The sequence below is a fragment of the Streptomyces sp. NPDC001594 genome, from assembly GCF_042893675.1.
Lineage (GTDB): Bacteria > Actinomycetota > Actinomycetes > Streptomycetales > Streptomycetaceae > Streptomyces.
The window spans coordinates 444,507-500,337 of the sequence record NZ_JBIAVB010000004.1 but is presented as its reverse complement, the minus strand read 5'-3'; the positions used below and the strand labels follow the sequence as shown (position 1 = coordinate 500,337).

Below are 55,831 nucleotides of genomic sequence, written 5' to 3'. Positions count from 1 at the left end.
AGCCGCGTTCGTCGGTGGCCCGCAGTTTGGGCGGTTCCCCGGCGGTCAGGGCGTCCGGCAGCCGGACGCCGTACTTGTCGGCCAGCTCCAGCAGGGTCGACGGGCGCATCGAGCCGGTGAAGTGCAGGTGCAGATGGGCCTTCGGCAGAAGCGTGAGATCGCGTACGTGCTCCATCTGGTGATCCTGCCGCATCGGTCACCCGATTGGCAGCGCATTACCTGAACGGGACATTGCCCGAACACGAATATGACCTCCGGACGCGCCGGAGCGGCGCCGCCCGCGTGGGGGTGACGCCGCTCCGGAGGGGTGACGCCTACGCCTTGGCCTCGGCCAGGAGGTTCTGGATCCGGGTCACGCCCTCGACCAGGTCCTCGTCGCCCAGGGCGTAGGAGAGGCGCAGGTAGCCGGGGGTGCCGAAGGCCTCACCGGGGACGACCGCGACCTCGGCCTCGTCCAGGATCAGCGCGGCGAGCTCGACCGAGGTCTGCGGGCGCTTGCCGCGGATCTCCTTGCCGAGCAGCTCCTTGACCGACGGGTACGCGTAGAAGGCGCCCTCGGGGGTCGGGCAGAGGACGCCGTCGATCTCGTTGAGCATCTTGACCATCGTCTGGCGGCGGCGGTCGAAGGCCTTGCGCATCTCGGCCACGGCCTCCAGGTCGCCCGAGACGGCGGCCAGCGCGGCGACCTGGGCCACGTTGGAGACGTTGGAGGTGGCGTGCGACTGCAGGTTCGTCGCCGCCTTGATGACGTCCTGGGGGGCGATGACCCAGCCCACGCGCCAGCCCGTCATGGCGTACGTCTTGGCCACGCCGTTGACGATGATGCACTTGTCGCGCAGCGCCGGGACCAGCACGGGCAGCGAGGTGAACTTCGCGTCGCCGTAGACCAGGTGCTCGTAGATCTCGTCGGTCAGCACCCACAGGCCGTGCTCGGCGGCCCACTCGCCGATCGCCTTCGCGTCGGCCTCGCTGTAGACCGCGCCCGTCGGGTTGGACGGGGAGACGAACAGGACGACCTTGGTGCGCTCGGTGCGCGCCGCCTCCAGCTGCTCGACGGAGACCCGGTAGCCGGTGGTCTCGTCGGCGACGACCTCGACGGGGACGCCGCCGGCCAGCCGGATCGACTCCGGGTAGGTGGTCCAGTAGGGCGCCGGGACGATGACCTCGTCGCCCGGGTCGAGGATCGCCGCGAAGGCCTCGTAGATGGCCTGCTTGCCGCCGTTGGTCACCAGGACCTGCGACGCGTCCACCTCGTAGCCGGAGTCGCGCAGCGTCTTGGCGGCGATGGCCTTCTTGAGCTCGGGCAGGCCGCCGGCCGGCGTGTAGCGGTGGAACTTCGGGTCGCGGCAGGCCGCGACCGCCGCCTCGACGATGTAGTCCGGGGTGGGGAAGTCGGGCTCGCCCGCGCCGAAGCCGATCACCGGGCGCCCGGCGGCCTTGAGGGCCTTGGCCTTGGCGTCGACGGCGAGGGTCGCGGACTCGGAGATGGCGCCGATACGGGCGGACACCCGGCGCTCGGAGGAAGGCGTTGCAGAGGTCATGCGGCCAATCGTCCCAGACGCTCCGGAGGCCCCGCACAACGTTTCAGTCACCGGACGGAGCAGGTCCGGATGTTCTCTGTTCGACGTCAGGCCCAGGACCACGTATGCTCTGCTGCTGTTGGTCCTCACCAAACGCCCCGGGGCGTGAGCACTCCGTGCACTCGTCCGGATGCGGTAGGTTGGGGAACGCAAAGGGTCGTAGCTCAATTGGTAGAGCACTGGTCTCCAAAACCAGCGGTTGGGGGTTCGAGTCCCTCCGGCCCTGCTCCACACTCCTTCTCGGATGTGTGCGCAGGTACGTATTTCGATGCAACGCCGTGCGGCGCAACCGGGCGCGGCTACGGCCACGACCCGGATTCAGGTGAGAGACGTGACGGACGCCCTGGGCTCCATCGACATGCCTGATGCCGACAGCGACACTCGCGAGAAGAAGGCCCGCAAGGGCGGCAAGCGCGGGAAGAAGGGCCCCCTGGGCCGCCTCGCGCTTTTCTACCGTCAGATCGTCGCGGAACTCCGCAAGGTCGTCTGGCCCACGCGCAACCAGCTCACGACGTACACCACCGTGGTGATTGTCTTCGTCGTCATCATGATCGGTCTGGTGACCGTGATTGACTATGGGTTCCAGGAAGCCATCAAGTTCGTCTTCGGCTGATCCCCGCGGAGGGCGGCGCCTTGATGGGTGCCGCCCGTTTTCGCATGTTCCACCACCTTTTGTATCCAGGAAGAAGCAGCCACCGTGTCTGACCCGAACCTGAACGCGAGCCACGACTCCGTCGAGTCCGTCGAGGACGAGCTCGACATCGTCGAGGCGGCAGACGCTGTGGACCCCGACGAGGCCGAGCTCGCCGACGCCGAGGCCGGCATCGCCGCCGAGGAAGCCGCCCTGCACGTCGAGGACGACCAGGACTCCGAGGCCGAGGCCGACGAGGACGTTGACGCCGACGCCGACGCCGACGAGGACGTCGAAGCCGCCGAGGACGCCGAGGACGAGGGCGACGTCGAGGACGCCGCCGAGGCCGAGGACGCGGAGGAGGCCGAGGAGGCCGCTCCCGCCGAGCCCGTCGACCCGATCCAGGCCCTCCGCGACGAGCTGCGCCTGCTCCCGGGCGAGTGGTACGTCATCCACACCTACGCGGGCTACGAGAAGCGCGTGAAGGCGAACCTGGAGCAGCGTGCCGTCTCGCTGAACGTCGAGGAGTTCATCTACCAGGCCGAGGTGCCCGAGGAAGAGATCGTCCAGATCAAGAACGGCGAGCGCAAGAACGTCCGGCAGAACAAGCTGCCCGGCTACGTGCTCGTCCGCATGGACCTGACGAACGAGTCCTGGGGCGTCGTCCGCAACACCCCCGGTGTCACCGGCTTCGTGGGCAACGCGTACGACCCGTACCCGCTGACCCTGGACGAGATCGTCAAGATGCTCGCCCCGGAGGCGCAGGAGAAGGCCGCCAAGCAGGCCGCCGAGGACGCCGGTCTGCCGGCCCCCGCCGTCAAGCGCACCATCGAGGTCCTGGACTTCGAGGTCGGCGACTCGGTCACCGTCACCGACGGCCCGTTCGCCACGCTGCAGGCGACGATCAACGAGATCAACCCGGACTCGAAGAAGGTCAAGGGCCTCGTCGAGATCTTCGGCCGCGAGACCCCGGTCGAGCTGAGCTTCGACCAGATCCAGAAGAACTGATCCAGATCTTCTGAGCGACGCTTCCGAAGCAGGTCAGACCAGCCCGAAAAGGCGGTCTGACCTGCTCGGTTTTTAGCCCCGCACCGATACCCGTTATCGTGGTGCGGTATGCCTCCATCCGGATGACCGGAAGGCGGCTGGAAAACTCTCACTAGGACCCGGAGAGAGCAATGCCTCCCAAGAAGAAGAAGGTCACGGGGCTTATCAAGCTCCAGATCAAGGCCGGCGCGGCCAACCCGGCTCCGCCGGTCGGCCCCGCGCTCGGTCAGCACGGCGTCAACATCATGGAGTTCTGCAAGGCCTACAACGCCGCGACCGAGTCGCAGCGTGGCATGGTCGTGCCGGTGGAGATCACGGTCTACGAGGACCGCTCCTTCACCTTCGTGACGAAGACCCCGCCGGCCGCGCGCCTCATCCTGAAGCACGCGGGCATCGAGAAGGGCTCCGGCGAGCCGCACAAGACCAAGGTCGCGAAGCTCACGCGTGACCAGGTCCGCGAGATCGCCACGATCAAGATGCCCGACCTCAACGCGAACGACCTGGACGCCGCCGAGAAGATCATCGCCGGCACCGCCCGTTCGATGGGTGTCACGGTCGAGGGCTGATTCCGCCCCTCGCAGTTCCCCAGTGGTAGGGCCAAGCGCTGGTCCGTACCACGACTCCATGCCTGAAGCACTTACACAGGAGCAGAAGTGAAGCGCAGCAAGACTCTCCGCGCTGCGGACGCCAAGGTCGACCGGGAGAAGCTCTACGCTCCCCTCGAGGCCGTCCGTCTCGCCAAGGAGACCAGCACCACCAAGTTCGACGCCACCGTCGAGGTTGCCTTCCGCCTGGGTGTCGACCCGCGCAAGGCCGACCAGATGGTCCGCGGCACCGTGAACCTCCCGCACGGCACCGGTAAGACCGCCCGGGTCCTGGTCTTCGCGACCGGTGACCGTGCTGCGGCCGCGGAAGCCGCCGGCGCCGACATCGTCGGCGACGACGAGCTGATCAACGAGATCGCCAAGGGCAACCGCCTGAACGAGTTCGACGCCGTCGTGGCGACCCCGGACCTCATGGGCAAGGTCGGCCGCCTCGGCCGCGTGCTCGGTCCGCGTGGTCTCATGCCGAACCCGAAGACCGGCACCGTCACCATGGACGTCGCCAAGGCCGTCACCGAGATCAAGGGTGGCAAGATCGAGTTCCGCGTCGACAAGCACTCGAACCTGCACTTCATCATCGGCAAGGTCTCCTTCTCCGATGAGCAGCTGGTCGAGAACTACGGCGCCGCGCTGGACGAGATCATCCGTCTGAAGCCGTCCGCCGCCAAGGGCCGCTACATCAAGAAGGCCGCCCTGAGCACCACGATGGGCCCCGGCATCCAGCTGGACTCCAACCGCACCCGGAACCTCCTCGTCGAGGAAGACCCGGCCGCGGTCTGATCGGGCTGATCGGGCTGAGCCCGACGGCTCACCTGAGTGGCTGAACCGGCCCCCCGCCTCCCGCAAGGGAAGCGGGGGGCCGGTTTCTTTTGTCCCGCGCCCGAAATCCCGTGCGACTTTCCCGTCTCTTTACCGTATGGTCGGACGGTTGATCGATTCACACCAGGGGTGGGGACTCCATGCTCGTGCACCGCAAGAAGACCGCCATGGCCGCTCTGGCCGCCGTACTGCTCGTGGGCGGCGCCACGACCGCCTGTGAGGGCGGCAAGAAGGACGACGGGGGCAAGGCCGCGGGCGCCACGCCCTCCGCCGCCGCCTCGCCGGCCGGCAAGCCGGCCCAGGGCGCCGCGGACGCCACGCCGGCGGCGTACCTGGAGAAGGTGAAGAAGAAGTCCGAGGACATCACCTCTCTCCACTACACCATGACCGGCACCGCCGAGGGCCAGCCGGTCAACATGGACGCGTCCATGCGCCTCAAGCCGTCCGTGGCCATGTCCATGAAGATCAGCGCACCGGGCCAGGAGTCGGCGGAGATCCGCCTCCTCGACGGGACCATGTACATGGGCTCCGAGGGCCAGTGGCTGAAGTTCGACATGAAGAGCGCGGACCCGCAGGCCGCCAAGCAGCTGGACGGCCTCGGCGCCGACAGCTCCGGCGAGAACCCGGGCGACCGCGCCGGCGACCTGATGGGCGCCAAGGACCTCAAGACCCTCGGCGAGGAGAACATCGACGGCGTGAAGACCAGGCACGTCGCCGGCACGGTCACCGTCGAGCAGATGAAGGCCTCCCTCGCCACCCTCAGCCCGGACGCCAAGGCGCGCCAGGAGAAGTCCGTCCAGAAGCTGGAGGGCGAGGGCATCAAGGCCATGAACATCGACATGTGGATCGACGAGAACGACCACACCAAGCAGGTCCGCACCCGCGCCGAGGCGACCAAGGGCCCGATGGACATGACGATCAAGTTCCTCGACTACAACAAGCCGGTCGACATCAGCGCCCCGCCGGCCGACCAGGTCATGGACCTCGCCCAGGCGGGCAAGGGCGGCTCCGGCCAGGGCTGAGCCCTTCGCACCACCAGAACCACCCATGGGGGAGAACGAATGAACACGGCCGCGCTGACCCGCGCCGGTATCGCCGCGGCGGGGGCCGCACTGCTCGTGGGCGGACTCACCGCCTGCGGGGGAGACAAGTCCGACGGGGGGACGAAGGCCAAGGCCGAGACGCCCGCGGACGCGGTGAAGGCCTCGTACAGGAAGACGGCGGCCGCCAGGTTCGCCGCGTACGAGATGACCATCACCCCGGACAAGGGCAAGGCCGACCAGCTCTCGGGCTCGAAGGGCTGGTACCCGTCCGGCACCACCATCGACGCCAAGGGCGCCGACGGCAACCAGGTCATGATCGGCGACGTGGTCTACACGCACTCGGACAAGCCGGTCGGCGGCAAGGCCTGGATGAAGATGGACCTGGGCAAGGGCGGCAAGAGCCGTGCCCGGTTCAACGACGACCCGGCCGAGTACCTGGCGGTACTGCTCGGACAGCAGAAGGTGACGCTGGTCGGTACCGAGCAGGTCGACGGCGGGGAGGCCCGGCACTTCAAGGGCAGCCTCACCAACGCCGAGCTGCTCGCGGCCGACGAGTCCACGAAGGTCATGGAGACCGCGAACCGGCAGTACCTCCACGAGGCGCTGAAGGACACCCTCTCCCTCGACGTGGACCTGTGGATCGGCAAGGACGGCTACCCCGTCCGCGTCGAGTCCGTGCAGGGCACCAAGGACGGGAAGACGAAGGTCTCCGCGAAGTTCTCCGGCTACGGCACGACCGCGCCGGTCGTCGCACCGCCCGCCGATCAGGTCGCCGACTTCGACGACGTGATGAAGGGCGTCGACGACCAGCTCAAGGACACCGACGCGAAGCTGAAGGACACCGACGAGAAGCTCAAGCAGGCCGACAAGACCCTCAAGGACGCGGGGCTGGGCGGGCTGGGCGGCTCCTGAGCCGTCGGCCTCCGGACCGGTTGGGGGGTCGGTTCGGGGGCGATTTGCTCCGGGTCGCATCCTTCGCGTACGCTTCCACAGAAGCCAAAGACCGCTGGTCGTTGCTGTGCCCGACGAGGGTGCGGTGGCCGAAGGATCCGCTACTGCGGACGACCCGCGCAGGTGACTGTGGAATCGTTCCTGGATTTTCATCCGGTTGAGCTACGCCCTGGCGCCTGCGCCGGGGCGTTTTGTATGTCAGCCCCTTCTGAGCGGTCCTCATCACCCGGAAGGAGGCCGACGCTCTATGGCAAGGCCCGACAAGGCTGCCGACGTAGCCGAGCTTGAGGACAAGTTCCGCAGCTCGAACGCCGTTGTGCTGACCGAGTACCGGGGTCTCACCGTGAAGCAGCTCAAGACGCTGCGTCGTTCGCTCGGTGAGAACGCCCAGTACGCCGTGGTGAAGAACACGCTGACCAAGATCGCGGCGAACAACGCCGGGATCACCTCGCTCGACGACCAGTTCACTGGTCCGACGGGTGCCGCCTTCATCACCGGTGACCCGGTGGAGTCGGCCAAGGGTCTTCGTGACTTCGCCAAGGAAAACCCGAACCTGATCATCAAGGGCGGTGTCCTTGATGGCAAGGCGCTGTCCGCCGATGACATCAAGAAGCTTGCGGACCTCGAGTCCCGCGAGGTTCTGCTCAGCAAGCTGGCCGGCGCGTTCAAGGGCAAGCAGTCCCAGGCTGCCTCGCTCTTCCAGGCGCTGCCGTCGAAGTTCGTCCGCACCGCGGAAGCGCTTCGCGTCAAGCTCGCCGAGCAGGGCGGTGCCGAGTAATTCGGCTCGCGCACTGATCTACGCCGCCTAGTGCGTGGGTCGTAGCGGGCCGTTACGCCCGCCTCTCTATACATCCGGCACCTGCCGAATTAGTGGAAGGATCGCCCATCATGGCGAAGCTCTCTCAGGAAGACCTCCTCGCCCAGTTCGAGGAGATGACCCTCATCGAGCTCTCCGAGTTCGTGAAGGCCTTCGAGGAGAAGTTCGACGTCACCGCCGCCGCGGCCGTCGCCGTTGCCGCCCCGGGTGCCCCGGGTGCCGCTGCCCCCGAGGTCGAGGAGAAGGACGAGTTCGACGTCATCCTCACCGGCGCCGGCGACAAGAAGATCCAGGTCATCAAGGTCGTGCGCGAGCTGACCTCCCTGGGTCTGAAGGAGGCCAAGGACCTCGTCGACGGCACCCCGAAGCCGGTCCTCGAGAAGGCCAACAAGGAAGCCGCTGACAAGGCCGCTGAGGCCCTCAAGGCCGCTGGCGCCTCGGTCGAGGTCAAGTAACACCTCTGAGGCCGTCTGACGGCCTCAACCAAGGGCGATCACCCGTAAGGGTGGTCGCCCTTTGGCGTATGCGCAGTGCCTGACTTGCCCTGGTCTCGTTGGGGAGTAGGGTGATCTTCGTTGCCCCGACGCAGGGTCCGGAGATGATCCGCTCGGAGCACGGGGCCTTGACGAACGGCCAGCGGCGCGCAATTCTCAGTCCCGTCGTGAGGTCGCCCGGCTCGATCCGGGATCCGAGGCATGGATCGACTACGAAGAGGGCAGTACTGATACGCGCTCTGTGTACGGGCGCTGCGGCATCGGCCGCGGTGTTGGTTGGACGCGGTGTTGATTTGAGGACGTGGGGAAGGGCCTGTTGCCGGTTTCCGGAAACCTGGTCTGGACATCAGTGAGCCGAGTGGCTACACTGACCCTTTGCGCTGCCTGTTAGCTGTCCCCTGCCCGTCGCCAGGGGCATGCCCACGCTCGAGCACACCGGATTGATACGCCCCGACCTGGTCTTTTAGTCCAGCTGGGGAGGCTCTGTCTTCTGTGTCGGCTGGGACCGGTACGCGCGTAGTGAGTCCGAGCCCTCGGAAGGACCCCCTCTTGGCCGCCTCGCGCAACGCCTCGACCAATACGAACACCGGTGCCAGCACCGCCCCGCTGCGCATCTCCTTTGCAAAGATCAAGGAGCCCCTCGAGGTTCCGAACCTCCTGGCGCTGCAGACCGAGAGCTTTGACTGGCTGCTCGGCAACGCCGCCTGGAAGTCCCGCGTCGAGTCGGCGCTTGAGAGTGGACAGGACGTTCCCACCAAGTCCGGTCTGGAAGAGATCTTCGAGGAGATCTCGCCGATCGAGGACTTCTCCGGGTCGATGTCGCTGACGTTCCGCGACCACCGGTTCGAGCCGGCGAAGAACTCCGTCGACGAGTGCAAGGAGCGCGACTTCACGTACGCGGCGCCGCTCTTCGTCACGGCCGAGTTCACGAACAACGAGACCGGTGAGATCAAGTCTCAGACGGTCTTCATGGGCGACTTCCCGCTCATGACCAACAAGGGCACCTTCGTCATCAACGGCACCGAGCGCGTCGTCGTGTCGCAGCTCGTCCGTTCCCCTGGTGTCTACTTCGACTCCTCCATCGACAAGACGTCCGACAAGGACATCTTCTCCGCCAAGATCATCCCGTCCCGGGGTGCCTGGCTGGAGATGGAGGTCGACAAGCGCGACATGGTCGGCGTCCGCATCGACCGCAAGCGCAAGCAGTCCGTCACCGTCCTCCTCAAGGCCCTCGGCTGGACCACCGAGCAGATCCTCGAGGAGTTCGGCGAGTACGAGTCCATGCGCGCCACCCTGGAGAAGGACCACACCCAGGGCCAGGACGACGCGCTGCTCGACATCTACCGCAAGCTGCGCCCGGGCGAGCCGCCGACCCGCGAGGCCGCTCAGACGCTGCTCGAGAACCTCTACTTCAACCCGAAGCGCTACGACCTCGCGAAGGTCGGCCGCTACAAGGTGAACAAGAAGCTCGGCGCCGACGAGCCGCTCGACGCCGGTGTGCTCACCACCGACGACATCATCGCCACGATCAAGTACCTCGTGAAGCTCCACGCGGGCGAGACCGAGACCGTCGGCGAGTCCGGCCGGGAGATCGTCGTCGAGACCGACGACATCGACCACTTCGGCAACCGTCGTATCCGCAACGTCGGCGAGCTCATCCAGAACCAGGTCCGTACGGGTCTCGCCCGTATGGAGCGCGTCGTGCGCGAGCGCATGACCACCCAGGACGTCGAGGCGATCACGCCGCAGACCCTGATCAACATCCGGCCGGTCGTCGCCTCCATCAAGGAGTTCTTCGGCACCAGCCAGCTGTCGCAGTTCATGGACCAGAACAACCCGCTGTCGGGCCTGACGCACAAGCGTCGTCTCAACGCCCTCGGCCCGGGTGGTCTGTCCCGTGAGCGGGCCGGCTTCGAGGTCCGTGACGTCCACCCGTCGCACTACGGCCGCATGTGCCCGATCGAGACGCCCGAAGGCCCGAACATCGGTCTGATCGGCTCGCTGGCCTCCTACGGCCGCATCAACCCGTTCGGCTTCATCGAGACCCCGTACCGCAAGGTCGTCGAGGGTGTCGTCACCGACGAGGTCGACTACCTGACCGCCGACGAGGAAGACCGCTTCGTCATCGCCCAGGCCAACGCCGGCCTGTCCGAGGACATGCGCTTCACCGAGAACCGCGTGCTGGTCCGCCGTCGTGGCGGCGAGATCGACTACATCGCCGGCGACGACGTCGACTACATGGACGTCTCCCCGCGCCAGATGGTGTCCGTCGCGACCGCGATGATCCCCTTCCTGGAGCACGACGACGCCAACCGTGCCCTCATGGGCGCGAACATGATGCGCCAGGCCGTTCCGCTCATCAAGGCGGAGGCCCCGCTCGTCGGCACCGGCATGGAGTACCGCTGTGCGGTCGACGCCGGCGACTCGATCAAGGCGGAGAAGGACGGTGTCGTCCAGGAGGTCTCGGCCGACTACATCACCGTCGCCAACGACGACGGCACGTACACCACGTACCGCGTCGCCAAGTTCTCCCGCTCGAACCAGGGCACCTCGGTCAACCAGAAGGTCATCGTCAACGAGGGTGACCGCATCATCGAGGCCCAGGTCCTCGCCGACGGTCCCGCGACCGAAGAGGGCGAAATGGCCCTCGGCAAGAACCTGCTCGTCGCGTTCATGCCCTGGGAAGGCCACAACTACGAGGACGCGATCATCCTGTCGCAGCGCCTCGTGCAGGACGACGTCCTCTCCTCGATCCACATCGAGGAGCACGAGGTCGACGCCCGTGACACCAAGCTGGGCCCCGAGGAGATCACCCGGGACATCCCGAACGTCTCCGAGGAGGTCCTCGCCGACCTCGACGAGCGCGGCATCATCCGCATCGGTGCGGACGTCGTCGCCGGCGACATCCTCGTCGGCAAGGTCACGCCCAAGGGTGAGACCGAGCTGACCCCCGAGGAGCGCCTGCTCCGCGCGATCTTCGGTGAGAAGGCCCGCGAGGTGCGTGACACCTCGCTCAAGGTCCCTCACGGTGAGATCGGCAAGGTCATCGGTGTCCGCGTCTTCGACCGCGAGGAGGGCGACGAGCTTCCTCCGGGCGTGAACCAGCTGGTCCGCGTCTACGTCGCCCAGAAGCGCAAGATCACCGACGGTGACAAGCTCGCCGGCCGCCACGGCAACAAGGGTGTCATCTCCAAGATCCTTCCGATCGAGGACATGCCCTTCCTTGAGGACGGCACGCCGGTCGACATCATCCTGAACCCGCTGGGTGTCCCGTCCCGAATGAACCCGGGACAGGTCCTGGAGATCCACCTCGGCTGGCTCGCCAGCCGCGGCTGGGACGTCTCCGGCCTCGCGGACGAGTGGGCGCAGCGCCTCCAGGCGATCGGCGCCGACCAGGTCGCCCCCGGCACCAACGTCGCCACCCCCGTCTTCGACGGTGCGCGTGAGGACGAGCTGGCCGGCCTGCTCCAGCACACCATCCCGAACCGCGACGGCGAGCGCATGGTGCTCCCGACCGGTAAGGCGCGCCTGTTCGACGGCCGCTCCGGCGAGCCGTTCCCGGACCCGATCTCGGTCGGGTACATGTACATCCTCAAGCTGCACCACCTGGTCGACGACAAGCTCCACGCCCGTTCGACCGGTCCGTACTCGATGATCACGCAGCAGCCGCTGGGTGGTAAGGCGCAGTTCGGTGGTCAGCGCTTCGGTGAGATGGAGGTGTGGGCGCTTGAGGCATACGGCGCCGCGTACGCGCTCCAGGAACTCCTGACGATCAAGTCCGACGACGTGACCGGCCGCGTGAAGGTCTACGAGGCCATCGTCAAGGGCGAGAACATCCCTGAGCCGGGCATTCCCGAGTCCTTCAAGGTGCTCATCAAGGAAATGCAGTCGCTCTGCCTCAACGTGGAGGTGCTGTCCTCGGACGGCATGTCCATCGAGATGCGCGACACCGACGAGGACGTCTTCCGCGCGGCGGAGGAGCTCGGTATCGACCTGTCCCGGCGCGAGCCGAGCAGCGTCGAAGAGGTCTGACGGGCCTGGCCGGGGGATCCACCGTGATCCCCCGGCCGTCCCCGGGACCGTTCAGACCATGATTGAGACTCGACCCCGAAAGAGGGATTGACGCACAGTGCTCGACGTCAACTTCTTCGACGAGCTGCGGATCGGCCTTGCCACCGCGGACGACATCCGAACCTGGTCGCACGGCGAGGTCAAGAAGCCGGAGACCATCAACTACCGCACCCTCAAGCCCGAGAAGGACGGACTCTTCTGCGAGAAGATCTTCGGTCCTACCCGGGACTGGGAGTGCTACTGCGGCAAGTACAAGCGTGTCCGCTTCAAGGGCATCATCTGTGAACGCTGTGGCGTCGAGGTCACGCGCGCCAAGGTGCGCCGTGAGCGCATGGGCCACATCGAGCTTGCCGCTCCCGTCACCCACATCTGGTACTTCAAGGGCGTCCCGTCGCGCCTGGGCTACCTGCTGGACCTCGCGCCGAAGGACCTCGAGAAGGTCATCTACTTTGCCGCGTACATGATCACGTTCGTCGACGACGAGCGCCGTCAGCGCGACCTGCCGTCGCTGGAGGCCCACGTCTCCGTCGAGCGCCAGCAGATCGAGAACCGCCGCGACGCCGACCTCGAAGGCCGCGCCAAGAAGCTCGAGAGCGACCTGGCCGAGCTGGAGGCCGAGGGCGCCAAGGCCGACGTGCGCCGCAAGGTGCGCGAGGGCGCCGAGCGCGAGATGAAGCAGCTGCGCGACCGTGCGCAGCGCGAGATCGACCGTCTGGACGAGGTCTGGTCCCGCTTCAAGAACCTCAAGGTCCAGGACCTGGAGGGCGACGAGCTCCTCTACCGCGAGCTGCGTGACCGCTTCGGCACGTACTTCGACGGCTCGATGGGTGCCGCGGCGCTGCAGAAGCGCCTGGAGTCCTTCGACCTGGAGGAGGAGGCCGAGCGCCTCCGCGAGATCATCCGCACCGGCAAGGGCCAGAAGAAGACCCGTGCGCTCAAGCGCCTCAAGGTCGTCTCGGCGTTCCTGCAGACCAGCAACAGCCCCAAGGGCATGGTCCTGGACTGCGTCCCGGTCATCCCGCCGGACCTGCGTCCGATGGTGCAGCTGGACGGTGGCCGCTTCGCGACCTCCGACCTGAACGACCTGTACCGCCGCGTCATCAACCGCAACAACCGCCTGAAGCGCCTTCTCGACCTCGGTGCCCCCGAGATCATCGTGAACAACGAGAAGCGCATGCTCCAGGAGGCCGTGGACGCGCTCTTCGACAACGGTCGTCGCGGCCGCCCGGTGACGGGTCCCGGCAACCGCCCGCTGAAGTCCCTCAGCGACATGCTGAAGGGCAAGCAGGGTCGATTCCGTCAGAACCTTCTCGGCAAGCGTGTGGACTACTCCGCGCGTTCCGTGATCGTCGTCGGTCCGCAGCTGAAGCTGCACCAGTGCGGTCTGCCCAAGGCCATGGCGCTGGAGCTCTTCAAGCCGTTCGTGATGAAGCGCCTGGTCGACCTGAACCACGCGCAGAACATCAAGTCGGCGAAGCGCATGGTCGAGCGCGGCCGCACGGTCGTGTACGACGTGCTCGAAGAGGTCATCGCCGAGCACCCGGTCCTGCTGAACCGTGCGCCCACGCTGCACCGCCTCGGCATCCAGGCCTTCGAGCCCCAGCTGGTCGAAGGCAAGGCCATCCAGATCCACCCGCTCGTCTGCACCGCGTTCAACGCGGACTTCGACGGTGACCAGATGGCCGTCCACCTGCCGCTCTCCGCGGAGGCGCAGGCCGAGGCCCGCATCCTGATGCTGTCCTCGAACAACATCCTCAAGCCGGCCGACGGCCGTCCGGTCACGATGCCGACGCAGGACATGGTCCTGGGTCTGTTCTTCCTGACCACCGACGGTGAGCTCCGTGACGTCAAGGGCGAGGGCCGCGCGTTCGGCTCGACCGCCGAGGCGATCATGGCGTTCGACGCCGGCGAGCTCGCGCTGCAGTCGTCCGTCGACATCCGCTTCCCGGTGGGCACCATCCCGCCGCGCGGCTGGGTGCCGCCGGTCGCCGAAGAGGGCGAGCAGGAGTTCCAGCCGGGCGACAGCTTCCGTCTGAAGACGACCCTGGGCCGTGCGCTCTTCAACGAGCTGCTGCCCGAGGACTACCCGTTCGTCGACTACTCGGTGGGCAAGAAGCAGCTCTCCGAGATCGTCAACGACCTGGCGGAGCGCTACCCCAAGGTCATCGTGGCGGCGACGCTCGACAACCTGAAGGCGGCCGGCTTCCACTGGGCGACCCGTTCGGGCGTCACCGTGGCCATCTCCGACGTCGTCGTGCCCGAGGCCAAGAAGGCCATCGTCGCGGGCTACGAGGCGATGGACGAGAAGGTCCAGAAGCAGTACGAGCGCGGTCTGATCACCAAGGACGAGCGCACGCAGGAGCTCATCGCGATCTGGACCAAGGCGACCAACGAGGTTGCCGAGGCGATGAACGCGAACTTCCCCAAGACCAACCCCATCTTCATGATGGTTGACTCGGGTGCCCGAGGAAACATGATGCAGATGCGACAGATCGCCGGTATGCGTGGTCTGGTGTCGAACGCGAAGAACGAGACCATCCCGCGTCCGATCAAGGCGTCCTTCCGTGAGGGCCTCACCGTTCTGGAGTACTTCATCTCCACGCACGGTGCCCGTAAGGGTCTGGCGGACACCGCCCTGCGTACCGCCGACTCGGGTTACCTCACCCGTCGTCTGGTGGACGTCTCGCAGGACGTCATCATCCGCGAGGAGGACTGCGGTACCGAGCGCGGCCTCAAGCTCAAGATCGGTACGAAGGACGAGACCGGTGTCCTCCGCAAGGCGGACGACGTCGAGACCTCGGTGTACGCCCGCATGCTGGCCGAGGACGTCGTCATCGACGGCAAGGTCATCGCGCCGGCGAACGTGGACCTCGGTGACGTGCTCATCGACGCCCTCATCGCGAACGGCGTCGAGGAGGTCAAGACCCGCTCGGTCCTGACCTGTGAGTCCGCCGTCGGCACCTGTGCCTTCTGCTACGGCCGCTCGCTGGCCACCGGCAAGCTGGTCGACATCGGTGAGGCGGTCGGCATCATCGCCGCCCAGTCCATCGGTGAGCCCGGTACCCAGCTGACGATGCGTACCTTCCACACCGGTGGTGTGGCCGGTGACGACATCACGCAGGGTCTGCCGCGTGTCGTCGAGCTCTTCGAGGCCCGTACCCCGAAGGGTGTCGCCCCGATCTCCGAGGCCGCCGGCCGCGTGCGGATCGAGGAGACCGAGAAGACGAAGAAGATCGTCATCACGCCCGACGACGGCAGCGAGGAGACGGCGTTCCCGATCTCCAAGCGCGCCAAGGTCATCGTGCACGAGGGCGACCACGTCGAGGTGGGCCAGAAGCTCACCATGGGTGCCACCAACCCGCACGACGTGCTGCGCATCCTCGGCCAGCGCGCCGTCCAGGTCCACCTGGTCGGCGAAGTCCAGAAGGTCTACAACTCGCAGGGCGTGTCGATCCACGACAAGCACATCGAGATCATCATCCGGCAGATGCTGCGCCGCGTGACGATCATCGAGTCCGGCGACGCGGAGCTCCTCCCGGGCGAGCTCGTCGAGCGCTCCCGCTTCGAGACCGAGAACCGTCGTGTGGTCACCGAGGGCGGTCACCCCGCCTCCGGCCGTCCGCAGCTGATGGGTATCACCAAGGCCTCGCTGGCGACGGAGTCCTGGCTGTCGGCCGCCTCCTTCCAGGAGACGACCCGAGTCCTGACGGACGCGGCGATCAACGCCAAGTCCGACAGCCTCATCGGCCTCAAGGAGAACGTCATCATCGGTAAGCTCATCCCGGCCGGTACGGGTCTGTCCCGCTACCGCAACATTCGGGTGGAGCCGACCGAGGAAGCCAAGGCCGCGATGTACTCGGCCGTCGGCTACGACGACATCGACTACTCCCCCTTCGGCACCGGCTCCGGCCAGGCTGTCCCGCTGGAGGACTACGACTACGGCCCCTACAACGGCTGACGAAGTCAGTCGTCATAGGACGCAGCACGGCTGAGTCGCAGACACGCAGTAACCGCAGGGCGGTCACCCGAGAGGGTGACCGCCCTGCGGCGTTCCCCAGCCCTGGAGCCGCATGTGGCGCTGGAGGTGGTGGATGCGGGTGCGGGGAGAGCAGGAGCCGGTAGGCGACCCGGCCGGGCAGCGCGTACCACCATCCCAGCAGCCTGGCCCAGGAGGGGCCCGCCGTGTGGTGCCCGAGCTCGTGGGCGAGGACCGCCGCCAGCTCCGGCGGCGAGCCACAGCCCGAGGGGTATCGCGTACGGGATGCCACGGAAGCGGCGGGATTGGCGTCCGGGCGACGGGTCTCGGCGGCGGTCAGGCGCGTTCGCGGCGGCGGCGGACGTAGGCGGCCGTGGTGACCGAGGTCAGGGTCAGGAGGGCCAGGGTGGCGGCTGCGAGGCCTGGGGGGAGGCCCTTGGGGGTGTAGGTGCAGGAGAGGTGGCGGGGGGTGTCCGGGGTGAGGGGGATGGCCAGGAGGCCGTGGAAGGGCTGCGTGGGGGCCGAGCACTGCCAGCCGGGGATGTCCGTCATCGCGAAGACGGCCGTGCCGGTGGCGGTGGGCGGGAGGGTGGCTTCGATGGTGTGGCCGCCCACCTGGACCGCGGTGGCGCCGGTGGTGGTGAGGTCGTGGACGCGGGTGGTCAGGGCCGTGCGGTTCAGGCAGCCGATCGGGTTCGGGCCGGCCGTGGCGTTCTCGGTGCGGGTGTCGGCCGTCGCCGTGACCGTGCCGGACGCGGGGACCGGGCCCAGGGGGAGGACCCCGGTCATGCGGTCCTCCAGGGGGAGGGAGCGGCCGCCGGTGCGGAGGGTGCCGTAGAGGGCGGGGGAGTACCAGTAGGCCTCGGTGCCCGGGGTGCAGGTGGCCGTGTACGTCTGGGAGGTGGGAGTGCCGGTGCGGGTGGCCGGGGGTACCTCGTAGACCGTGGCGCCCAGGACCGTCTCCTGGCGGGCGTAGACGCTGGCCGGGGGGTTGGGGGAGGTGTACGGCGCGGGGCGGACCGTGACCAGGGGCGGGGCGGGCTGTTTCGTGGCCGTCCAGGTGCCGGGAGCCGTGCCCGGGCGGACGCGGGCGCCGATGGAGAAGATCGCGTCGAGGACCGGGTTGTCGGCGCCGAAGAAGGTGCGGCCGTCGTTCTTGTAGCCGTATCCCAGGGGCTCCAGGGCCTGGTAGGTGGCCTCCGGGAGGTAGCTGCTGTAGTACTGCGGGCCCTCGGCCCGGAGGGCCAGGGCGTCGTTGTACGAGGTCTGCGGCGCGCCCGAATCCGTCCGGTAGGCGGGCCAGCCGTCCACCTTCCGTACCGCTTCGTAGTGGTTCGTGATCGAGCGGCTGGAGGTCGCGGCCGGCGCCGCCCAGCGTTCGCGGGAGCGGCGGGCGTCCGCGTTCGCCGCGGCGACCGTGGACTCGGCGAAGACCACCCCGATCATGAGCAGTGCGGCGAGCGGGATCAGCGCGCGCCGCCGCTCGCCCAGCGAGAGCAGGATCAGGGCCAGCAGGGAGACCGCGCCGCCGCCCAGGACCGCCGGCCAGGTCCAGCCGCCGAAGTCGTTCGTGTGGCGCAGGACGAAGGTGGCGACGACGAGCAGGCCGGCCGCCAGGCTCAGGTGGAGGGGGCGGGGGCGGTTGGCCAGGGCCAGCCAGGCCAGGACCACGACCATGCCGCTGAACACGAAGGTCTCGCGGTACGGGTTGCCGTTCGGGACGGCCAGCCCGTGCCACACGTACTGGGTGGGCGGGAACTGGAACGAGACCAGGACGAGCAGGGTCGCCGCCGCCCAGACCAGGCGGGTGCGTGCGGCGATGCGGGTGTTGAGGAGGAAGCTTCCTGCCAGGATCAGGCCCAGCGAGGCCACGTACAGGCGCGGCCGGCCGCCCCACAGGTGGGTGGCCGGGAGCATGCCGGCCAGGAAGACGTCGACGCGCACCGGGTCGAAGGCCGCGGCCTTCGTGGGCTGCGAGGCGCCGCTGGAGAGGAAGGACGGCAGGAGGAGCGGGAGGGTGAGGAGGATGCCCGTCGCGGCGGCGGTGGCCGCGCGCCACAGCGCCCGCACCCGCTCTGCGCCCGTCATGTCGCGGGTGAGCAGGCGGATGGCCAGCAGGACGCAGGCGGCCATCGTGGCCATCATCGCCGTGTAGAAGTTGCCGTACCAGGCGAGGGCGACGAGCAGGGCGGCGCCCGGCCAGCGACGGCCCTCCAGGCACCACTCGACGGCGATGCCGAGGAGGGGGAGCGCCACCAGGCCCCAGAGCCACATCGGGATGTACGAGGCGTCGCTCAGCGCCCACCCGCACAGGCCGTAGCAGGCGCCGAGGACCCCCCGCTGCCACCACGGGCCGGCCTGGAGCCTGCCGAGGTAGACGGTCATCAGGGCGGCGGCCGCGCCCATCGTCACCGGGGTGATCAGGAAGACGGCCAGGTCGACGTGGGCGCGCGGGACGAGGACGGCCAGCCACGAGAACGGGTTGCCGAGGTAGGTGTAGTAGTCGGACAGGAACTGCTGTCCGAAGCCGCCGCGCCAGCTGAACAGGAGGTCGCCGGCGGCCTGCCCGTGCACGAGGTCCCACAGGGCGCGGTGGAAGGGCACGTACTGGTTGGCCTGGTCGTTGACGGCCCGGCCGGTGTTGCCGAAGGGGAAGCTGCCGCGGGCCGCCCAGGCCGCGCAGAAGGCGGCCGAGGTGAGGACGAAGGCCAGCAGGGGCCCGTAGAGGCGGGGGAGGGCGGCGCGCCGCCGGGGCACGGGGCCGGGGGGCGGGGATGCGGCCGTCGTCGGCTCCGAGGTGACCGTCCCCAATGTCCTGCTCCTGGCGCTCGTATCGTTTTGAACTGACTCGCTGGGATTCGCTGGCAGTGTAGTTCGCCCGCACTACCACGCCGGTGTGACCTCCGCACGGCCGCCCCGGCTCGGGAGGGTCACACCCAAGGGGCGCCTGAGCTGCGCGGCCGTGTGGGCCGTGGCGGTGCGGCCCATGTTTTGACCGGAGTGGATGCGGTGGGTACGCTCAGACCTTGTGCCTGGGGTGTGCCTGGGCTCCCGTGCGTGTCCATCAACCGCACGCGAGCCGTATCGGCCACCGCGATCCATGCGTTTCCGTGCTTGCGCGGAGGTCCGCCGGATCCGACACACCCGACCGCGTGGGTCGGCAAATGTTCCAGGTTAGCTTCACTACACGGCACACAGAAACCGGAGAAGTAGTGCCTACGATCCAGCAGCTGGTCCGTAAGGGCCGGCAGGACAAGGTCGAGAAGACAAAGACCCCCGCGCTCGAGGCTTCGCCCCAGCGTCGCGGCGTCTGCACGCGTGTGTTCACGACCACCCCGAAGAAGCCGAACTCGGCGCTGCGTAAGGTCGCGCGTGTGCGTCTGACCTCTGGCATCGAGGTCACCGCTTACATTCCGGGTGAGGGACACAACCTGCAGGAGCACTCGATCGTGCTCGTGCGTGGTGGCCGTGTGAAGGACCTGCCGGGTGTTCGTTACAAGATCATCCGCGGTGCGCTTGACACCCAGGCTGTCAAGAACCGCAAGCAGGCCCGCAGCCGCTACGGCGCCAAGAAGGAGAAGTAAGAATGCCTCGTAAGGGCCCCGCCCCGAAGCGCCCGGTCATCATCGACCCGGTCTACGCCTCTCCTCTGGTGACCTCGCTCATCAACAAGATCCTCCTGAACGGCAAGCGCTCCACCGCCGAGCGCATCGTCTACGGCGCCATGGAAGGCCTCCGCGAGAAGACCGGCAACGACCCGGTCATCACGCTGAAGCGCGCGCTGGAGAACGTCAAGCCGTCCCTCGAGGTCAAGTCCCGCCGTGTCGGTGGCGCGACCTACCAGGTTCCCGTCGAGGTCAAGCCGGGTCGCCAGTCGACCCTGGCCCTCCGCTGGCTCGTGGGTTACTCCCGCGCCCGCCGCGAGAAGACCATGACCGAGCGCCTGATGAACGAGCTGCTCGACGCCTCCAACGGTCTTGGCGCTGCTGTCAAGAAGCGCGAGGACACGCACAAGATGGCCGAGTCCAACAAGGCCTTCGCGCACTACCGCTGGTAGTCCCAACCCACATCGAGACCGAGAGAAGACTGAGCCGATATGGCTACCACTTCGCTTGACCTGGCCAAGGTGCGCAACATCGGCATCATGGCCCACATCGACGCGGGCAAGACGACCACCACCGAGCGCATCCTGTTCTACACCGGTGTGTCGTACAAGATCGGTGAAGTCCACGACGGCGCTGCCACGATGGACTGGATGGAGCAGGAGCAGGAGCGCGGCATCACGATCACGTCTGCCGCGACGACCTGCCACTGGCCGCTCGAGGACGTCGACCACACCATCAACATCATCGACACCCCGGGTCACGTGGACTTCACCGTCGAGGTGGAGCGTTCGCTCCGCGTCCTCGACGGCGCCGTCACCGTGTTCGACGGTGTCGCCGGTGTGGAGCCGCAGTCCGAGACCGTTTGGCGTCAGGCGGACCGCTACGGCGTCCCGCGCATCTGCTTCGTCAACAAGCTCGACCGTACGGGCGCCGAGTTCATGCGCTGCGTCGACATGATCAAGGACCGCCTCGGCGCGGTTCCGATCGTCATGCAGCTGCCGATCGGCTCCGAGGCGGACTTCAAGGGCGTCGTCGACCTCGTCCGCATGAAGGCCCTCGTGTGGTCCGCCGAGGCCACCAAGGGTGAGATGTACGACGTCGTCGACATCCCGGACACCCACACCGAGCTGGCCGAGGAGTGGCGCGCCACCCTCGTCGAGCAGGTCGCCGAGAACGACGAAGAGATGATGGAGCTCTTCCTCGAGGGCACCGAGCCCACCGAGGAGCAGCTGCACGCGGCCGTGCGCCGCATCATCCTCGGCTCCGGCAAGGGCAAGGGCGAGCCCACGATCACCGCGGTGTTCTGCGGTACGGCGTTCAAGAACAAGGGCGTCCAGCCCCTGCTCGACGCCGTCGTGCGCTACCTCCCGTCGCCGCTCGACATCGAGGCCATCGAGGGCCACGACGTCAAGGACGCCGAGGTCGTCGTGAAGCGCAAGCCGTCGGACGAGGAGCCCCTCGCCGCGCTCGCGTTCAAGATCATGAGCGACCCGCACCTCGGCAAGCTCACCTTCGTCCGGGTTTACTCGGGCCGCCTGGAGGCCGGCACCGCGGTGCTGAACTCCGTCAAGGGCAAGAAGGAGCGCATCGGCAAGATCTACCGCATGCACGCGAACAAGCGTGAGGAGATCGACGCGGTGGGCGCCGGCGACATCGTCGCCGTCATGGGCCTGAAGCAGACCACCACCGGTGAGACGCTGTGTGACGACAAGGCGCCCGTGATCCTGGAGTCCATGGACTTCCCGGCTCCGGTCATCCAGGTCGCCATCGAGCCCGCCTCCAAGGGCGACCAGGAGAAGCTGGGTGTCGCCATCCAGCGTCTCGCGGAAGAGGACCCGTCCTTCCACGTCCACTCGGACGAGGAGACCGGCCAGACCATCCTCGGCGGTATGGGCGAGCTGCACCTCGAGGTGCTGGTCGACCGTATGAAGCGCGAGTTCAAGGTCGTCGCCAACGTCGGCAAGCCGCAGGTCGCGTACCGCGAGACGATCCGCAAGGCCGTCGAGCGTCACGACTACACCCACAAGAAGCAGACCGGTGGTACCGGTCAGTTCGCCAAGGTGCAGATCGCGATCGAGCCGATCACGGACGCCGATGGTCCGGCGTACGAGTTCGTGAACAAGGTCACCGGTGGCCGCGTGCCGAAGGAGTACATCCCTTCGGTCGACGCCGGTGCGCAGGAGGCCATGCAGTTCGGCATCCTGGCCGGCTACGAGATGACGGGCGTCCGCGTCACGCTTCTCGACGGTGGCTACCACGAGGTCGACTCCTCCGAGCTCGCCTTCAAGATCGCCGGTTCGCAGGCCTTCAAGGAGGCCGCGCGCAAGGCTTCTCCCGTGCTCCTCGAGCCGATGATGGCCGTCGAGGTCACCACGCCGGAGGAGTCCATGGGCGACGTCATCGGTGACATCAACTCCCGCCGTGGCCAGATCCAGGCCATGGAGGACCGTCACGGAGCCAAGATCGTCAAGGGCCTCGTGCCGCTTTCGGAGATGTTCGGCTACGTCGGAGACCTCCGCAGCAAGACCTCGGGTCGCGCCAGCTACTCGATGCAGTTCGACTCCTACGCCGAGGTTCCCCGGAACGTCGCTGAGGAGATCATCGCGAAGGCCAAGGGCGAGTAACTCTTCCGAGTACACGCTTTAGGCTTGCCACCGGAGCCCCAGGGGCAACAGGAGCAACCCTCCCGTTGCCCCGGGGGAACCGGCTATCCAGCAAAGATCACCTGGCGCCGACGATCATCAAGGCGTACAGAACCACTCTCAGGAGGACCCCCGTGGCGAAGGCGAAGTTCGAGCGGACTAAGCCGCACGTCAACATCGGCACCATCGGTCACATTGACCACGGTAAGACGACCCTCACGGCCGCCATTACCAAGGTGCTGCACGACAAGTACCCGGACCTGAACGCGGCCTCGGCGTTCGACCAGATCGACAAGGCTCCTGAGGAGCGCCAGCGCGGTATCACCATCTCCATCGCGCACGTCGAGTACCAGACCGAGGCGCGTCACTACGCCCACGTCGACTGCCCGGGTCACGCGGACTACATCAAGAACATGATCACCGGTGCCGCGCAGATGGACGGCGCCATCCTCGTGGTCGCCGCCACCGACGGCCCGATGCCGCAGACCAAGGAGCACGTGCTCCTGGCCCGCCAGGTCGGCGTTCCGTACATCGTCGTCGCCCTGAACAAGGCCGACATGGTGGACGACGAGGAGATCCTGGAGCTCGTCGAGCTCGAGGTCCGTGAGCTGCTCTCCGAGTACGACTTCCCGGGCGACGACCTGCCGGTCGTCCAGGTCTCCGCGCTGAAGGCGCTCGAGGGTGACAAGGAGTGGGGTGACAAGCTCCTCGGCCTGATGGACGCCGTGGACGAGGCCATCCCGACCCCGCCGCGTGACACCGACAAGCCGTTCCTGATGCCCGTCGAGGACGTCTTCACGATCACCGGTCGTGGCACCGTCGTCACCGGCCGCATCGAGCGTGGTGTCCTGAAGGTCAACGAGACCGTTGACATCATCGGCATCAAGCAGGAGAAGACCACCACCACGGTCACCGGCATCGAGATGTTCCGCAAGCTGCTCGACGAGGGCCAGGCCGGCGAGAACGTCGGTCTGCTCCTCCGTGGCATCAAGCGCGAGGACGTCGAGCGCGGCCAGGTCATCATCAAGCCCGGTTCGGTCACGCCGCACACCGAGTTCGAGGCCGCCGCGTACATCCTGTCGAAGGACGAGGGTGGCCGTCACACCCCGTTCTTCAACAACTACCGCCCGCAGTTCTACTTCCGTACCACGGACGTGACCGGCGTCGTTACCCTCCCCGAGGGCACCGAGATGGTCATGCCGGGCGACAACACCGACATGTCCGTCCAGCTGATCCAGCCGGTCGCCATGGAGGAGGGCCTGAAGTTCGCCATCCGTGAGGGTGGTCGTACGGTCGGCGCCGGCCAGGTCACCAAGATCACGAAGTAATTCGTGTTCTGACCTGGTAGCTCGCGCGAGCGGGCACCATGTTCGACGCAAGGGCCCCTTTCCCACCGTTCTGCGGTGGGGGAGGGGCCCTTCGTCACGTCAAGGACTTTCAGGGGTGGGAAGCATGGACCGGGAGATATCCGACGAGGAGTGGGCGCGCTTCGGCGAGGAGGTCGCGCGGGAGAGCGCGGACGCGCCGAAGGAGCCGTCGGCGCGGGCGCGGATGGTTACCGAGCGGCTGCGGCGCGAGGAGGAGGAACGGGCGCGGGCCGGGCGCCGCCGGTTCGGCCGGGCGCCGAAGCCGGGGGCGGGGGATCCGCCCGGCTGGCGTACCGGGCCCGCCTGGCAGGAGATGCAGGGCCGCGGGCGCGCGAAGCGCCGGCTCAAGGCCGCGGCGGCGATCGTGGTCATCGCGGGGCTCGCGCTGGTCGCCCTGCGGCCGGAGCTGGTCATCGACAAGCTGACGGGCGAGGCCGGCGGCCGCCAGGCGGCCGCGCCTCCGGACCGCCCGACCCTCAAGGATCCTTTCCGGGGCTCGCCGGCCGCGCAGTGGGCGGAGGGCGCGGCCGCGATCGAGGTGCCGGCCGCGACCGCCGTCGGCGGGCTGGGCCAGGAACAGGTCGGGCAGGCCCTGGAGAAGGCGAAGCGGTTCCTGGTGGCGGCCAACCTGGATCCCGCCGTGCTGCGCGGGGAGCGTCCGAAGGCGGCCCTGGAGCTGCTGGACCCCCGCCAGCCCGAGGTCCCGCAGCGCGTGGAGCGCTCCCTCGCCCAGCCCGGCGCGGAGAACCCGCCGGTCACCCTCTTCACCCGGTTCGACCCCGCCGAGGTCCAGCCGGTCGGTGACGTGGTCAAGGTGCGCGGCAGCATGCGGGTGGAGGCGGGGGAGCCGGGGGAGGCCCTGGTGGTGACCGACTACACCTTCGTCCACCCCATGACGAAGGGCGACGGGAGCGTGCAGCGGACCATCGTGCGCCGCCAGGTCACCTTCGCGCTCCTCGACCCGGCGCGCTGGGACACCACCGAGGGCCGACTCCAGCTGCGCAGGTACGACTCGGAGTGGTCGAACGTCCGGTGCGAGGCGACCGGAGGCTTCCTGCACCCGGACTTCCCGCAGGTGGTTTCGGGCGGAACGAAGGCATCCGGGGAGCTCACTGATCCGTACGACCGAACCGGCCCGGTGCATTCCGAGGGGTGCAGGACCGCATCCCGGTCCTGACCTGGGATCCCCGTCGCGCGCCGCGGTTTGACGTGATCGCTCGGCGGGGTATTCTCTTCGGCCCGATTGGCCAGGTACGTGTCTCGTATGGCAGACTACTCAAGTTGCTCGGCTGTGTGCCGATGCTGCGCGCCTCCCGCCGGGAGGACCGGAAGCGAGTCCCACGGTACTCGTCGTCCTTAATCTGCCTCTCGGGGCAGCAATGAGGGCGGACGTACGGGAATCTTCTGGGAAGTGTCAGCACGGTCCGCACCAGGCACTCGGTGGGTGTTTCTCCCCCGATGCGCGGCCCAGGGCCGCACCCCCTTTGATGAGGGAGTTCCCGTATGGGGATTTTCTCGGAGGGAGTGCGACACGCCCGACCGCGTGGGTCGGAGGAGAGGCAGCGGAACCCCGTTCCGCAGCCGACCGGGAGCCAGAGCGTTTCCACACGAGACAGGACTACGGAGTAGCCATGGCGGGACAGAAGATCCGCATCCGGCTCAAGGCCTACGACCACGAGGTCATCGACTCCTCGGCGAAGAAGATCGTCGAGACGGTGACCCGCACTGGTGCGTCGGTCGCGGGCCCGGTGCCGCTGCCCACTGAGAAGAACGTGTACTGCGTCATCAAGTCGCCGCACAAGTACAAGGACTCGCGCGAGCACTTCGAGATGCGCACGCACAAGCGCCTGATCGACATCCTCGACCCGACGCCCAAGACCGTTGACTCGCTGATGCGCCTGGACCTTCCGGCCGGCGTTGACATCGAGATCAAGCTCTGAGAGGCGTCGAGAAGATGGCTAAGCAGATCAAGGGCGTCCTGGGCGAGAAGCTCGGCATGACCCAGGTCTGGGACGAGAACAACCGTGTCGTCCCGGTGACCGTCGTCAAGGCCGGGCCCTGTGTCGTTACCCAGGTCCGTACCAACGACACCGACGGCTACGAGTCGGTCCAGATCGCCTTCGGCGAGATCGACCCGCGCAAGGTGAACAAGCCCCTCAAGGGCCACTTCGCCAAGGCCGATGTGACCCCGCGCCGCCACCTGGTGGAGCTCCGTACCTCCGACGCCAGCGAGTACACGCTCGGCCAGGAGATCACGGCTGCCGTGTTCGAGTCCGGCGTCAAGGTTGACGTCACGGGCAACAGCAAGGGCAAGGGCTTCGCCGGTGTCATGAAGCGCCACAACTTCCGGGGCCTCGGCGCCGGTCACGGTGTGCAGCGCAAGCACCGCTCCCCCGGTTCGATCGGTGGCTGTGCCACCCCTGGGCGTGTCTTCAAGGGCATGCGCATGGCCGGTCGCATGGGTAACGAGCGCGTCACCACCCAGAACCTGACCATCCACGCGGTTGACGCGGAGAAGGGTCTGCTCCTCATCAAGGGCGCGGTCCCCGGTCCGAACGGCGGCCTCGTCCTGGTCCGTACCGCGGCCAAGGGGGCTTGAGGTAATGAGCACCATTGACATCCTTTCGCCGGCAGGCGACAAGGCCGGTACCGTCGAGCTCCCCGCGGAGATCTTCGACGCGAAGACCAGCGTTCCGCTGATCCACCAGGTCGTCGTCGCCCAGCTGGCCGCTGCCCGCCAGGGCACGCACAAGACCAAGACCCGTGGCGAAGTCCGTGGTGGTGGCAAGAAGCCGTACCGCCAGAAGGGCACCGGCCGCGCCCGTCAGGGTTCGACCCGCGCTCCGCAGTTCGCCGGCGGTGGCGTCGTCCACGGCCCGCAGCCGCGTGACTACTCGCAGCGCACCCCGAAGAAGATGAAGGCCGCCGCCCTCCGCGGTGCCCTCTCGGACCGTGCGCGTCACTCCCGCATCCACGTCGTCACCGGCGTGGTCGAGGGTGCCGCCTCCACCAAGGCCGCGAAGACGCTGTTCGGCAAGATCTCGGAGCGCAAGAACCTGCTCCTGGTCGCCGAGCGCTCTGACGAGCTGGCGTGGCTGTCCGCCCGCAACCTGCCCCAGGTTCACATCCTGGAGCCGGGCCAGCTGAACACGTACGACGTGATCGTCTCTGACGACGTGGTCTTCACCCAGGCCGCGCTCGAGTCCTTCGTGTCTGGCCCCAAGGCCGATGAGACCGAAGGGAACGAGGCCTGATGTCTGAGGCGACCGTTACCAGCAAGACCTTCTCCGACCCGCGCGACCTGCTGATCAAGCCGGTCGTCTCGGAGAAGAGCTACGCGCTGCTGGACGAGAACAAGTACACGTTCATCGTCGCGCCCGGCGCCAACAAGACCCAGATCAAGCAGGCCGTCGAGGCGGTCTTCTCGGTCAAGGTCACCGGGGTCAACACGATCAACCGTCAGGGTAAGCGCAAGCGCACCAAGACCGGTTTCGGCAAGCGCGCCAACACCAAGCGCGCCATCGTGACCCTTGCCGAGGGCAACCGTATCGACATCTTCGGCGGCCAGGCCTCCTAACGGAGGTCTAGTCGTCCGGAATCGGACGAGGACTGAGAAATGGGTATCCGCAAGTACAAGCCGACGACCCCGGGCCGTCGTGGCTCCAGCGTCGCCGACTTTGTCGAGATCACGCGGTCCACGCCGGAGAAGTCGCTGGTCCGCCCCCTGCACAGCAAGGGCGGCCGTAACAACACCGGTCGTGTGACCGTTCGCCACCAGGGCGGTGGCCACAAGCGCGCCTACCGCGTGATCGACTTCCGTCGTCACGACAAGGACGGCGTGCCGGCCAAGGTCGCGCACATCGAGTACGACCCCAACCGCACCGCGCGCATCGCGCTGCTGCACTACGCCGACGGCGAGAAGCGCTACATCATCGCGCCGCGCGGCCTGCAGCAGGGTGACCGGATTGAGAACGGCCCCACGGCCGACATCAAGCCGGGCAACAACCTCGCGCTCCGCAACATCCCGGTCGGTACCACGATCCACGCGATCGAGCTCCGCCCCGGTGGCGGCGCCAAGTTCGCGCGTTCGGCTGGTGCCTCCGTGCAGCTGCTCGCGAAGGAGGGCGTGATGGCCCACCTCCGCATGCCGTCCGGTGAGATCCGTCTCGTCGACGCGCGCTGCCGCGCCACGGTCGGCGAGGTCGGCAACGCCGAGCAGTCGAACATCAACTGGGGCAAGGCCGGCCGCATGCGCTGGAAGGGCGTTCGCCCGACCGTCCGCGGTGTCGCGATGAACCCGGTTGACCACCCGCACGGTGGTGGTGAGGGCAAGACCAGCGGTGGTCGCCACCCGGTCTCCCCGTGGGGTCAGAAGGAGGGTCGTACTCGCTCGCCGAAGAAGGCTTCGAGCAAGTACATCGTCCGCCGCCGCAAGACGAACAAGAAGCGCTAGGAGCGGGTTTAGATGCCGCGCAGTCTCAAGAAGGGGCCCTTCGTCGACGACCACCTCGTAAAGAAGGTGGACGCCCAGAACGAAGCCGGCACCAAGAACGTCATCAAGACCTGGTCCCGTCGCTCGATGATCATCCCCAGCATGCTGGGTCACACGATCGCGGTGCACAACGGCAAGACCCACGTCCCGGTGTTCGTCACCGAGTCGATGGTCGGCCACAAGCTCGGCGAGTTCTCGCCGACTCGCACCTTCCGCGGCCACGTCAAGGACGACCGGAAGTCGAAGCGCCGCTAACGCGGGGTGGTTACGACTATGACTAACACCGAAGGGACAACCATGGAAGCCAGGGCCCAGGCGCGGTACATCCGCGTCACGCCCATGAAGGCCCGCCGCGTGGTGGACCTCATCCGTGGCATGGATGCCACGGAGGCTCAGGCGGTCCTGCGTTTCGCCCCGCAGGCCGCGAGCGTGCCGGTTGGCAAGGTGCTGGACAGCGCCATTGCCAACGCCGCACACAACTACAACCACCCGGACGCCTCCACGCTGGTCATCAGCGAGGCGTACGTGGACGAGGGCCCGACCCTGAAGCGGTTCCGTCCGCGTGCGCAGGGCCGTGCCTACCGGATCCGCAAGCGGACCAGCCACATCACCGTGGTCGTCAGCAGCAAGGAAGGTTCCCGGTAATGGGCCAGAAGGTAAACCCGCACGGGTTCCGGCTCGGCATCACCACCGACTTCAAGTCGCGTTGGTACGCCGACAAGCTGTACAAGGACTACGTCAAGGAAGACGTCGCCATCCGTCGGATGATGACGTCCGGCATGGAGCGCGCCGGCATCTCGAAGGTTGAGATCGAGCGCACCCGTGACCGCGTGCGTGTGGACATCCACACCGCTCGTCCCGGCATCGTCATCGGCCGCCGTGGCGCCGAGGCCGACCGCATCCGCGGTGACCTCGAGAAGCTCACGGGCAAGCAGGTCCAGCTGAACATCCTCGAGGTCAAGAACCCCGAGCTCGACGCTCAGCTGGTTGCTCAGGCCGTCGCCGAGCAGCTCTCCTCCCGCGTCTCCTTCCGTCGTGCCATGCGCAAGAGCATGCAGGGCACCATGAAGGCCGGCGCCAAGGGCATCAAGATCCAGTGTGGCGGCCGTCTCGGCGGCGCCGAGATGTCCCGCTCCGAGTTCTACCGCGAGGGTCGTGTGCCGCTGCACACGCTGCGCGCGAACGTGGACTACGGCTTCTTCGAGGCCAAGACCACCTTCGGCCGTATCGGTGTGAAGGTCTGGATCTACAAGGGCGACGTCAAGAACATCGCCGAGGTTCGCGCCGAGAACGCCGCGGCCCGTGCGGGTAACCGCCCGGCCCGTGGTGCCGGCGCTGGCGACCGTCCCGCCGGCCGTGGTGGCCGTGGTGGCGAGCGCGGCGGCCGTGGTGGCCGCAAGCCGCAGCAGGCTGCTGGTGCCGAGGCCCCCAAGGCCGACGCCCCCGCCGCCGCTCCGGCCGAGAGCACCGGAACGGAGGCCTGACCGACATGCTGATCCCTCGTAGGGTCAAGCACCGCAAGCAGCACCACCCGAAGCGCAGCGGTATGGCCAAGGGCGGTACTGAGGTCTCGTTCGGCGAGTACGGCATCCAGGCGCTCACCCCCGCCTACGTGACGAACCGCCAGATCGAGGCGGCTCGTATCGCGATGACCCGCCACATCAAGCGTGGCGGCAAGGTCTGGATCAACATCTACCCGGACCGTCCGCTGACGAAGAAGCCCGCCGAGACCCGCATGGGTTCCGGTAAGGGTTCCCCGGAGTGGTGGATCGCGAACGTGCACCCGGGCCGGGTCATGTTCGAGCTGTCCTACCCGAACGAAAAGATTGCGCGTGAGGCTCTCACTCGTGCGGCCCACAAGCTGCCGATGAAGTGCCGCATCGTCAAGCGCGAGGCAGGTGAGTCGTGATGGCGACGGGAACCAAGGCGTCCGAGCTCCGCGAGCTCGGCAACGAGGAGCTCGTTGCCAAGCTGCGCGAGGCCAAGGAGGAGCTCTTCAAGCTCCGTTTCCAGGCGGCCACCGGTCAGCTGGAGAACAACGGCCGGCTCAAGTCCGTCCGTAAGGACATCGCTCGCATCTACACCCTGATGCACGAGCGTGAGCTCGGTATCGAGACGGTGGAGAACGCCTGATGAGCGAGAACAACGTGACTGAGAAGACCGAGCGCGGCTTCCGCAAGACCCGTGAGGGTCTCGTCGTCAGCGACAAGATGGACAAGACCGTCGTCGTCGCCGTCGAGGACCGCGTCAAGCACGCGCTGTACGGCAAGGTCATCCGCCGTACGAACAAGCTCAAGGCTCACGACGAGCAGAACGCTGCCGGCGTCGGCGACCGCGTCCTCATCATGGAGACGCGTCCGCTGTCGGCGAGCAAGCGCTGGCGCATCGTCGAGATCCTCGAGAAGGCCAAGTAATTAGTCCGAGGGGTCTTCCCTCGGATTCGTTCCGCCAGGCTCGGCCGGGGCTCCTTCAGGGAGCCCCGGCCGGGAACCGGCAGACAAACAGGAGATAGACGTGATCCAGCAGGAGTCGCGACTGCGTGTCGCCGACAACACTGGTGCCAAGGAGATCCTTTGCATCCGTGTTCTCGGTGGCTCCGGTCGCCGCTACGCGGGCATCGGTGACGTCATCGTCGCCACCGTCAAGGACGCGATCCCCGGCGGCAACGTGAAGAAGGGTGACGTCGTCAAGGCCGTCATCGTTCGCACCGTCAAGGAGCGCCGCCGCCAGGACGGCTCGTACATCCGCTTCGACGAGAACGCCGCCGTCATTCTGAAGAACGACGGCGACCCTCGCGGCACCCGTATCTTCGGCCCCGTCGGCCGTGAGCTGCGCGAGAAGAAGTTCATGAAGATCATCTCGCTCGCGCCGGAGGTGCTGTAAGCATGAAGATCAAGAAGGGCGACCTGGTCCAGGTCATCACCGGTAAGGACAAGGGCAAGCAGGGCAAGGTCATCGCGGCCTTCCCGACCGAGTCCCGCGTCCTGGTCGAGGGTGTCAACCGGGTCAAGAAGCACACCAAGGCTGGGCAGAACCAGGCCGGCGGCATCGTGATCACCGAGGCCCCCGTCCACGTGTCCAACGTCCAGCTGGTCGTGGAGAAGGACGGCAAGAAGGTCGTCACCCGCGTCGGTTTCCGCTTCGACGACGAGGGCAACAAGATCCGCGTTGCCAAGCGCACGGGTGAGGACATCTGATGGCTACCACTCCGCGTCTGAAGACGAAGTACCGCGAGGAGATCGCGGGCAAGATGCGTGAAGAGTTCTCCTACGAGAACGTCATGCAGATTCCCGGCCTCGTCAAGATCGTCGTGAACATGGGTGTCGGCGACGCCGCCCGTGACTCGAAGCTGATCGACGGCGCCATCCGCGACCTGACGACGATCACCGGTCAGAAGCCGGCCGTCACGAAGGCCCGCAAGTCCATCGCGCAGTTCAAGCTGCGTGAGGGTCAGCCGATCGGCTGCCACGTCACCCTCCGTGGTGACCGCATGTGGGAGTTCCTGGACCGTACGCTGTCGCTCGCGCTGCCGCGTATCCGTGACTTCCGTGGTCTGTCGCCGAAGCAGTTCGACGGCCGTGGCAACTACACCTTCGGTCTCACCGAGCAGGTCATGTTCCACGAGATCGACCAGGACAAGATCGACCGTACCCGGGGTATGGACATCACCGTGGTCACCACGGCGACCAACGACGCTGAGGGCCGCGCGCTCCTCCGTCACCTCGGCTTCCCCTTCAAGGAGGCGTAAGCGAGATGGCGAAGAAGGCTCTCATCGCGAAGGCTGCCCGCAAGCCCAAGTTCGGTGTGCGTGCGTACACCCGCTGCCAGCGCTGCGGTCGTCCCCACTCCGTGTACCGCAAGTTCGGCCTCTGCCGCGTGTGCCTCCGTGAGATGGCTCACCGTGGCGAGCTGCCGGGCGTGACCAAGAGCTCCTGGTAAACCCCTTTCACCTTTGGGTGTTGAGGTTTTCCAGACGCTCTCGGTAAGCATCAGGTCGGCGGACCGCCCTGCCCGCATGCCGTAGGCTTGTGGGGTTGGGCGTCCGCCGCCCTATCGACTTACTACGCCGTAGGTCCCCGTGCCGCACCCGTCCCGCCACCGAGTGGGGAGAGGGATGGCACATACAGGAAACCCCGGCGAGAGAGGCCGAAGGCCACTTTCATGACCATGACTGACCCGATCGCAGACATGCTCACGCGTCTGCGTAACGCTAACTCGGCGTACCACGACACCGTCGTGATGCCGCACAGCAAGATCAAGTCGCACATCGCGGAGATCCTCAAGCAGGAGGGTTTCATCACCGGCTGGAAGGTCGAGGACGCCGAGGTCGGCAAGAACCTCGTCCTCGAGCTGAAGTTCGGGCCGAACCGTGAGCGCTCCATCGCGGGCATCAAGCGGATCTCGAAGCCCGGTCTGCGCGTGTACGCGAAGTCCACCAACCTGCCGAAGGTCCTCGGCGGCCTGGGCGTGGCGATCATCTCCACGTCGCACGGTCTCCTGACCGGTCAGCAGGCAGGCAAGAAGGGCGTAGGTGGGGAAGTCCTCGCCTACGTCTGGTAGTCGGGAACGGAGGAAAAGCAATGTCGCGAATCGGCAAGCTCCCCATCCAGGTTCCCGCCGGTGTGGACGTCACCATCGACGGCCAGACGGTCGCGGTGAAGGGCCCCAAGGGTTCCCTCACGCACACCGTCAAGGCGCCGATCGAGATCGTCAAGGGTGAGGACGGCGTTCTGAACGTCACCCGCCCGAACGACGAGCGTCAGAACAAGGCCCTGCACGGCCTGTCCCGCACGCTGGTGGCGAACATGATCACCGGCGTGACCGCGGGGTACGCCAAGGCTCTCGAGATCAGCGGTGTCGGTTACCGTGTGGCCGCGAAGGGCTCCGACCTGGAGTTCCAGCTCGGCTACAGCCACCCCATCCTGGTCGAGGCGCCCGAGGGCATCTCGTTCAAGGTCGAGTCCCCGACCAAGTTCTCGGTCGAGGGCATCGACAAGCAGAAGGTCGGCGAGGTCGCCGCCAACATCCGCAAGCTGCGGAAGCCCGACCCGTACAAGGCCAAGGGTGTCAAGTACGCCGGCGAGGTCATCCGCCGCAAGGTCGGAAAGGCTGGTAAGTAGCCATGGCATACGGTGTGAAGATCGCCAAGGGCGACGCGTACAAGCGCGCTGCCAAGGCTCGCCGCCACATCCGCATCCGCAAGAACGTCTCGGGTACGGCGGAGCGTCCGCGCCTCGTCGTGACGCGTTCGAACCGCAACATCGTTGCTCAGGTCATCGACGACCTCCAGGGCCACACCCTGGCGTCCGCGTCGACCCTGGACGCTTCGATCCGCGGTGGCGAAGGCGACAAGAGCGCCCAGGCCCAGGCCGTCGGCGCGCTCGTGGCCGAGCGTGCGAAGGCTGCCGGCGTCGAGACCGTCGTCTTTGACCGCGGTGGCAACCGATACGCCGGGCGCATTGCCGCTCTGGCTGACGCCGCCCGCGAAGCCGGGCTGAAGTTCTAAGCCCCGGTTCCGGGACTCACGGACGTAACAGAGAGAGGTAATCCAATGGCTGGACCCCAGCGCCGCGGAAGCGGTGCCGGTGGCGGCGAGCGGCGGGACCGGAAGGGTCGCGACGGTGGCGCTGCCGCCGAGAAGACCGCTTACGTTGAGCGCGTTGTCGCGATCAACCGCGTCGCCAAGGTTGTCAAGGGTGGTCGTCGCTTCAGCTTCACCGCGCTCGTCGTGGTGGGTGACGGTGACGGCACCGTAGGTGTCGGTTACGGCAAGGCCAAGGAAGTTCCCGCGGCCATCGCCAAGGGCGTCGAGGAAGCCAAGAAGAACTTCTTCAAGGTTCCCCGCATCCAGGGCACCATCCCGCACCCGATCCAGGGCGAGAAGGCGGCCGGCGTTGTCCTGCTGAAGCCTGCTTCCCCCGGTACCGGTGTTATCGCCGGTGGCCCGGTGCGCGCCGTTCTGGAGTGCGCCGGCGTTCACGACATCCTGTCGAAGTCGCTCGGCTCCGACAACGCGATCAACATCGTGCACGCGACCGTGGCGGCCCTCCAGGGCCTGCAGCGTCCCGAGGAGATCGCGGCTCGCCGTGGTCTGCCCCTCGAGGACGTCGCTCCCGCGGCTCTGCTCCGTGCGCGCGCTGGGGCGGGTGTCTGATGGCCCGCCTCAAGATCACGCAGACGAAGTCGTACATCGGCAGCAAGCAGAACCACCGCGACACGCTGCGTTCGCTCGGGCTCAAGCGCCTGAACGACGTCGTCGTCAAGGAGGACCGCCCCGAGTTCCGCGGAATGGTGCACACCGTCCGCCACCTCGTGACGGTTGAGGAGGTTGACTAATCATGGCTGAGAACAGCCCGCTGAAGGCCCACAACCTCCGTCCCGCCCCCGGTGCCAAGACCGCGAAGACCCGTGTCGGTCGTGGTGAGGCGTCGAAGGGTAAGACGGCTGGTCGTGGTACGAAGGGTACGAAGGCCCGCTACCAGGTGCCGACGCGCTTCGAGGGTGGGCAGATGCCCCTCCACATGCGTCTGCCGAAGCTCAAGGGCTTCAAGAACCCGTTCCGCACCGAGTTCCAGGTCGTCAACCTGGACAAGCTCGGCGCCCTCTACCCCGAGGGTGGAGAGGTCACGGTGGCCGACCTGGTCGCCAAGGGCGCGGTTCGCAAGAACAGCCTCGTCAAGGTCCTGGGCCAGGGCGAGATCTCCGTGGCGCTGACGGTTTCGGTTGACGCCGTCTCCGCCTCCGCCAAGGAGAAGATTGCCGCCGCCGGCGGTTCCGTGACCGAGCTCGTCTAAGACGAACTCTGTGACAAATAGCTAAAACCCGACCGGGGATGCCTCACATATGGGGCATCCCCGGTTGGTCGTTCCACGGGGGGCGTAGTCGCCGGTAAGGTGGCCTGCACCTTTGCTTGTCCGTAATCGTCGATCCTCAGACCGTCACCTCTGACGCAGTAGCGCGGGGGTCGCAGGAGGCACCGTGCTCACCGCGTTCGCCCGGGCGTTCAAGACGCCCGACCTGCGCAAGAAGCTGCTCTTCACGCTCGGCATCATCGTGCTGTATCGGCTCGGGTCCCACATCCCGGTACCCGGCGTGAGCTACAAGAACGTTCAGATCTGTGTGGACCAGATGGGGAGCAGCAACAGCCTCTTCGGTCTGGTCAACATGTTCAGCGGCGGCGCGCTGCTGCAGATCACGATCTTCGCGCTCGGCATCATGCCGTACATCACCGCGAGCATCATCCTGCAGCTGCTGACCGTGGTCATTCCGAAGCTGGAGAACCTCAAGAAAGAGGGACAGGCCGGCACCTCGAAGATCACGCAGTACACCCGCTATCTGACGGTCGCGCTCGCGATCCTCCAGGGCACCGGCCTCGTCGCCACCGCGCGTACCGGCGCCCTGTTCGGCAGCTGCCCCGTCGCTCGCGAGATCGTCCCGGACCGCTCGATCTTCACCACCATCACGATGGTGATCACCATGACCGCCGGTACCTGCATCGTCATGTGGCTCGGTGAGCTCATCACGGACCGCGGCATCGGCAACGGCATGTCGATCCTGATGTTCATCTCGATCGCGGCCGGCTTCGTCTCCGCCCTGTGGACGATCAAGCTCCAGGGCAAGATCGCTGGTGGCTGGGTCGAGTTCGCGGTCGTCATCCTCGTCGGCCTGGCGATGGTGGCCCTGGTGGTCTTCGTCGAGCAGGCCCAGCGCAGGATCCCCGTGCAGTACGCGAAGCGCATGATCGGTCGCCGTGCCTACGGCGGCACGTCCACCTACATCCCGCTCAAGGTGAACCAGGCCGGTGTCATCCCGGTCATCTTCGCCTCGTCGCTGCTGTACATCCCGGCCCTGATCGTGCAGTTCAGCGGCTCGACCGCGAGCTGGGCGACCTGGATCCAGAAGCACTTCGTCAAGGGCGACCACCCGTACTACATCGCCGCCTACTTCCTCCTGATCGTCTTCTTCGCGTTCTTCTACGTGGCGATCTCGTTCAACCCCGAGGAAGTTGCCGACAACATGAAGAAGTATGGTGGGTTCATCCCGGGCATCCGCGCCGGCCGGCCCACGGCTGAGTACCTGAGCTACGTACTCAACCGGATCACCTGGCCGGGCTCGCTGTACCTGGGTCTCATCGCTCTAGTGCCGACAATGGCGTTGGCCGGCTTCGGAGCGAACCAGAACTTCCCGTTCGGCGGGACGAGCATCCTGATCATCGTGGGTGTGGGTCTGGAAACCGTGAAGCAGATCGAGAGCCAGCTCCAGCAGCGCAACTACGAAGGGTTCCTCCGCTGATGCGAATCGTCCTCGTCGGACCCCCCGGGGCGGGCAAGGGAACGCAGGCCGCGTTCCTCGCCAAGAACCTGTCGATCCCGCACATCTCCACGGGCGACCTCTTCCGCGCCAACATCAGCCAGGGCACCGAGCTGGGCGTGCGGGCGAAGGCGTTCATGGACGCCGGCGAGCTCGTCCCGGACGAGATCACCATCGGCATGGCCAAGGACCGCATGGAGCAGCCGGACGCCGCGGGCGGCTTCCTGCTCGACGGCTTCCCGCGCAACGTGGCCCAGGCCGAGGCCCTGGACGAGATGCTGACCGGTGCCGGCATGAAGCTGGACGCCGTCCTCGACCTGGAGGTCGAGGAGGACGAGGTCGTCAAGCGCATCGCCGGCCGGCGCATCTGCCGCCAGGACTCCGCGCACGTGTTCCACGTGATCTACGCGGCTCCGAAGGTCGAGGGCGTCTGCGACCAGTGCGGCGGCGAGCTGTACCAGCGCGGCGACGACTCCGAGGACACGGTCCGCAACCGGCTGGAGGTCTACCACACGCAGACCGAGCCGATCATCGACTACTACAAGGCCCAGGGTCTGCTGGTGACCATCTCCGCCCTCGGCGAGGTGCACGAGATCACCAAGCGGGCGATGGACGCCCTGAAGAAGTAGTCACTCCTGTACGTGACCGACAGTACGGCCGCGATGTCCTCCGGGCATCGCGGCCGTACTGTTGGGAAGACCCCGTTTTATCGAAGGTGGAAGGCCGTTTCATGGTTCAGCTGAAGACCCCCGAGCAGATCGCGAAGATGCGCGAGGCAGGGCTGGTCGTCGCCGCGATCCACGCGGCGACCCGTGAGGCGGCCGTGCCGGGCGCCACGACGCGCGACCTCGACATGGTGGCCCGCAAGGTCATCGCGGACGCCGGGGCGAAGTCGAACTTCCTCGGGTACGGCGGCTTCCCCGCGACCATCTGCACCTCGGTGAACGAGGTCGTCGTCCACGGCATCCCGGACGACAAGACGGTCCTCAAGGACGGCGACATCATCTCCATCGACGCCGGTGCCATCGTGGACGGCTGGCACGGGGACGCCGCCTACACGGCCTTCGTGGGCACCGGTCACGCTCCGGAGCTGGTCGAGTTGTCGCGGGTGACCGAGGAGTCCATGTGGGCCGGTATCGCGGCCATGAAGGCGGGCAACCGCCTCGTGGACATCTCGAAGGCGATCGAGGGCTACATCAAGCGCCAGCCCCGCCCGTCCACCGGTGAACACAGCCTCGGCAAGTTCGGGATCATCGAGGACTACGGCGGCCACGGCATCGGCACCGAGATGCACATGGACCCCCACCTGCTGAACTACGTCTCGCGCAAGCGGGGCAAGGGCGTCAAGCTGGTCCCGGGTCTGTGCCTGGCGATCGAGCCGATGGTGTCCCTGGGCACCGCCCAGACGGAGGTACTCGCCGACGACTGGACGGTCATCACCACGGACGGCACCTGGTCCTCGCACTGGGAGCACTCGGTCGCCCTCACCGAGGCCGGTCCGATCGTCCTGACCAGCCCGGACTGCGGCAAGGCAAAGCTCGCGGAATACGGCGTGACGACCGCGCCGGACCCCCTCGGGTAGCCGCCGGTTAATGATCTAGACTCTGGGGCAAACTTTCCGGATTCGTCTTTCTGGGTGCCCTGACGTAGACTGACTCGTCGGCTTACGTGCATTCGCATGTCCGTGAGCCGATCAAGGTAGCCGATTCGAAAGGCGAAGCGTGGCCAAGAAGCAAGGTGCCATCGAGATCGAGGGCACCGTGATCGAGTCCCTCCCGAACGCCATGTTCAAGGTGGAACTCCAGAACGGTCACAAAGTCCTCGCGCACATCAGCGGCAAGATGCGTATGCACTACATCCGCATCCTTCCCGATGACCGGGTCGTTGTGGAGCTGTCTCCCTACGACCTGACGCGTGGCCGGATCGTCTACCGATACAAGTAGATCTTGCCCCCGCACCCCGCTCCGGCGCGGGTGGTGGCACTGACCCGGAGAACCTCACCCACATGAAGGTCAAGCCGAGCGTCAAGAAGATCTGCGACAAGTGCAAGGTGATCCGCCGTCACGGCCGGGTCATGGTCATCTGCGACAACCTGCGCCACAAGCAGCGCCAGGGCTGACGCACGCCGACCGACCTGCCTTCCGCAGTTCTTCGCGCGACGTAACAAAACGTACATAAGCAGAACCCGCCCAGCCCTCAGGGGCCGGCGGCACCTCCGGCGGGGGCCGGGGACCCGGACGTACCACCACCCACTCGGGTGGTCGGCGGTCGGGAGCGGTTCTGTTGCAGACCCCCGAACACACAGGAGCCATTGAATGGCACGCGTTTCCGGTGTTGACATCCCGCGCGAAAAGCGCGTGGAGATCGCACTCACCTACGTCTTCGGTATCGGGCGCACCCGGTCCAAGGAGATCCTCGCCTCCACCGGCGTGAACCCGAACACCCGCGTTCGTGACCTGGCCGAAGAGGACCTCGTCAAGATCCGCGAGTACGTGGACGCCAACCTCCGTACCGAGGGTGACCTCCGCCGCGAGATCCAGGGCGACATCCGCCGCAAGATCGAGATCCAGTGCTACCAGGGCATCCGCCACCGTCGCGGTCTGCCCGTCCACGGTCAGCGCACCAGCACGAACGCGCGTACCCGCAAGGGCCCCCGTCGCGCGATCGCCGGTAAGAAGAAGCCGGGCAAGAAGTAGTCCTGTTCAGCGGTCTTGCGCTGTAGGACCGACCACCTCCCGTAGGAGTAAGAGATGCCCCCCAAGGGTCGTCAGGGCGCTGCCAAGAAGGTGCGCCGCAAGGAAAAGAAGAACGTCGCTCACGGGCACGCCCACATCAAGAGCACGTTCAACAACACCATCGTTTCGATCACGGACCCGTCCGGCAACGTGATCTCCTGGGCCTCCGCCGGCCACGTCGGCTTCAAGGGCTCGCGCAAGTCCACCCCCTTCGCCGCGCAGATGGCCGCCGAGTCGGCCGCCCGCCGCGCGCAGGAGCACGGCATGCGCAAGGTCGACGTCTTCGTCAAGGGTCCCGGCTCCGGCCGTGAGACCGCGATCCGCTCCCTCCAGGCCACCGGCCTCGAGGTGGGTTCGATCCAGGACGTCACCCCCACCCCGCACAACGGCTGCCGCCCGCCGAAGCGCCGCCGCGTCTGACGCAGCGGACGCACCTGTGCGTCTTTGAGTGTCCGGGCGGTACGTACCCCCTCGGGGGGACGTACCGCCCGTACCCTTGTAAGTCCGCGGCCCCCGGGCCGCACCTGTCGGGCGTCAAATAGTGGGCGTCCACGACTGAAGGAACACAGACATGCTTATCGCTCAGCGTCCTTCGCTGACCGAAGAGGTCGTCGACGAGTACCGCTCGCGGTTCGTGATCGAGCCGCTGGAGCCGGGCTTCGGCTACACCCTCGGCAACTCCCTGCGCCGTACCCTCCTGTCCTCCATCCCGGGTGCCGCTGTCACCAGCATCCGCGTGGACGGCGTCCTGCACGAGTTCACCACCGTGCCGGGCGTCAAGGAAGACGTCACGGACATCATCCTCAACATCAAGCAGCTGGTCGTCTCCTCGGAGCACGACGAGCCGGTCGTGATGTACCTGCGCAAGCAGGGTCCCGGCCTGGTCACCGCTGCCGACATCGCGCCCCCGGCCGGTGTCGAGGTGCACAACCCGGACCTGGTCCTCGCCACGCTCAACGGCAAGGGCAAGCTGGAGATGGAGCTGACCGTCGAGCGCGGTCGCGGCTACGTCTCCGCCGTCCAGAACAAGCAGGTGGGCCAGGAGATCGGCCGTATCCCGATCGACTCCATCTACTCGCCGGTTCTGAAGGTCACCTACAAGGTCGAGGCGACCCGAGTCGAGCAGCGCACCGACTTCGACAAGCTCATCGTCGACGTCGAGACCAAGCAGGCCATGCGCCCGCGTGACGCCATGGCGTCCGCCGGCAAGACCCTGGTCGAGCTGTTCGGTCTGGCGCGCGAGCTCAACATCGACGCCGAGGGCATCGACATGGGCCCGTCCCCCACGGACGCCGCCCTGGCCGCCGACCTGGCGCTGCCGATCGAGGAGCTCGAGCTCACGGTCCGCTCGTACAACTGCCTCAAGCGCGAGGGCATCCACTCCGTGGGTGAGCTCGTGGCCCGCTCCGAGGCCGACCTGCTCGACATCCGCAACTTCGGTGCGAAGTCGATCGACGAGGTCAAGGCGAAGCTCGCCGGCATGGGCCTGGCCCTCAAGGACAGCCCGCCCGGATTCGACCCGACCGCCGCCGCCGACGCCTTCGGCGCCGACGACGACGCGGACGCCGGTTTCGTCGAGACCGAGCAGTACTGAGAAGAGACTTTCCCGGGGCAGCCGCCCCGGGGGAACTGACACCGGTACCTGACACGGCCGGTGCAGATATGAAGGAGTAACACCATGCCGCGTCCCGCAAAGGGTGCCCGTCTGGGCGGCTCCGCCGCGCACGAGAAGCACCTTCTCGCGAACCTCGCGAAGGCGCTCTTCGAGCACGGCCGCATCACCACCACCGAGGCCAAGGCCCGCCGCCTGCGTCCCTACGCCGAGCGTCTGGTCACCAAGGCCAAGAAGGGCGACATCCACAACCGTCGCCTGGTGCTGCAGACGATCACGGACAAGAGCATCGTGCACACGCTGTTCACCGAGATCGCCCCGCGCTACGAGAACCGCCCCGGTGGTTACACGCGCATCACCAAGATCGGCAACCGTCGTGGCGACAACGCCCCGATGGCCGTGATCGAGCTGGTCGAGGCCCTCACGGTCGCCCAGCAGGCCACTGGTGAGGCCGAGGCCGCCACCAAGCGCGCCGCCAAGGACGCCGAGGCCGTGGCCGAGGCTCCCGCCGCCGAGGAGACCAAGGAGGCCTGATCCCGCTCCGGGATCGAGCTTGCTTGATCGGCTCTGAACGGGCCCGCCCCTTCCCGGGGCGGGCCCGTTCTGCATTTCCGCGCGTCTGAGAGGATCTGTCACGTGAGTGACGAGGTGGAGCCCGGGCACGTCCGGGTACGGCTGGACCTGAGCTACGACGGCAAGGAGTTCTCCGGCTGGGCGAAGCAGCGCACGCTGCGGACCGTCCAGGGCGAGCTGGAGAGCGCCCTGCGGACGGTGATGCGGCTCAAGGAGCCGGTCGAGCTGACCGTCGCCGGCCGCACCGACGCGGGCGTGCACGCCCGCGGGCAGGTCGCGCAGTTCGACATCGCGCAGGAGGTCTGGGCCGAGCACGGCGGCCTGCTCCTGCGCCGCCTCGCCGGCCGGCTCCCGCACGACATCCGGGTGTGGAAGGTCGCCGAGGCCCCCCAGGGGTTCAACGCCCGGTTCTCCGCCATCTGGCGCCGCTACGCCTACCGGGTCGGCGACCACCAGGGCGGCGTCGACCCGCTGCGCCGCGGGCACGTGCTGTGGCACCAGTGGCCGCTGGACGTGGACGCGATGAACGAGGCCTCCCGCGCCCTGCTCGGCGAGCACGACTTCGCCGCCTACTGCAAGAAGCGCGAGGGCGCCACGACCATCCGCACCCTCCAGGAGCTCAGCTGGGTGCGGGACGAGGACGGGATCGTCACCGCGACCGTCCGCGCCGACGCCTTCTGCCACAACATGGTCCGCTCCCTGGTCGGCGCCCTGCTGCACGTCGGCGACGGCCACCGGCCCGTCGAGTGGCCCGGGCAGGTCCTGGCCGCGGCCGTCCGGGACTCCTCCGTGCACGTGGTCAAGCCGCACGGGCTGACCCTGGAGGAGGTCGGCTACCCGGCGGACGACCTGCTGGCCACCCGCAGCAAGGAGGCCCGGAACATGCGCACCCTTCCCGGCAAGGGCTGCTGCTAGGCGTCCCCCGCGTACGGGGTTTGGGTCCGGCCCTGCCGGACCTGGACAATGCCCGGCATGGGACATCTCGAAGCCAGCCATCTGGAGTACTACCTGCCCGACGGACGGGTGCTGCTCCCCGACGTCTCCTTCCGCGTGGGGGAGGGGGCGGTGGTGGCCCTCGTGGGGGCCAACGGCGCCGGCAAGACCACTCTGCTGAAGCTGATCTCCGGTGAGCTCCAGCCGCACGGCGGCGGGGTCACGATCAGCGGCGGCCTCGGCGTGATGTCCCAGTTCGTGGGCTCGGTGCGCGACGAGTCGACCGTGCGGGACCTGCTGGTCTCGGTGTCCCAGCCGCGGATCCGGGAGGCGGCGAAGGCCGTGGACCGGGCCGAGGAGCTGATCCTCACCGTGGACGACGAGGCCGCGCAGATGGCCTACGCCCAGGCGCTCAGCGACTGGGCGGACGTCCAGGGCTACGAGGCGGAGACGCTCTGGGACGTCTGCACCATGGCCGCGCTGGCCATCCCCTACGACCAGGCCCAGTTCCGGCAGGTGCGCACGCTCTCCGGCGGCGAGCAGAAGCGGCTGGTGCTGGAGGCGCTGCTGCGCGGGCCGGACGAGGTGCTGCTGCTGGACGAGCCGGACAACTACCTCGACGTCCCGGGCAAGCGGTGGCTGGAGGAGCAGCTGCGGGCCACCCGCAAGACGGTCCTGTTCGTCTCCCACGACCGGGAGCTGCTCACCCAGGCCGCCGAGAAGATCATCAGCCTGGAGGCGGGCCCGACGGGCTCGGACGTCTGGGTGCACGGCGCGGGCTTCGGCACGTACCACGGGGCCCGCAAGGAGCGCTTCGCCCGCTTCGAGGAGCTCAAGCGGCGCTGGGACGAGGAGCACGCCCGGCTGAAGGCCCTGGTCCTGCGGCTGCGCAACCAGGCGGCGAGCAGCCCGGACATGGCTTCGCGCTACCACGCGATGCAGACCCGCTTCAAGAAGTTCGAGGAGGCCGGGCCGCCGCCGGAGCCGCCGCGGGAGCAGGACATCACGATGCGGCTCAAGGGCGGCCGGACGGGCGTGCGCGCGCTGACGGTGGAGAACCTGGAGCTGACCGGCCTGATGAAGCCGTTCTCGCTGGAGGTCTTCTACGGGGAGCGGGTCGCGGTCCTCGGCTCGAACGGCTCCGGCAAGTCCCACTTCCTGCGGCTGCTGGCGGGGGAGGACGTCAAGCACACGGGTGACTGGAAGCTGGGCGCACGGGTGGTTCCCGGCCATTTCGCGCAGACCCACGCCCACCCGGAGCTCTTCGGCCGCACGCTCGTCGACATCCTGTGGACGGAGGCGGCCAAGCCGCTGGGCCAGGCCATGGGGGCGCTGCGCCGCTACGAGCTGGAGCGGCAGGCGGAGCAGCCGTTCGAGCGGCTGTCGGGCGGCCAGCAGGCGCGGTTCCAGATCCTGCTCCTGGAGCTGGCCGGGACCACGGCGCTGCTGCTGGACGAGCCCACCGACAACCTGGACCTGGAGTCGGCGGAGGCCCTGCAGGACGGTCTGGAGTCGTACGAGGGCACGGTGCTGTGCGTGACGCACGACCGCTGGTTCGCGCGCACATTTGACCGTTACTTGGTCTTCGGTTCAGACGGTGTTGTCCGGGAGACTCAGGAGCCCGTCTGGGACGAACGTAGGGTCGACCGGAAGCGCTAGGGGGCGGACCTCCTCCGCGCGGGTCGAGGGGGAGGCGTGGTGGGGCTGAGGCCTAGCATCTGGCTCATGCGCATCTGGCTGACGCGGAGTGACCGGCCGGTCACCGGGGACCGGGTGGTCGCCTGGCTGCTCACGGCGGCGCCGCGGCCCTGGCGGGTCGTGGCGCTGGCGGTGCTGCTGGCCGTCTCGGTCTCGACGAGCCTGCGGGCGAACTGGGGCTCGGACAACGCGTTCGTGGTCAAGGCGGCGGACGCGCTGCTGGAGGGGGTCTCCCCGTACGAGGACCGGCGCTTCCTGTACCCGCCGAGCGCGGTGCTGATGGCGGTGCCGGAGGCGCTGCTGCCCACGGGGGTGCTGCGCTGGCTGCTGCCGGCGGGGATCTCGGGGCTGGTCGGCGTCGGCTGGTGGGCGGCTCTGCGGCTGTTCTCCGTTCCGCCGGGCTCGCGGTTCGCGGTCGGCGGGCTGGGGCTGCTGGGGCTGCTGTACAAGCCGTACCTGAACCTGGTGCTGATCGGGAACTGGACGGCGGTCTCCGCGGCGGCCCTGCCGGTGGCGCTGCTGCTGGCGCACCGCAGGTCCTGGGTGGCCGCGGGGCTGGTGGTGGGGGTGGCGATCGCCTGCAAGCCGATGCTGGTGCCGGCCGGGCTGGTCTTCGTGCTGGCCCGGCGGTGGCGGGGGCTGGCGGTGGCGGCGGCGGTGCCGGTGGTGCTGTCGCTTGCGGGGGCGCTGCTGATGCCGAGCCCGACGCTGTTCTTCACCAAGACGCTGCCCTTCCTGTTCCAGGGGCAGGACGGGTACGCGCTGCCGTGGGACGCCTCGCCGATCGCGGTGCTGCCGCGGCTGGGGGTGCCGCAGCCGGTGGCGGTGGCGGTGGCCTTCGCGGGGGCGGGCGCCGGGCTGTGGGGGGCCTGGCGGAGGTGGCGGCGGCCGGACGCGGACGAGCCCGACGGGGGTGAGCTGCGGCTGGCGGAGACGGCCTGCATGGTGATGCTCGCCGCATTCCTGGTGTCCCGTCCATCCTTCGACCACTACCTCCTGGTGGTGCTGCCGCTGCTGCTGGCCTCGGGGGTGCGGCCGGGCTCGATGCCCCGCTCGCCCTGGTTCTGGCTGGCCCTGACGCCGCAGCTGGCGCTGGTGCCGTGGCCCTCTGAGCTGGCCCACAAGCGGCGCGCGTTCAAGGACGCGGCGACCCTGTGCGGGCTCGCCTTTCTGCTGGGGCGTCGTGCACTGCGTTCCCGTCGGGTTATTCTTGGGCCAGTAACAACTGCGGGGTCCCCACCCAGGACCGAACCGGAGTGCGCCGCGACGCCAGCAGCATCGGCATCGCGGACCGCGTTTTGACCCGTATGGGTCTGAATGGGTATCCTGCTGGTTTGTTATGCGTATGGGCTTTCTCATTCTCACGTGAAAGGGCCTTACGCCGGTCCACCGGACCGATGACCAGCGGTTTTCACTCGGGTGCGTCCCCGATGTGAACGAGGGCTGTCGTGATCGTCCGTGGTGACCCTGTCAGGACCCTTCCCGCGGGGCTTGTGCCCTATGGGATGACCCACCACTGAAGAAGCGAAGGCATACGCGTGCGTACGTTCAGCCCCAAGCCCGGCGACATCTCGCGCCAGTGGCTCGTCATCGACGCCCAGGACGTTGTCCTCGGCCGTCTGGCGACCCAGGCCGCCGCCCTCCTGCGCGGCAAGCACAAGCCGACTTACGCCCCCCACATGGACATGGGCGACTTCGTCATCATCATCAACGCCGACAAGGTTCACCTGTCCGGCAACAAGGCCTCGCAGAAGATGGCCTACCGCCACTCCGGCTTCCCGGGCGGTCTGCGCTCCGTGCGTTACGACGACCTGCTGGCGAACAACCCGGAGAAGGCCGTCGAGAAGGCCGTCAAGGGCATGCTCCCCAAGAACTCCCTGGGCCGTCAGATGCTCTCGAAGCTGAAGGTCTACTCGGGCGACCAGCACCCCCACGCTGCCCAGCAGCCGGTGCCGTTCGAGATCACCCAGGTCGCGCAGTAGTTCCGGCCACCCCTTACACACAGAGAATTCTGAGGAGCATCGTGGCCGAGACCACCGCCGAGACCCCCGTCGACGAGTTCGAGGGCGTCGAGGAGTACACCACCGAGTCGGACGTCGCCGTCGAGGGCGACTACACCTCCGAGTCCCTTGCCGGTCGCTTCGGCGACCCCCAGCCGGCCGCCGGCCTGGGCCGTCGCAAGAACGCCATCGCCCGCGTCCGGATCGTTCCGGGCACCGGCAAGTGGAAGATCAACGGTCGCACCCTTGAGGACTACTTCCCCAACAAGGTGCACCAGCAGGAAGTCAACGAGCCCTTCAAGCTCCTCGAGCTCGACGGCCGTTACGACGTCATCGCCCGCATCTCGGGTGGCGGCGTCTCCGGTCAGGCCGGCGCCCTGCGCCTCGGCGTGGCCCGCGCGCTGAACGAGGCGGACGTGGACAACAACCGCCCGGCGCTCAAGAAGGCCGGCTTCCTCTCCCGCGACGACCGTGCGGTCGAGCGCAAGAAGGCCGGTCTCAAGAAGGCCCGCAAGGCTCCGCAGTACAGCAAGCGTTAATCTGCGCCTGCTGTTCAGCAACGAAACCGCCCCGGCAGCACTCTCCGTGCTGCCGGGGCGGTTCGTTTACCGCCAAAAGCGGCAAACATCTGTCACTAGCGGTTACCTAGCGAAGCGTGAACTCGGGAGGACAACAGTGGGACGACTCTTCGGGACGGACGGTGTACGAGGCGTCGCCAACGCGGATCTGACGGCTGAGCTCGCGCTCGGCCTCTCCGTGGCGGCCGCGCACGTACTGGCCGAGGCGGGTACCTTCGCGGGCCACCGCCCCACGGCCGTGGTCGGCCGTGACCCCCGCGCCTCGGGCGAGTTCCTGGAGGCCGCGGTCGTCGCGGGCCTCGCCAGCGCCGGCGTGGACGTCCTGCGCGTCGGTGTGCTGCCCACCCCGGCGGTGGCGTATCTCACCGGTGCGCTGGGCGCCGACCTCGGCGTGATGCTCTCCGCGAGCCACAACGCCATGCCCGACAACGGCATCAAGTTCTTCGCGCGCGGCGGCCACAAGCTCGCCGACGACCTCGAGGACAAGATCGAGGCCGTCTACGAGGAGCACCGCACCGGCGCCCCCTGGGTCCGGCCCACCGGATCCGGCGTCGGCCGGGTCTCGGACTACGCCGAGGGCTTCGACAAGTACGTCGCCCACCTGATCGGCGTCCTGCCCAACCGCCTCGACGGCTTGAAGATCGTCCTGGACGAGGCCCACGGCGCGGCCGCCCGCGTCTCCCCGGAGGCCTTCACCCGGGCGGGCGCCGAGATCGTCACCATCGGCGCCGAGCCCGACGGCCTGAACATCAACGACGGCTGCGGCTCCACCCACCTCGGCCTGCTCAAGAGCGCCGTGGTCGAGCACGGCGCGGCCCTGGGCATCGCCCACGACGGGGACGCCGACCGCTGCCTCGCGGTGGACGCCGACGGCAACGAGATCGACGGCGACCAGATCCTCGCCGTGCTCGCCCTCGCCATGCGCGAGGCCGGGCAGCTGCGCGAGAACACCGTCGTCGCCACCGTCATGTCGAACCTGGGCTTCAAGCTGGCCATGGAGGCCGAGGGCGTCCAGCTCGTGCAGACCGCCGTCGGCGACCGGTACGTCCTGGAGTCGATGAAGGAGCACGGCTACGCGCTGGGCGGCGAGCAGTCCGGGCACGTGATCATCCTCGACCACGCGACCACCGGCGACGGCACCCTCACCGGCCTCATGCTGGCCGCCCGGGTCGCCGCCACCGGCCGCTCCCTGGCCGAGCTCGCCGGGGTCATGACCCGGCTGCCGCAGGTTCTGATCAACGTCAAGGACGTCGACAGGTCCCGCGTCTCCACCTCCGCCGAGCTGGCGGCCGCCGTCACCGAGGCGGAGCGCGAACTCGGTTCCACCGGACGGGTGCTGCTGCGCCCCTCGGGCACCGAGCCGCTCGTCCGGGTGATGGTGGAGGCCGCCGACATCGAGCAGGCCCGCGCGGTCGCCGGGCGGCTCGCCGACGCGGTGAAGTCGACGCTGGGCTAGGACACCGCGCTCAGGCCGCCGCGGCCGTCCCGGGGGAGTCCCGGGACGGCCGCGGCGGCGCATCCGAGGGCGTGCGTCAGAGCTTGCGCAGGCTGAGCTTGGTGACCTTGTGGTCGGGGCCCTTGCGGACGACGAGGGTGGCGCGGCCGCGCGTGGGGGCCACGTTCTCCAGCAGGTTGGGCTTGTTGATGGTCCGCCACATCGTCTGCGCGTACTCCAGGGCCTCCTCCTCCGAGACCTGGGTGTACTTGCGGAAGTAGGAGAACGGGTTCTGGAACGCGGTCTCGCGCAGCTTCCGGAAGCGGTTGAGGTACCAGCGCTCGATGTCCTCGGGGCGGGCGTCCACGTACACGCTGAAGTCGAAGTAGTCGGCGAGGCCGACCCGGGTGCGGCCGTCCTTGCCGGGGAGGGCCGGCTGGAGGACGTTCAGGCCCTCGACGATCAGGATGTCCGGGCGGCGCACGACGAGCCGCTCGTCGGGGACGATGTCGTAGATCAGGTGCGAGTAGACCGGCGCGGTGACCTCGTCCTTGCCGGCCTTGATGTCGGCGACGAACTTGGTGAGCGCGCGGCGGTCGTAGGACTCGGGGAAGCCCTTGCGGGAGGTCAGGCCGCGGCGCTGGAGCTCCTTCATCGGGTACAGGAACCCGTCCGTGGTGACCCGCTCGACGCGCGGGTGCTCGGGCCAGCGGGCCAGCAGGGCCTGGAGCAGACGGGCCACGGTGGACTTGCCGACGGCGACCGAGCCGGCCACCCCTATGACGAACGGGGTCCCCTGCTGGGCGCCGTGGCCGTTGCCGCCGGCGTCGCCGAGGAAGGTGTTCAGGGTGCCGCGCAGGTTGCTGGTGGCGCCGACGTACAGGTTGAGCAGGCGCGAGAGCGGCAGGTAGACGTCCCGTACCTCGTCGAGGTCGATGACGTCGCCGAGGCCGCGCAGCCGCTCCACCTCCTCCGCCGTCAGGGGCAGCGGGGTGCGCTCGCGCAGGGCGCTCCACTCGGCCCGCGTGAGGTCGACGTAGGGCGAGGGCTCGGGCACCCGGCGGGAACCGGAACGCTCCGTTGCGTGGTCCGGCGTACAGCGCGTCGGCGATGTGATCACACCGCCCATTGTCGGGGCTCGGGGCCCCTCGTGGGTGGTGGGGTCGGTCACGTGGTGGTGCCGGGTGCGGGAACGCCCAGGTGGCGGGGGAGGGCCCGACCGGGTCTCGATCGGAAGCCCGTCCTGTCTCGTGCCGATCACGATTTCCCGGTGTGACCAGGAAGATCCTGCGGATGTGCCATTAACACCGGTCACGTGATCGAGCAAGTCGTACATTGTTCGTCACCGCGACGTTGACCGGCGTCCCGCGGTGTTCGTGTTCATGGGGGAGAGCTTTCACGTGGGTACCACGTCCGTCCGTCGCGGCGTCCTGGCCGCGGCCGCCGTTTCCTTGTGCCTGATGGCCACCGCCTGCGACTCCGGGAGCTCCGGTGCGGGCCCCGCCGGGGGAGGCGGCGTACGCACCGAGGCCGCGCCGGGGGGAGCGGCGAAGCCGGCGGCGGCGCTGACCCGGATGCTGGTCGCCCCGGCCGACCTGCCGGAGTACACGGTGGAGGAGGAGTTCCGGAAGGCCGATCCGGAGCGGAAGGCCGAGACCGACAAGGCGGTCTGCGAACCGCTCGTCCGGGCGCAGGCGAACATGCCGGTCGGCGCGGTGGGGGGCACCGCGGCCGTCGCGGTCCTGGGGAAGGTCGCGCCGCCCGCGGCCGACGCCAGTGAGGACGAGAAGCTCGACGCGCTGCGCCAGAGCGCGGGGCGGACGGGGACCACCGTGTTCCTGGACTCCTACGCGGGCAAGGGCGCCGAAGAGGCCTTCGCGGCGGTCAAGAAGGCCGTGACGGCCTGTGCGGGCGGCTACACGGCCTTCGGCGGCCCCAAGAGCGTCAAGGTCGAGCAGGTGCTGCCCGTCACCCAGGACCCGGCCGGGGACGAGTCGCTGGCCTGCCGGCTGGTGCTGGGCATGGGGGACGGTCGGAAGATCAACATGCAGTTCGTGTTCGTCCGCAAGGGCGACGTGCTGGCCACCTTCGAGGTGCTGAGCGTGCTCGGTGACGCCCCGCAGCCGCCCAAGGCGGTCGTCGAGGCGCAGTCCAGGAAGCTCGGATGAGACCCGGACGCGTGCGGCGCGCGGCCGCCGCGGCCGTGTCGGGGCTGGCGCTCGCCCTGCTGGCCACCGGATGCGGGGCCGGCCGGCCCACCGTGATCGTGGTGGAGGCGGACGTGCCGGCCGCCGAGCTGCCGGTGTCGGACCCGGTCTCCGGGCCCGCCCGCAAGGGGCGCCAGGCCCTTCCCCCGCGGCAGGGCAGGCCCCAGGCGGCCCCGGAGCACCTGCTGGTCGCGCAGGGGGACCTCCTGGACCACAAGGTCACCCCGGAGGCGCACGACAGCGCCCCGGCGAGCGTGGACCGGCCCGAGTGCCGGGACCTGGCCCGTGCCGTCTCCGGGTTCCTTCCGGCGGGGCGGACCGGCTGGGCCCGGGCCTCGGTGGTCGCGGTGGCCTCGGCGCTGCCGGACGACGCGTCGGAGGGGCAGAAGCGGGCGGCCGCGCTGGACGCCGCCAGCTCGACGGTGACGGTGGTGACCGTCGGCTCGTACGCCGGGGACGCCGCGCACGGGCACTTCGCCGAGGTGCAGGCGGCGGGGCGGGCCTGCGAGGGCGGGTACGCGGCGACCGTGAACGGGGAGGTCTTCACCGTGACCCGGGTCGTCCCGCACGCCGCGTACGGCGGTGACGAGGCCCTGGCCTACACCGTCGAGGCGGAGCGTGACGGGGAGCCGTACCAGACCGAGCTGATGGTGGTCCGCAAGGGCGCTACGCTCGTCAACTTCCACGCCAGCCGGCTGTCCGGCGAGGCGCAGTTGGCGGCCCCCGCGATCGAGGCGCAGGTCAGGAAGCTGGGCTGACGCTCCGACAGGGCCGAGGGCGGTTTTCGTCCTGTTCGGGTACCCGACAGACGCCCGCCTCAGGCGTACCCTGCGCCCTATGTGCGGAATTGTGGGATACGTGGGAGCGCAGTCGGCGCTCGATGTGGTCATCGCCGGACTGAAGCGGCTGGAGTACCGCGGCTACGACTCGGCCGGGGTCGCCGTCCTCGCCGACGGCAAGCTCGTCAGCGCCAAGAAGGCCGGGAAACTCGTCAACCTGGAGAAGGAACTGGTCGCGCAGCCGCTTCCGGCGGGTTCCACGGGCCTGGGGCACACCCGGTGGGCGACCCACGGCGGGCCGACCGACGTCAACGCCCATCCGCACCTGGACAACTCCGGCCGGGTGGCGGTCGTCCACAACGGGATCATCGAGAACTTCGCCGAGCTCCGCGCCGAACTGGCCGAGCGCGGGCACCGGCTGGAGTCCGAGACGGACACCGAGGTCGTCGCGCACCTGCTGGCCGAGCACTTCGAGGCGGTCCGGGACGCCGGGGGCGCGGCGGGGCTGGCGGAGGCCATGAGGCGGGTGTGCCGGCGGCTGGAGGGCGCCTTCACCCTGGTCGCGGTGCACGCCGACGAGCCCGAGGTGGTGGTCGGGGCGCGCCGGAACTCCCCGCTGGTGGTGGGCGTTGGGGAAGGTGAGAACTTCCTCGCCTCGGACGTGGCCGCGTTCATCGCCCACACCCGGGCCGCGATCGAGCTGGGGCAGGACCAGGTCGTCGAGCTCCGCCGCGACGGGGTCTCGGTGACCGGCTTCGACGGTGCGCCCGCGTCCGTGCGGGCCTACCACGTGGACTGGGACGCCTCGGCGGCCGAGAAGGGGGGTTATGACTACTTCATGCTCAAGGAGATCGCCGAGCAGCCGAAAGCGGTCGCCGACACCCTCCTGGGCAGGATCGACGCGAGCGGCCTGCTGACCCTCGACGAGGTGCGCATCCCCGCCTCGGTGCTCCGCGAGGTCGACAAGGTCGTGATCGTCGCGTGCGGTACGGCGTACCACGCGGGCATGATCGCGAAGCTGGCCATCGAGCACTGGACCCGCATCCCGTGCGAGACCGAGCTGGCCAGCGAGTTCCGCTACCGCGACCCGATCCTGGACCAGCGGACGCTGGTGATCGCGATCTCGCAGTCCGGCGAGACGATGGACACCCTGATGGCGCTGCGCCACGCCCGTGAGCAGGGCGCCCGGGTGCTGGCGATCTGCAACACGAACGGGTCGACGATCCCGCGCGAGTCGGACGCCGTGCTGTACACGCACGCCGGGCCGGAGGTGGCCGTCGCCTCGACCAAGGCGTTCCTGACGCAGCTGGTGGCCTGCTACCTCGTCGCCCTGTACCTCGGCCAGGTGCGCGGCACGAAGTGGGGCGACGAGATCGAGGCGGTGATCCGGGAGCTGTCGGACATCGCCGCGGCGGTGGACCGGGTGCTGGAGACGATGGAGCCGGTCCGGGCCCTGGCGCGCTCGCTCGCCGACAAGGACACGGTGCTGTTCCTCGGCCGGCACGTGGGGTATCCGGTGGCGCTGGAGGGCGCGCTCAAGCTCAAGGAGCTGGCGTACATGCACGCCGAGGGCTTCGCGGCGGGCGAGCTCAAGCACGGGCCGATCGCGCTGATCGAGGAGGACCTGCCGGTGGTGGTGGTCGTCCCGTCGCCGCGCGGCCGCTCCGTCCTGCACGACAAGATCGTCTCCAACATCCAGGAGATCCGGGCGCGCGGGGCGCGGACCATCGTCATCGCCGAGGAGGGCGACGACGCGGTCGTGCCGTACGCCGACCACCTGATCCGCATCCCCGCCACCCCCACGCTGCTCCAGCCGCTGGTGGCGACGGTCCCGCTGCAGGTGTTCGCGTGCGAGCTGGCGACCGCGCGCGGCAACGAGGTGGACCAGCCGCGTAATCTCGCGAAGTCCGTCACTGTGGAGTAGTAGGGGTTGTTGCCGTGATTGTCGGTGTGGGGATTGACGTGGCCGAGATCGCCCGGTTCGGCGCGGCGCTGGAGCGGACGCCGCAGATGGCCGAGCGCCTCTTCCTGCACACCGAGTTGACGCTGCCGAGCGGCGAGCGGCGCGGAGTCGCCTCGCTCGCCGCCCGGTTCGCGGCCAAGGAGGCCCTGGCCAAGGCGCTGGGCGCGCCCGGCGGCCTGCTGTGGACCGACGCCGAGGTGTACGTCGAGGACACCGGTCAGCCGCGGCTGCGGGTGTCCGGCACCGTCGAGGCGCGGGCGCGGGCGCTCGGGGTGAAGTCCTGGCACATCTCGCTGAGCCACGACGCCGGGATCGCGTCGGCGGTGGTGATCGCCGAGGGCTGAGCCCCCCGGTGTGCGGCACGCTGGGGGCATGCGTACTGCTTACAGCGTGGAGACCGTGCGGGCCGCCGAGCGCGAGCTGATGGCCCGTCTGCCGGAGGGTGCCCTGATGGCGCGGGCCGCGGCCGGACTGGCCGCCGTGTGCGCGCGGCTGCTGGCCGGGGGCCGGGGCCGGGTCTACGGGGCCCGGGTGGTGCTGCTGGTCGGGCCCGGGGACAACGGGGGCGACGCCCTGTACGCGGGCGCCCGGCTGGCGCGGCGCGGGGCCGGGGTGACGGCCGTGCCGATGGACCCCGAACGGATGCACCCGGGCGGGCTGGCCGCGCTGCGGGCCGCCGGGGGGCGGGTCGGGGCCGCGGTGCCGCAGCGGGCCGACCTGGTCGTGGACGGGCTGCTCGGGATCGGCGGCCGGGGCGGGCTGCGTCCGGCCGCGGCGGAGCTGGTGGAGCGGATCCCGGCCGGGGTGCCGGTGGTCGCGGTGGACCTGCCGAGCGGAGTGGACGCCGACACCGGGGAGGTGTCCGGCCCGGCGGTGACGGCCGATGTGACGGTGACCTTCGGGGCGTACAAGCCGGGGCTGCTGACCGACCCGGGGGCCTCGCGGGTGGGGGCGTTGCGGCTGGTGGACATCGGGCTGGACTTCGCGGACGCGGCCGTCGCGATGGAGGCGCCGCAACACGCCGACGTGGCCCGGCTGCTGCCGGTGCCGACGGCGTCGAGCGACAAGTACCGGCGGGGCGTGGTCGGGGTCGTCGCCGGATCGGAGCAGTACCCGGGAGCGGCGCTGCTCGCCGTGGCGGGGGCGCTGCGGGGCGGCGCGGGCGCGGTGCGGTACGTGGGTCCGGCGGCGGAGGCGGTGCTGGCGCGGTTCCCCGAGGTGCTGGTCGGGCGGGGCCGGGTGCAGTCCTGGGTGGTCGGGCCGGGGCTGGGGGCGGGGCGTGCCGAGGAGGTCGGGCGGGCCCTGGCCGACCTGGACGTGCCGGTGCTGGTCGACGCGGACGGGCTGCGCGGGCTGGACCCCGCGGCGGTGCGGGCGCGGCGGGCCGCGACCCTGCTGACCCCGCACGCGGGGGAGGCGGCGGCGCTGCTGGGGGTGGCCCGGGAGGCGGTGGAGGCGGGCCGGCTGGGCGCCGTACGGGAGTTGGCGGGGCGGTACGGGGCGGCGGTGCTGCTGAAGGGGTCCACGACGCTGGTCGCCGCGGCGGGGGGCGGGGCCGTGCGGGTGAACCCGACGGGAACGCCGTGGCTGGCCACCGCCGGGAGCGGGGACGTGCTGTCGGGGCTGGCGGGGGCGCTGCTCGCCGGGGGGCTCGGCGGGGTGGACGCGGGCTCGGCGGCGGCCTACCTGCACGGGCTCGCGGGGCGGTTCGCCGCCGGCGGGGCGCCGGTGGTGGCGCAGGAGGTGGCCGAGGCGCTGCCGGAGGCGTGGCGAAGCGTCTCGGCGTAACCCGGGTGGGCCCGCGCCTGGGACCCCGCGCCTTACGGGACGGTGGGGCCAAAGGGGGCGAACCGTGCCGGATCACCGGCGCGTACGGGTTCTGAGAGACTGTGGGCGATGAACGAGACACCGATGCGCGTGTACGCCGAGATCGATCTTGATGCCGTGCGGGCCAACGTGCGTGCCCTGCGGGCGCGGGCGCCCCGGGCCGAACTGATGGCCGTCGTCAAGTCGAACGCCTATGGGCACGGGGCCTTGCCGTGTGCCCGGGCCGCCCAGGAGGCCGGGGCCACCTGGCTCGGCACCGCCACCCCCGAGGAGGCGCTGGAGCTGCGCGCCGCCGGGATCCAGGGGCGGATCATGTGCTGGCTGTGGACCCCCGGCGGGCCCTGGCGGGAGGCCGTCGAGGCCGACATCGACGTGTCCGTCAGCGGGATGTGGGCCCTGGAGGAGGTCCGCGCGGCCGCCCGCGCGGCCGGCCGCACCGCCCGGATCCAGCTCAAGGCCGACACCGGCCTCGGCCGCAACGGCTGCCAGCCCGCCGACTGGGCCGAACTCGTCGGCGCGGCCGTCGCCGCGCAGGCCGAGGGCACCGTCCAGGTCACCGGCGTCTGGTCGCACTTCGCATGCGCCGACGAGCCCGGCCACCCCTCCATCCGGCTCCAGCTCGACGCCTTCCGCGACATGCTGGCCTACGCCGAGAAGGAGGGCGTCGACCCCGAGGTCCGGCACATCGCCAACTCGCCCGCGACCCTCACCCTCCCCGAGACCCACTTCGACCTCGTCCGCACCGGCCTGGCCGTCTACGGCGTCTCGCCCTCCCCCGAGCTCGGCACCCCCGCCGAACTGGGCCTGCGGCCCGCGATGACCCTCCGGGCCTCGCTCGCGCTGGTCAAGACCGTCCCCGCCGGGCACGGCGTGAGTTACGGACACCACTACGTCACCGAGTCCGAGACGCACCTCGCGCTCGTCCCCGCCGGCTACGCCGACGGCCTCCCGCGCAACGCCTCGGGCCGCGGGCCCGTGCTCGTCGCCGGGAAGGTCCGCCGGGCCGCCGGGCGGATCGCCATGGACCAGTTCGTCGTCGACCTG

General features: G+C 68.5%; 61 protein-coding genes and 1 tRNA gene (2 of these 62 only partly in view). 58 read left to right on the top strand and 4 right to left on the bottom strand.

Going from position 1 to position 55,831, the window contains the following annotated elements; translation table 11 throughout:
- A protein-coding gene (locus ACFY0O_RS11300; RefSeq protein WP_388945513.1) for an adenosine deaminase crosses the window boundary here: on the bottom strand, window positions 1-175 show its beginning. The gene continues 845 nt to the left of window position 1, outside the view; the window shows 175 of its 1,020 coding nt (coding positions 1-175); the start codon lies at window positions 173-175; the stop codon falls past the left edge of the window.
- 139 nt (window positions 176-314) lie between these two features.
- Window positions 315-1,541, bottom strand: a complete 1,227-nt coding sequence (locus tag ACFY0O_RS11295; protein ID WP_388945510.1) for a pyridoxal phosphate-dependent aminotransferase — start codon at window positions 1,539-1,541, stop codon at window positions 315-317.
- Window positions 1,542-1,733: 192 nt separating this feature from the next.
- Between ACFY0O_RS11295 and ACFY0O_RS11290 the strand changes: the two genes are divergently transcribed.
- The 11 genes from ACFY0O_RS11290 (at window position 1,734) to ACFY0O_RS11240 (ending at window position 16,013) form a co-directional block, all read left to right on the top strand.
- Window positions 1,734-1,806, top strand: a tRNA-Trp gene (locus ACFY0O_RS11290).
- A gap of 105 nt (window positions 1,807-1,911) precedes the next feature.
- Entirely contained in the window at window positions 1,912-2,193 is a 282-nt protein-coding gene (gene secE / locus ACFY0O_RS11285) for a preprotein translocase subunit SecE (protein ID WP_045945273.1), read from the top strand.
- A gap of 84 nt (window positions 2,194-2,277) precedes the next feature.
- On the top strand, window positions 2,278-3,219 hold the full coding sequence (gene nusG, locus ACFY0O_RS11280) for a transcription termination/antitermination protein NusG (RefSeq protein WP_388945508.1): 942 nt from the start codon (window positions 2,278-2,280) through the stop codon (window positions 3,217-3,219).
- 170 nt (window positions 3,220-3,389) lie between these two features.
- Window positions 3,390-3,824: a 50S ribosomal protein L11 gene (gene rplK, locus ACFY0O_RS11275; RefSeq protein WP_042818558.1), complete on the top strand. Its 435-nt coding sequence runs from the start codon at window positions 3,390-3,392 to the stop codon at window positions 3,822-3,824.
- 87 nt (window positions 3,825-3,911) lie between these two features.
- On the top strand, window positions 3,912-4,640 hold the full coding sequence (gene rplA, locus ACFY0O_RS11270) for a 50S ribosomal protein L1 (RefSeq protein WP_351878421.1): 729 nt from the start codon (window positions 3,912-3,914) through the stop codon (window positions 4,638-4,640).
- A 179-nt stretch (window positions 4,641-4,819) separates the two neighbouring features.
- A complete protein-coding gene (locus tag ACFY0O_RS11265) occupies window positions 4,820-5,701 on the top strand; it encodes an LppX_LprAFG lipoprotein (RefSeq protein WP_388945504.1) in 882 nt (293 codons plus the stop codon).
- 39 nt (window positions 5,702-5,740) lie between these two features.
- Entirely contained in the window at window positions 5,741-6,634 is an 894-nt protein-coding gene (locus ACFY0O_RS11260) for a hypothetical protein (protein WP_388945501.1), read from the top strand.
- Between the two features lie 286 nt (window positions 6,635-6,920).
- On the top strand, window positions 6,921-7,451 hold the full coding sequence (rplJ, locus tag ACFY0O_RS11255) for a 50S ribosomal protein L10 (protein WP_042818555.1): 531 nt from the start codon (window positions 6,921-6,923) through the stop codon (window positions 7,449-7,451).
- Between the two features lie 110 nt (window positions 7,452-7,561).
- A complete protein-coding gene (gene rplL / locus ACFY0O_RS11250; RefSeq protein WP_388945498.1) occupies window positions 7,562-7,945 on the top strand; it encodes a 50S ribosomal protein L7/L12 in 384 nt (127 codons plus the stop codon).
- Window positions 7,946-8,533: 588 nt separating this feature from the next.
- Window positions 8,534-12,016: a DNA-directed RNA polymerase subunit beta gene (rpoB, locus tag ACFY0O_RS11245; RefSeq protein ID WP_358893657.1), complete on the top strand. Its 3,483-nt coding sequence runs from the start codon at window positions 8,534-8,536 to the stop codon at window positions 12,014-12,016.
- Window positions 12,017-12,113: 97 nt separating this feature from the next.
- Complete coding sequence (locus tag ACFY0O_RS11240) at window positions 12,114-16,013, top strand: DNA-directed RNA polymerase subunit beta' (protein WP_358893656.1); 3,900 nt, start codon at window positions 12,114-12,116, stop codon at window positions 16,011-16,013.
- A gap of 354 nt (window positions 16,014-16,367) precedes the next feature.
- On the opposite strand, the gene ACFY0O_RS11235 is transcribed toward ACFY0O_RS11240, so the two are convergent.
- Window positions 16,368-18,842: a YfhO family protein gene (locus tag ACFY0O_RS11235; RefSeq protein ID WP_388945495.1), complete on the bottom strand. Its 2,475-nt coding sequence runs from the start codon at window positions 18,840-18,842 to the stop codon at window positions 16,368-16,370.
- Window positions 18,843-19,243: 401 nt separating this feature from the next.
- On the opposite strand from ACFY0O_RS11235, the gene rpsL reads away from it, so the two are divergent.
- The 41 genes from rpsL to glmM all read left to right on the top strand — a co-directional run bounded on the left by rpsL (window position 19,244) and on the right by glmM (window position 48,032).
- A complete protein-coding gene (rpsL, locus tag ACFY0O_RS11230) occupies window positions 19,244-19,615 on the top strand; it encodes a 30S ribosomal protein S12 (RefSeq protein ID WP_007265893.1) in 372 nt (123 codons plus the stop codon).
- A 2-nt stretch (window positions 19,616-19,617) separates the two neighbouring features.
- Window positions 19,618-20,088 (top strand): 30S ribosomal protein S7, encoded by a 471-nt coding sequence (gene rpsG, locus ACFY0O_RS11225; protein WP_007265894.1) that lies wholly within the window; start codon window positions 19,618-19,620, stop codon window positions 20,086-20,088.
- Window positions 20,089-20,127: 39 nt separating this feature from the next.
- Window positions 20,128-22,260 carry an elongation factor G gene (fusA, locus tag ACFY0O_RS11220; RefSeq protein WP_344163465.1) on the top strand — a complete coding sequence of 711 codons (2,133 nt, stop codon included), beginning with the start codon at window positions 20,128-20,130 and terminating at the stop codon, window positions 22,258-22,260.
- A gap of 152 nt (window positions 22,261-22,412) precedes the next feature.
- Window positions 22,413-23,606: an elongation factor Tu gene (gene tuf, locus ACFY0O_RS11215; protein WP_042812325.1), complete on the top strand. Its 1,194-nt coding sequence runs from the start codon at window positions 22,413-22,415 to the stop codon at window positions 23,604-23,606.
- 124 nt (window positions 23,607-23,730) lie between these two features.
- Window positions 23,731-24,822, top strand: a complete 1,092-nt coding sequence (locus ACFY0O_RS11210) for a hypothetical protein (protein WP_388945633.1) — start codon at window positions 23,731-23,733, stop codon at window positions 24,820-24,822.
- A 454-nt stretch (window positions 24,823-25,276) separates the two neighbouring features.
- A complete protein-coding gene (gene rpsJ, locus ACFY0O_RS11205) occupies window positions 25,277-25,585 on the top strand; it encodes a 30S ribosomal protein S10 (RefSeq protein WP_003948644.1) in 309 nt (102 codons plus the stop codon).
- Between the two features lie 14 nt (window positions 25,586-25,599).
- Window positions 25,600-26,244: a 50S ribosomal protein L3 gene (rplC, locus tag ACFY0O_RS11200; RefSeq protein ID WP_042812328.1), complete on the top strand. Its 645-nt coding sequence runs from the start codon at window positions 25,600-25,602 to the stop codon at window positions 26,242-26,244.
- 4 nt (window positions 26,245-26,248) lie between these two features.
- Complete coding sequence (gene rplD, locus ACFY0O_RS11195; RefSeq protein WP_007265900.1) at window positions 26,249-26,899, top strand: 50S ribosomal protein L4; 651 nt, start codon at window positions 26,249-26,251, stop codon at window positions 26,897-26,899.
- A complete protein-coding gene (gene rplW / locus ACFY0O_RS11190; protein ID WP_045945286.1) occupies window positions 26,899-27,222 on the top strand; it encodes a 50S ribosomal protein L23 in 324 nt (107 codons plus the stop codon). Before rplD ends, rplW begins: the two co-directional genes overlap by 1 nt.
- Window positions 27,223-27,261: 39 nt before the next feature.
- Window positions 27,262-28,098 carry a 50S ribosomal protein L2 gene (rplB, locus tag ACFY0O_RS11185; RefSeq protein ID WP_007265902.1) on the top strand — a complete coding sequence of 279 codons (837 nt, stop codon included), beginning with the start codon at window positions 27,262-27,264 and terminating at the stop codon, window positions 28,096-28,098.
- A gap of 12 nt (window positions 28,099-28,110) precedes the next feature.
- Window positions 28,111-28,392, top strand: a complete 282-nt coding sequence (rpsS, locus tag ACFY0O_RS11180) for a 30S ribosomal protein S19 (protein WP_007265903.1) — start codon at window positions 28,111-28,113, stop codon at window positions 28,390-28,392.
- Window positions 28,393-28,434: 42 nt separating this feature from the next.
- Window positions 28,435-28,782 carry a 50S ribosomal protein L22 gene (gene rplV, locus ACFY0O_RS11175; protein ID WP_007265904.1) on the top strand — a complete coding sequence of 116 codons (348 nt, stop codon included), beginning with the start codon at window positions 28,435-28,437 and terminating at the stop codon, window positions 28,780-28,782.
- On the top strand, window positions 28,782-29,621 hold the full coding sequence (gene rpsC, locus ACFY0O_RS11170) for a 30S ribosomal protein S3 (protein ID WP_007265905.1): 840 nt from the start codon (window positions 28,782-28,784) through the stop codon (window positions 29,619-29,621). The genes rplV and rpsC overlap by 1 nt, the downstream gene beginning before the upstream one ends.
- A 5-nt stretch (window positions 29,622-29,626) precedes the next feature.
- Window positions 29,627-30,046: a 50S ribosomal protein L16 gene (gene rplP / locus ACFY0O_RS11165; protein ID WP_007265906.1), complete on the top strand. Its 420-nt coding sequence runs from the start codon at window positions 29,627-29,629 to the stop codon at window positions 30,044-30,046.
- Entirely contained in the window at window positions 30,046-30,270 is a 225-nt protein-coding gene (rpmC, locus tag ACFY0O_RS11160; protein ID WP_007265907.1) for a 50S ribosomal protein L29, read from the top strand. The genes rplP and rpmC overlap by 1 nt, the downstream gene beginning before the upstream one ends.
- Complete coding sequence (gene rpsQ, locus ACFY0O_RS11155) at window positions 30,270-30,551, top strand: 30S ribosomal protein S17 (RefSeq protein ID WP_030008467.1); 282 nt, start codon at window positions 30,270-30,272, stop codon at window positions 30,549-30,551. The genes rpmC and rpsQ overlap by 1 nt, the downstream gene beginning before the upstream one ends.
- A gap of 100 nt (window positions 30,552-30,651) precedes the next feature.
- A complete protein-coding gene (gene rplN / locus ACFY0O_RS11150) occupies window positions 30,652-31,020 on the top strand; it encodes a 50S ribosomal protein L14 (RefSeq protein WP_003956455.1) in 369 nt (122 codons plus the stop codon).
- Between the two features lie 2 nt (window positions 31,021-31,022).
- Window positions 31,023-31,334: a 50S ribosomal protein L24 gene (rplX, locus tag ACFY0O_RS11145; RefSeq protein ID WP_007265909.1), complete on the top strand. Its 312-nt coding sequence runs from the start codon at window positions 31,023-31,025 to the stop codon at window positions 31,332-31,334.
- Window positions 31,334-31,885, top strand: a complete 552-nt coding sequence (gene rplE / locus ACFY0O_RS11140; protein WP_358893649.1) for a 50S ribosomal protein L5 — start codon at window positions 31,334-31,336, stop codon at window positions 31,883-31,885. Before rplX ends, rplE begins: the two co-directional genes overlap by 1 nt.
- A gap of 5 nt (window positions 31,886-31,890) precedes the next feature.
- Window positions 31,891-32,076, top strand: coding sequence for a type Z 30S ribosomal protein S14 (locus ACFY0O_RS11135; protein ID WP_003956452.1), 186 nt, complete (start codon window positions 31,891-31,893; stop codon window positions 32,074-32,076).
- Window positions 32,077-32,298: 222 nt separating this feature from the next.
- The gene (gene rpsH, locus ACFY0O_RS11130; protein ID WP_007265911.1) at window positions 32,299-32,697 is read left to right on the top strand and encodes a 30S ribosomal protein S8; all 399 of its coding nucleotides are present in this window, start codon (window positions 32,299-32,301) and stop codon (window positions 32,695-32,697) included.
- Window positions 32,698-32,717: 20 nt separating this feature from the next.
- Window positions 32,718-33,257: a 50S ribosomal protein L6 gene (gene rplF / locus ACFY0O_RS11125; RefSeq protein ID WP_358893648.1), complete on the top strand. Its 540-nt coding sequence runs from the start codon at window positions 32,718-32,720 to the stop codon at window positions 33,255-33,257.
- 2 nt (window positions 33,258-33,259) lie between these two features.
- Window positions 33,260-33,643, top strand: coding sequence for a 50S ribosomal protein L18 (gene rplR / locus ACFY0O_RS11120; RefSeq protein ID WP_030026334.1), 384 nt, complete (start codon window positions 33,260-33,262; stop codon window positions 33,641-33,643).
- A 45-nt stretch (window positions 33,644-33,688) separates the two neighbouring features.
- Window positions 33,689-34,291, top strand: coding sequence for a 30S ribosomal protein S5 (gene rpsE, locus ACFY0O_RS11115; protein WP_266574523.1), 603 nt, complete (start codon window positions 33,689-33,691; stop codon window positions 34,289-34,291).
- Entirely contained in the window at window positions 34,291-34,473 is a 183-nt protein-coding gene (gene rpmD, locus ACFY0O_RS11110; RefSeq protein ID WP_005313525.1) for a 50S ribosomal protein L30, read from the top strand. Before rpsE ends, rpmD begins: the two co-directional genes overlap by 1 nt.
- 2 nt (window positions 34,474-34,475) lie before the next feature.
- On the top strand, window positions 34,476-34,931 hold the full coding sequence (gene rplO, locus ACFY0O_RS11105) for a 50S ribosomal protein L15 (protein WP_358893647.1): 456 nt from the start codon (window positions 34,476-34,478) through the stop codon (window positions 34,929-34,931).
- 184 nt (window positions 34,932-35,115) lie between these two features.
- Complete coding sequence (gene secY / locus ACFY0O_RS11100; RefSeq protein ID WP_388945488.1) at window positions 35,116-36,429, top strand: preprotein translocase subunit SecY; 1,314 nt, start codon at window positions 35,116-35,118, stop codon at window positions 36,427-36,429.
- Entirely contained in the window at window positions 36,429-37,076 is a 648-nt protein-coding gene (locus ACFY0O_RS11095) for an adenylate kinase (protein WP_388945486.1), read from the top strand. Before secY ends, ACFY0O_RS11095 begins: the two co-directional genes overlap by 1 nt.
- Window positions 37,077-37,177: 101 nt before the next feature.
- A complete protein-coding gene (gene map, locus ACFY0O_RS11090; RefSeq protein WP_388945484.1) occupies window positions 37,178-38,029 on the top strand; it encodes a type I methionyl aminopeptidase in 852 nt (283 codons plus the stop codon).
- Between the two features lie 139 nt (window positions 38,030-38,168).
- Window positions 38,169-38,390 carry a translation initiation factor IF-1 gene (gene infA, locus ACFY0O_RS11085; protein WP_003956442.1) on the top strand — a complete coding sequence of 74 codons (222 nt, stop codon included), beginning with the start codon at window positions 38,169-38,171 and terminating at the stop codon, window positions 38,388-38,390.
- A 62-nt stretch (window positions 38,391-38,452) separates the two neighbouring features.
- Window positions 38,453-38,566 (top strand): 50S ribosomal protein L36, encoded by a 114-nt coding sequence (gene rpmJ / locus ACFY0O_RS11080; protein ID WP_003956441.1) that lies wholly within the window; start codon window positions 38,453-38,455, stop codon window positions 38,564-38,566.
- 196 nt (window positions 38,567-38,762) lie between these two features.
- Complete coding sequence (rpsM, locus tag ACFY0O_RS11075; RefSeq protein WP_007265919.1) at window positions 38,763-39,143, top strand: 30S ribosomal protein S13; 381 nt, start codon at window positions 38,763-38,765, stop codon at window positions 39,141-39,143.
- Between the two features lie 54 nt (window positions 39,144-39,197).
- Window positions 39,198-39,602: a 30S ribosomal protein S11 gene (rpsK, locus tag ACFY0O_RS11070; protein ID WP_003956432.1), complete on the top strand. Its 405-nt coding sequence runs from the start codon at window positions 39,198-39,200 to the stop codon at window positions 39,600-39,602.
- Window positions 39,603-39,753: 151 nt separating this feature from the next.
- Entirely contained in the window at window positions 39,754-40,776 is a 1,023-nt protein-coding gene (locus ACFY0O_RS11065) for a DNA-directed RNA polymerase subunit alpha (RefSeq protein ID WP_215023456.1), read from the top strand.
- An 84-nt stretch (window positions 40,777-40,860) separates the two neighbouring features.
- A complete protein-coding gene (rplQ, locus tag ACFY0O_RS11060; protein WP_030298228.1) occupies window positions 40,861-41,328 on the top strand; it encodes a 50S ribosomal protein L17 in 468 nt (155 codons plus the stop codon).
- Between the two features lie 102 nt (window positions 41,329-41,430).
- Window positions 41,431-42,282, top strand: a complete 852-nt coding sequence (gene truA / locus ACFY0O_RS11055) for a tRNA pseudouridine(38-40) synthase TruA (RefSeq protein WP_388945481.1) — start codon at window positions 41,431-41,433, stop codon at window positions 42,280-42,282.
- Between the two features lie 48 nt (window positions 42,283-42,330).
- Window positions 42,331-43,959 carry an ABC-F family ATP-binding cassette domain-containing protein gene (locus tag ACFY0O_RS11050; protein WP_388945480.1) on the top strand — a complete coding sequence of 543 codons (1,629 nt, stop codon included), beginning with the start codon at window positions 42,331-42,333 and terminating at the stop codon, window positions 43,957-43,959.
- Window positions 43,960-44,025: 66 nt separating this feature from the next.
- A complete protein-coding gene (locus tag ACFY0O_RS11045; protein WP_388945477.1) occupies window positions 44,026-45,300 on the top strand; it encodes a glycosyltransferase family 87 protein in 1,275 nt (424 codons plus the stop codon).
- Window positions 45,301-45,536: 236 nt separating this feature from the next.
- Window positions 45,537-45,980, top strand: a complete 444-nt coding sequence (gene rplM, locus ACFY0O_RS11040) for a 50S ribosomal protein L13 (protein ID WP_358893640.1) — start codon at window positions 45,537-45,539, stop codon at window positions 45,978-45,980.
- Window positions 45,981-46,021: 41 nt separating this feature from the next.
- Window positions 46,022-46,537 carry a 30S ribosomal protein S9 gene (gene rpsI, locus ACFY0O_RS11035; protein WP_030031261.1) on the top strand — a complete coding sequence of 172 codons (516 nt, stop codon included), beginning with the start codon at window positions 46,022-46,024 and terminating at the stop codon, window positions 46,535-46,537.
- Window positions 46,538-46,673: 136 nt separating this feature from the next.
- A complete protein-coding gene (gene glmM, locus ACFY0O_RS11030; RefSeq protein ID WP_388945473.1) occupies window positions 46,674-48,032 on the top strand; it encodes a phosphoglucosamine mutase in 1,359 nt (452 codons plus the stop codon).
- A gap of 76 nt (window positions 48,033-48,108) precedes the next feature.
- On the opposite strand, the gene coaA is transcribed toward glmM, so the two are convergent.
- A complete protein-coding gene (gene coaA, locus ACFY0O_RS11025) occupies window positions 48,109-49,140 on the bottom strand; it encodes a type I pantothenate kinase (RefSeq protein WP_388945630.1) in 1,032 nt (343 codons plus the stop codon).
- A gap of 271 nt (window positions 49,141-49,411) precedes the next feature.
- Between coaA and ACFY0O_RS11020 the strand changes: the two genes are divergently transcribed.
- From ACFY0O_RS11020 to alr, 6 genes are all read left to right on the top strand, one after another.
- On the top strand, window positions 49,412-50,179 hold the full coding sequence (locus ACFY0O_RS11020; RefSeq protein ID WP_388945470.1) for a hypothetical protein: 768 nt from the start codon (window positions 49,412-49,414) through the stop codon (window positions 50,177-50,179).
- Entirely contained in the window at window positions 50,176-50,976 is an 801-nt protein-coding gene (locus tag ACFY0O_RS11015; protein ID WP_388945468.1) for a hypothetical protein, read from the top strand. The genes ACFY0O_RS11020 and ACFY0O_RS11015 overlap by 4 nt, the downstream gene beginning before the upstream one ends.
- Before the next feature lie 79 nt (window positions 50,977-51,055).
- Entirely contained in the window at window positions 51,056-52,921 is a 1,866-nt protein-coding gene (gene glmS / locus ACFY0O_RS11010; protein ID WP_388945465.1) for a glutamine--fructose-6-phosphate transaminase (isomerizing), read from the top strand.
- A 14-nt stretch (window positions 52,922-52,935) separates the two neighbouring features.
- Window positions 52,936-53,304: a holo-ACP synthase gene (locus ACFY0O_RS11005; protein WP_358893634.1), complete on the top strand. Its 369-nt coding sequence runs from the start codon at window positions 52,936-52,938 to the stop codon at window positions 53,302-53,304.
- Between the two features lie 28 nt (window positions 53,305-53,332).
- Window positions 53,333-54,748 (top strand): NAD(P)H-hydrate dehydratase, encoded by a 1,416-nt coding sequence (locus tag ACFY0O_RS11000; RefSeq protein WP_388945463.1) that lies wholly within the window; start codon window positions 53,333-53,335, stop codon window positions 54,746-54,748.
- A gap of 108 nt (window positions 54,749-54,856) precedes the next feature.
- On the top strand, window positions 54,857-55,831 hold the 5' portion of the coding sequence (gene alr, locus ACFY0O_RS10995; RefSeq protein ID WP_358893632.1) for an alanine racemase. It continues 162 nt past the right edge of the window; the window shows 975 of its 1,137 coding nt (coding positions 1-975); its start codon is at window positions 54,857-54,859; its stop codon lies off the right edge, out of view.

What these genes read in the sequence shown, in the direction of transcription:
- rplX (WP_007265909.1), top strand. Translation starts at nt 31,023, where the DNA reads ATGAAGATCAAGAAGGGCGACCTGGTCCAGGTCATCACCGGTAAGGAC.
- rplL (WP_388945498.1), top strand. Translation starts at nt 7,562, where the DNA reads ATGGCGAAGCTCTCTCAGGAAGACCTCCTCGCCCAGTTCGAGGAGATG.
- rpsQ (WP_030008467.1), top strand. Translation starts at nt 30,270, where the DNA reads ATGAGCGAGAACAACGTGACTGAGAAGACCGAGCGCGGCTTCCGCAAG.
- rpsS (WP_007265903.1), top strand. Translation starts at nt 28,111, where the DNA reads ATGCCGCGCAGTCTCAAGAAGGGGCCCTTCGTCGACGACCACCTCGTA.
- rplF (WP_358893648.1), top strand. Translation starts at nt 32,718, where the DNA reads ATGTCGCGAATCGGCAAGCTCCCCATCCAGGTTCCCGCCGGTGTGGAC.
- rpsE (WP_266574523.1), top strand. Translation starts at nt 33,689, where the DNA reads ATGGCTGGACCCCAGCGCCGCGGAAGCGGTGCCGGTGGCGGCGAGCGG.
- rplD (WP_007265900.1), top strand. Translation starts at nt 26,249, where the DNA reads ATGAGCACCATTGACATCCTTTCGCCGGCAGGCGACAAGGCCGGTACC.
- rplR (WP_030026334.1), top strand. Translation starts at nt 33,260, where the DNA reads ATGGCATACGGTGTGAAGATCGCCAAGGGCGACGCGTACAAGCGCGCT.
- rplO (WP_358893647.1), top strand. Translation starts at nt 34,476, where the DNA reads ATGGCTGAGAACAGCCCGCTGAAGGCCCACAACCTCCGTCCCGCCCCC.
- rpsG (WP_007265894.1), top strand. Translation starts at nt 19,618, where the DNA reads ATGCCTCGTAAGGGCCCCGCCCCGAAGCGCCCGGTCATCATCGACCCG.
- rplE (WP_358893649.1), top strand. Translation starts at nt 31,334, where the DNA reads ATGGCTACCACTCCGCGTCTGAAGACGAAGTACCGCGAGGAGATCGCG.
- ACFY0O_RS11015 (WP_388945468.1), top strand. Translation starts at nt 50,176, where the DNA reads ATGAGACCCGGACGCGTGCGGCGCGCGGCCGCCGCGGCCGTGTCGGGG.
- coaA (WP_388945630.1), bottom strand. Translation starts at nt 49,140, where the DNA reads ATGGGCGGTGTGATCACATCGCCGACGCGCTGTACGCCGGACCACGCA.
- rplC (WP_042812328.1), top strand. Translation starts at nt 25,600, where the DNA reads ATGGCTAAGCAGATCAAGGGCGTCCTGGGCGAGAAGCTCGGCATGACC.
- rplJ (WP_042818555.1), top strand. Translation starts at nt 6,921, where the DNA reads ATGGCAAGGCCCGACAAGGCTGCCGACGTAGCCGAGCTTGAGGACAAG.
- rpmD (WP_005313525.1), top strand. Translation starts at nt 34,291, where the DNA reads ATGGCCCGCCTCAAGATCACGCAGACGAAGTCGTACATCGGCAGCAAG.
- ACFY0O_RS11210 (WP_388945633.1), top strand. Translation starts at nt 23,731, where the DNA reads ATGGACCGGGAGATATCCGACGAGGAGTGGGCGCGCTTCGGCGAGGAG.
- rpsM (WP_007265919.1), top strand. Translation starts at nt 38,763, where the DNA reads ATGGCACGCGTTTCCGGTGTTGACATCCCGCGCGAAAAGCGCGTGGAG.
- ACFY0O_RS11260 (WP_388945501.1), top strand. Translation starts at nt 5,741, where the DNA reads ATGAACACGGCCGCGCTGACCCGCGCCGGTATCGCCGCGGCGGGGGCC.
- rplQ (WP_030298228.1), top strand. Translation starts at nt 40,861, where the DNA reads ATGCCGCGTCCCGCAAAGGGTGCCCGTCTGGGCGGCTCCGCCGCGCAC.
- rplB (WP_007265902.1), top strand. Translation starts at nt 27,262, where the DNA reads ATGGGTATCCGCAAGTACAAGCCGACGACCCCGGGCCGTCGTGGCTCC.
- fusA (WP_344163465.1), top strand. Translation starts at nt 20,128, where the DNA reads ATGGCTACCACTTCGCTTGACCTGGCCAAGGTGCGCAACATCGGCATC.
- rpsC (WP_007265905.1), top strand. Translation starts at nt 28,782, where the DNA reads ATGGGCCAGAAGGTAAACCCGCACGGGTTCCGGCTCGGCATCACCACC.
- rpmC (WP_007265907.1), top strand. Translation starts at nt 30,046, where the DNA reads ATGGCGACGGGAACCAAGGCGTCCGAGCTCCGCGAGCTCGGCAACGAG.
- rplK (WP_042818558.1), top strand. Translation starts at nt 3,390, where the DNA reads ATGCCTCCCAAGAAGAAGAAGGTCACGGGGCTTATCAAGCTCCAGATC.
- rplV (WP_007265904.1), top strand. Translation starts at nt 28,435, where the DNA reads ATGGAAGCCAGGGCCCAGGCGCGGTACATCCGCGTCACGCCCATGAAG.
- rpsH (WP_007265911.1), top strand. Translation starts at nt 32,299, where the DNA reads ATGACCATGACTGACCCGATCGCAGACATGCTCACGCGTCTGCGTAAC.
- glmS (WP_388945465.1), top strand. Translation starts at nt 51,056, where the DNA reads ATGTGCGGAATTGTGGGATACGTGGGAGCGCAGTCGGCGCTCGATGTG.
- ACFY0O_RS11065 (WP_215023456.1), top strand. Translation starts at nt 39,754, where the DNA reads ATGCTTATCGCTCAGCGTCCTTCGCTGACCGAAGAGGTCGTCGACGAG.
- rpmJ (WP_003956441.1), top strand. Translation starts at nt 38,453, where the DNA reads ATGAAGGTCAAGCCGAGCGTCAAGAAGATCTGCGACAAGTGCAAGGTG.
- ACFY0O_RS11265 (WP_388945504.1), top strand. Translation starts at nt 4,820, where the DNA reads ATGCTCGTGCACCGCAAGAAGACCGCCATGGCCGCTCTGGCCGCCGTA.
- rpsK (WP_003956432.1), top strand. Translation starts at nt 39,198, where the DNA reads ATGCCCCCCAAGGGTCGTCAGGGCGCTGCCAAGAAGGTGCGCCGCAAG.
- ACFY0O_RS11095 (WP_388945486.1), top strand. Translation starts at nt 36,429, where the DNA reads ATGCGAATCGTCCTCGTCGGACCCCCCGGGGCGGGCAAGGGAACGCAG.
- ACFY0O_RS11295 (WP_388945510.1), bottom strand. Translation starts at nt 1,541, where the DNA reads ATGACCTCTGCAACGCCTTCCTCCGAGCGCCGGGTGTCCGCCCGTATC.
- ACFY0O_RS11000 (WP_388945463.1), top strand. Translation starts at nt 53,333, where the DNA reads ATGCGTACTGCTTACAGCGTGGAGACCGTGCGGGCCGCCGAGCGCGAG.
- ACFY0O_RS11135 (WP_003956452.1), top strand. Translation starts at nt 31,891, where the DNA reads ATGGCGAAGAAGGCTCTCATCGCGAAGGCTGCCCGCAAGCCCAAGTTC.
- rpsJ (WP_003948644.1), top strand. Translation starts at nt 25,277, where the DNA reads ATGGCGGGACAGAAGATCCGCATCCGGCTCAAGGCCTACGACCACGAG.
- map (WP_388945484.1), top strand. Translation starts at nt 37,178, where the DNA reads ATGGTTCAGCTGAAGACCCCCGAGCAGATCGCGAAGATGCGCGAGGCA.
- rplW (WP_045945286.1), top strand. Translation starts at nt 26,899, where the DNA reads ATGTCTGAGGCGACCGTTACCAGCAAGACCTTCTCCGACCCGCGCGAC.
- ACFY0O_RS11045 (WP_388945477.1), top strand. Translation starts at nt 44,026, where the DNA reads ATGCGCATCTGGCTGACGCGGAGTGACCGGCCGGTCACCGGGGACCGG.
- ACFY0O_RS11050 (WP_388945480.1), top strand. Translation starts at nt 42,331, where the DNA reads ATGCCCGGCATGGGACATCTCGAAGCCAGCCATCTGGAGTACTACCTG.
- rplP (WP_007265906.1), top strand. Translation starts at nt 29,627, where the DNA reads ATGCTGATCCCTCGTAGGGTCAAGCACCGCAAGCAGCACCACCCGAAG.